At 73.0% G+C, this 56482-nt stretch carries 55 protein-coding genes and 2 pseudogenes (2 of these 57 running past the window's edge); 44 read left to right on the top strand and 13 right to left on the bottom strand.

Translation table 11 applies throughout. The features are described from left to right. The 8 genes and pseudogenes from GA0070608_RS16305 to GA0070608_RS16340 form a co-directional block, all read left to right on the top strand. Positions 1 to 52: the 3' end of a TIGR03960 family B12-binding radical SAM protein gene (locus tag GA0070608_RS16305; RefSeq protein WP_091628880.1), read on the top strand. Its footprint begins 1988 nt before the window's first position; the window shows 52 of its 2040 coding nt (coding positions 1989-2040); the start codon falls outside the window, past its left edge; its stop codon occupies positions 50 to 52. Positions 53 to 224: 172 nt separating this feature from the next. Then, the gene (locus GA0070608_RS16310) at positions 225 to 962 is read left to right on the top strand and encodes a TIGR03936 family radical SAM-associated protein (protein ID WP_266319540.1); all 738 of its coding nucleotides are present in this window, start codon (positions 225 to 227) and stop codon (positions 960 to 962) included. A gap of 131 nt (positions 963 to 1093) precedes the next feature. After that, positions 1094 to 4189, top strand: coding sequence for an Rne/Rng family ribonuclease (locus tag GA0070608_RS16315; RefSeq protein ID WP_091628882.1), 3096 nt, complete (start codon positions 1094 to 1096; stop codon positions 4187 to 4189). 117 nt (positions 4190 to 4306) lie between these two features. After that, entirely contained in the window at positions 4307 to 4822 is a 516-nt protein-coding gene (locus GA0070608_RS16320) for a hypothetical protein (protein WP_091628885.1), read from the top strand. A 168-nt stretch (positions 4823 to 4990) separates the two neighbouring features. Then, positions 4991 to 5305, top strand: a complete 315-nt coding sequence (rplU, locus tag GA0070608_RS16325) for a 50S ribosomal protein L21 (protein WP_091628888.1) — start codon at positions 4991 to 4993, stop codon at positions 5303 to 5305. A gap of 11 nt (positions 5306 to 5316) precedes the next feature. Next, positions 5317 to 5571 (top strand): 50S ribosomal protein L27, encoded by a 255-nt coding sequence (rpmA, locus tag GA0070608_RS16330; RefSeq protein ID WP_091072397.1) that lies wholly within the window; start codon positions 5317 to 5319, stop codon positions 5569 to 5571. 91 nt (positions 5572 to 5662) lie between these two features. After that, a pseudogene (gene obgE, locus GA0070608_RS16335) lies at positions 5663 to 7105 on the top strand (GTPase ObgE); the annotation flags it as partial. A 220-nt stretch (positions 7106 to 7325) separates the two neighbouring features. Next, positions 7326 to 7775, top strand: a complete 450-nt coding sequence (locus GA0070608_RS16340; protein WP_091628891.1) for a GNAT family N-acetyltransferase — start codon at positions 7326 to 7328, stop codon at positions 7773 to 7775. A gap of 212 nt (positions 7776 to 7987) precedes the next feature. Here GA0070608_RS16340 and GA0070608_RS16345 read toward each other — a convergent pair whose 3' ends face one another. Continuing rightward, on the bottom strand, positions 7988 to 8467 hold the full coding sequence (locus GA0070608_RS16345) for a DUF4383 domain-containing protein (protein ID WP_091628893.1): 480 nt from the start codon (positions 8465 to 8467) through the stop codon (positions 7988 to 7990). 258 nt (positions 8468 to 8725) lie between these two features. On the opposite strand from GA0070608_RS16345, the gene GA0070608_RS16350 reads away from it, so the two are divergent. Genes GA0070608_RS16350 through GA0070608_RS16360 form a run of 3 tightly spaced genes read left to right on the top strand, consistent with a single transcriptional unit; the run spans position 8726 to position 10633 of the window. Further along, on the top strand, positions 8726 to 9502 hold the full coding sequence (locus GA0070608_RS16350) for a hypothetical protein (RefSeq protein ID WP_091628895.1): 777 nt from the start codon (positions 8726 to 8728) through the stop codon (positions 9500 to 9502). A gap of 31 nt (positions 9503 to 9533) precedes the next feature. Further along, on the top strand, positions 9534 to 9986 hold the full coding sequence (locus GA0070608_RS16355; RefSeq protein WP_091628897.1) for a phage holin family protein: 453 nt from the start codon (positions 9534 to 9536) through the stop codon (positions 9984 to 9986). Further along, on the top strand, positions 9983 to 10633 hold the full coding sequence (locus GA0070608_RS16360) for a DUF3618 domain-containing protein (protein ID WP_091628899.1): 651 nt from the start codon (positions 9983 to 9985) through the stop codon (positions 10631 to 10633). The genes GA0070608_RS16355 and GA0070608_RS16360 overlap by 4 nt, the downstream gene beginning before the upstream one ends. A gap of 516 nt (positions 10634 to 11149) precedes the next feature. On the opposite strand, the gene GA0070608_RS16370 is transcribed toward GA0070608_RS16360, so the two are convergent. Next, complete coding sequence (locus tag GA0070608_RS16370; protein WP_091628902.1) at positions 11150 to 12397, bottom strand: cytochrome P450; 1248 nt, start codon at positions 12395 to 12397, stop codon at positions 11150 to 11152. Positions 12398 to 12750: 353 nt separating this feature from the next. Here GA0070608_RS16370 and GA0070608_RS16375 point away from each other — a divergent pair, with 353 nt between their 5' ends. Beyond that, positions 12751 to 13143, top strand: a complete 393-nt coding sequence (locus GA0070608_RS16375) for a hypothetical protein (protein ID WP_091628904.1) — start codon at positions 12751 to 12753, stop codon at positions 13141 to 13143. A gap of 166 nt (positions 13144 to 13309) precedes the next feature. Here the strand turns inward: GA0070608_RS16375 and GA0070608_RS16380 are convergent, their stop codons facing one another. Then, entirely contained in the window at positions 13310 to 13528 is a 219-nt protein-coding gene (locus tag GA0070608_RS16380) for a DUF397 domain-containing protein (protein ID WP_091628907.1), read from the bottom strand. Between the two features lie 69 nt (positions 13529 to 13597). Here GA0070608_RS16380 and pepN point away from each other — a divergent pair, with 69 nt between their 5' ends. The 9 genes and pseudogenes from pepN (at position 13598) to GA0070608_RS16425 (ending at position 24414) form a co-directional block, all read left to right on the top strand. Beyond that, entirely contained in the window at positions 13598 to 16111 is a 2514-nt protein-coding gene (gene pepN / locus GA0070608_RS16385) for an aminopeptidase N (protein WP_091628909.1), read from the top strand. A 71-nt stretch (positions 16112 to 16182) separates the two neighbouring features. Continuing rightward, positions 16183 to 16778 (top strand): annotated as a pseudogene (gene nadD, locus GA0070608_RS16390) (nicotinate-nucleotide adenylyltransferase). Positions 16779 to 16888: 110 nt separating this feature from the next. Then, positions 16889 to 17293 (top strand): ribosome silencing factor, encoded by a 405-nt coding sequence (gene rsfS, locus GA0070608_RS16395; RefSeq protein ID WP_091628911.1) that lies wholly within the window; start codon positions 16889 to 16891, stop codon positions 17291 to 17293. Continuing rightward, complete coding sequence (locus GA0070608_RS16400) at positions 17290 to 17919, top strand: histidine phosphatase family protein (protein ID WP_091628913.1); 630 nt, start codon at positions 17290 to 17292, stop codon at positions 17917 to 17919. Before rsfS ends, GA0070608_RS16400 begins: the two co-directional genes overlap by 4 nt. 39 nt (positions 17920 to 17958) lie before the next feature. Next, on the top strand, positions 17959 to 18819 hold the full coding sequence (locus GA0070608_RS16405) for a DegV family protein (RefSeq protein ID WP_091628915.1): 861 nt from the start codon (positions 17959 to 17961) through the stop codon (positions 18817 to 18819). A 422-nt stretch (positions 18820 to 19241) separates the two neighbouring features. Beyond that, the gene (locus GA0070608_RS16410; RefSeq protein WP_425413234.1) at positions 19242 to 20216 is read left to right on the top strand and encodes a ComEA family DNA-binding protein; all 975 of its coding nucleotides are present in this window, start codon (positions 19242 to 19244) and stop codon (positions 20214 to 20216) included. Between the two features lie 224 nt (positions 20217 to 20440). Next, positions 20441 to 22798, top strand: coding sequence for a ComEC/Rec2 family competence protein (locus tag GA0070608_RS16415; protein ID WP_218107645.1), 2358 nt, complete (start codon positions 20441 to 20443; stop codon positions 22796 to 22798). A 123-nt stretch (positions 22799 to 22921) separates the two neighbouring features. Continuing rightward, the gene (gene holA, locus GA0070608_RS16420) at positions 22922 to 23911 is read left to right on the top strand and encodes a DNA polymerase III subunit delta (RefSeq protein WP_091628918.1); all 990 of its coding nucleotides are present in this window, start codon (positions 22922 to 22924) and stop codon (positions 23909 to 23911) included. Then, positions 23908 to 24414 carry a hypothetical protein gene (locus tag GA0070608_RS16425; protein ID WP_245715805.1) on the top strand — a complete coding sequence of 169 codons (507 nt, stop codon included), beginning with the start codon at positions 23908 to 23910 and terminating at the stop codon, positions 24412 to 24414. The genes holA and GA0070608_RS16425 overlap by 4 nt, the downstream gene beginning before the upstream one ends. Before the next feature lie 307 nt (positions 24415 to 24721). On the opposite strand, the gene rpsT is transcribed toward GA0070608_RS16425, so the two are convergent. Beyond that, positions 24722 to 24988 carry a 30S ribosomal protein S20 gene (gene rpsT, locus GA0070608_RS16430; RefSeq protein ID WP_091628920.1) on the bottom strand — a complete coding sequence of 89 codons (267 nt, stop codon included), beginning with the start codon at positions 24986 to 24988 and terminating at the stop codon, positions 24722 to 24724. A gap of 186 nt (positions 24989 to 25174) precedes the next feature. Beyond that, positions 25175 to 26161, bottom strand: a complete 987-nt coding sequence (locus tag GA0070608_RS16435; RefSeq protein ID WP_245715806.1) for a phosphotransferase — start codon at positions 26159 to 26161, stop codon at positions 25175 to 25177. A 120-nt stretch (positions 26162 to 26281) separates the two neighbouring features. Here GA0070608_RS16435 and GA0070608_RS16440 point away from each other — a divergent pair, with 120 nt between their 5' ends. The 7 genes from GA0070608_RS16440 (at position 26282) to GA0070608_RS16470 (ending at position 33495) form a co-directional block, all read left to right on the top strand. After that, positions 26282 to 26818 (top strand): DUF4240 domain-containing protein, encoded by a 537-nt coding sequence (locus GA0070608_RS16440; RefSeq protein ID WP_091628925.1) that lies wholly within the window; start codon positions 26282 to 26284, stop codon positions 26816 to 26818. Between the two features lie 136 nt (positions 26819 to 26954). Continuing rightward, entirely contained in the window at positions 26955 to 28832 is a 1878-nt protein-coding gene (gene lepA, locus GA0070608_RS16445) for a translation elongation factor 4 (protein ID WP_091628927.1), read from the top strand. Between the two features lie 331 nt (positions 28833 to 29163). After that, positions 29164 to 29451 carry a GlsB/YeaQ/YmgE family stress response membrane protein gene (locus tag GA0070608_RS16450; protein WP_091628929.1) on the top strand — a complete coding sequence of 96 codons (288 nt, stop codon included), beginning with the start codon at positions 29164 to 29166 and terminating at the stop codon, positions 29449 to 29451. Positions 29452 to 29680: 229 nt separating this feature from the next. Further along, on the top strand, positions 29681 to 30970 hold the full coding sequence (locus GA0070608_RS16455; RefSeq protein ID WP_091628931.1) for a sugar ABC transporter substrate-binding protein: 1290 nt from the start codon (positions 29681 to 29683) through the stop codon (positions 30968 to 30970). Beyond that, a complete protein-coding gene (locus tag GA0070608_RS16460; protein WP_091628933.1) occupies positions 30967 to 31953 on the top strand; it encodes a carbohydrate ABC transporter permease in 987 nt (328 codons plus the stop codon). Before GA0070608_RS16455 ends, GA0070608_RS16460 begins: the two co-directional genes overlap by 4 nt. Before the next feature lie 23 nt (positions 31954 to 31976). Continuing rightward, complete coding sequence (locus GA0070608_RS16465) at positions 31977 to 32807, top strand: carbohydrate ABC transporter permease (protein ID WP_091628936.1); 831 nt, start codon at positions 31977 to 31979, stop codon at positions 32805 to 32807. Between the two features lie 46 nt (positions 32808 to 32853). Beyond that, on the top strand, positions 32854 to 33495 hold the full coding sequence (locus tag GA0070608_RS16470; protein ID WP_091628939.1) for an MOSC domain-containing protein: 642 nt from the start codon (positions 32854 to 32856) through the stop codon (positions 33493 to 33495). A 144-nt stretch (positions 33496 to 33639) separates the two neighbouring features. Here the strand turns inward: GA0070608_RS16470 and GA0070608_RS16475 are convergent, their stop codons facing one another. The 3 genes from GA0070608_RS16475 to GA0070608_RS16485 form a co-directional block, all read right to left on the bottom strand. Beyond that, positions 33640 to 34575, bottom strand: a complete 936-nt coding sequence (locus GA0070608_RS16475; protein ID WP_091628941.1) for a phytanoyl-CoA dioxygenase family protein — start codon at positions 34573 to 34575, stop codon at positions 33640 to 33642. A 188-nt stretch (positions 34576 to 34763) separates the two neighbouring features. After that, positions 34764 to 35615 carry a hypothetical protein gene (locus tag GA0070608_RS16480; RefSeq protein WP_091628944.1) on the bottom strand — a complete coding sequence of 284 codons (852 nt, stop codon included), beginning with the start codon at positions 35613 to 35615 and terminating at the stop codon, positions 34764 to 34766. Positions 35616 to 35853: 238 nt separating this feature from the next. Further along, positions 35854 to 36666 carry an enoyl-CoA hydratase-related protein gene (locus tag GA0070608_RS16485; protein WP_091628946.1) on the bottom strand — a complete coding sequence of 271 codons (813 nt, stop codon included), beginning with the start codon at positions 36664 to 36666 and terminating at the stop codon, positions 35854 to 35856. 19 nt (positions 36667 to 36685) lie between these two features. On the opposite strand from GA0070608_RS16485, the gene hemW reads away from it, so the two are divergent. Beyond that, a complete protein-coding gene (hemW, locus tag GA0070608_RS16490) occupies positions 36686 to 37909 on the top strand; it encodes a radical SAM family heme chaperone HemW (protein WP_176733969.1) in 1224 nt (407 codons plus the stop codon). Between the two features lie 40 nt (positions 37910 to 37949). Here the strand turns inward: hemW and GA0070608_RS33975 are convergent, their stop codons facing one another. Beyond that, the gene (locus GA0070608_RS33975) at positions 37950 to 38684 is read right to left on the bottom strand and encodes a DUF4870 domain-containing protein (protein ID WP_091628950.1); all 735 of its coding nucleotides are present in this window, start codon (positions 38682 to 38684) and stop codon (positions 37950 to 37952) included. A 242-nt stretch (positions 38685 to 38926) separates the two neighbouring features. Between GA0070608_RS33975 and hrcA the strand changes: the two genes are divergently transcribed. The 3 genes from hrcA to GA0070608_RS16510 all read left to right on the top strand — a co-directional run bounded on the left by hrcA (position 38927) and on the right by GA0070608_RS16510 (position 41954). Further along, positions 38927 to 39949, top strand: a complete 1023-nt coding sequence (hrcA, locus tag GA0070608_RS16500; RefSeq protein WP_091628953.1) for a heat-inducible transcriptional repressor HrcA — start codon at positions 38927 to 38929, stop codon at positions 39947 to 39949. Positions 39950 to 40022: 73 nt separating this feature from the next. After that, positions 40023 to 41168, top strand: coding sequence for a molecular chaperone DnaJ (gene dnaJ / locus GA0070608_RS16505; protein WP_176733970.1), 1146 nt, complete (start codon positions 40023 to 40025; stop codon positions 41166 to 41168). A 51-nt stretch (positions 41169 to 41219) separates the two neighbouring features. After that, entirely contained in the window at positions 41220 to 41954 is a 735-nt protein-coding gene (locus GA0070608_RS16510; RefSeq protein ID WP_091628957.1) for a 16S rRNA (uracil(1498)-N(3))-methyltransferase, read from the top strand. 27 nt (positions 41955 to 41981) lie between these two features. Here the strand turns inward: GA0070608_RS16510 and GA0070608_RS16515 are convergent, their stop codons facing one another. After that, positions 41982 to 42743, bottom strand: a complete 762-nt coding sequence (locus GA0070608_RS16515; protein ID WP_091635276.1) for an SDR family NAD(P)-dependent oxidoreductase — start codon at positions 42741 to 42743, stop codon at positions 41982 to 41984. 95 nt (positions 42744 to 42838) lie between these two features. Here GA0070608_RS16515 and GA0070608_RS16520 point away from each other — a divergent pair, with 95 nt between their 5' ends. The 8 genes from GA0070608_RS16520 (at position 42839) to GA0070608_RS16555 (ending at position 50381) form a co-directional block, all read left to right on the top strand. Beyond that, positions 42839 to 43198 (top strand): histidine triad nucleotide-binding protein, encoded by a 360-nt coding sequence (locus GA0070608_RS16520; protein WP_091628960.1) that lies wholly within the window; start codon positions 42839 to 42841, stop codon positions 43196 to 43198. After that, positions 43195 to 44571 (top strand): serine hydrolase domain-containing protein, encoded by a 1377-nt coding sequence (locus GA0070608_RS16525; RefSeq protein ID WP_091628963.1) that lies wholly within the window; start codon positions 43195 to 43197, stop codon positions 44569 to 44571. The genes GA0070608_RS16520 and GA0070608_RS16525 overlap by 4 nt, the downstream gene beginning before the upstream one ends. A gap of 184 nt (positions 44572 to 44755) precedes the next feature. Further along, positions 44756 to 45814: a PhoH family protein gene (locus GA0070608_RS16530; RefSeq protein ID WP_091628966.1), complete on the top strand. Its 1059-nt coding sequence runs from the start codon at positions 44756 to 44758 to the stop codon at positions 45812 to 45814. Positions 45815 to 45829: 15 nt separating this feature from the next. Further along, positions 45830 to 46303, top strand: a complete 474-nt coding sequence (gene ybeY / locus GA0070608_RS16535) for an rRNA maturation RNase YbeY (RefSeq protein ID WP_091628969.1) — start codon at positions 45830 to 45832, stop codon at positions 46301 to 46303. Further along, entirely contained in the window at positions 46279 to 47691 is a 1413-nt protein-coding gene (locus tag GA0070608_RS16540) for a hemolysin family protein (RefSeq protein WP_091635280.1), read from the top strand. The genes ybeY and GA0070608_RS16540 overlap by 25 nt, the downstream gene beginning before the upstream one ends. Continuing rightward, entirely contained in the window at positions 47684 to 48070 is a 387-nt protein-coding gene (locus GA0070608_RS16545; RefSeq protein ID WP_091628971.1) for a cytidine deaminase, read from the top strand. The genes GA0070608_RS16540 and GA0070608_RS16545 overlap by 8 nt, the downstream gene beginning before the upstream one ends. Before the next feature lie 67 nt (positions 48071 to 48137). Then, positions 48138 to 49034, top strand: coding sequence for a GTPase Era (gene era / locus GA0070608_RS16550; protein WP_091628973.1), 897 nt, complete (start codon positions 48138 to 48140; stop codon positions 49032 to 49034). Positions 49035 to 49211: 177 nt separating this feature from the next. Continuing rightward, a complete protein-coding gene (locus GA0070608_RS16555) occupies positions 49212 to 50381 on the top strand; it encodes an acyltransferase family protein (protein WP_091628976.1) in 1170 nt (389 codons plus the stop codon). On the opposite strand, the gene GA0070608_RS16560 is transcribed toward GA0070608_RS16555, so the two are convergent. Further along, positions 50368 to 51201 (bottom strand): DUF4097 family beta strand repeat-containing protein, encoded by an 834-nt coding sequence (locus GA0070608_RS16560; RefSeq protein WP_091628978.1) that lies wholly within the window; start codon positions 51199 to 51201, stop codon positions 50368 to 50370. The genes GA0070608_RS16555 and GA0070608_RS16560 overlap by 14 nt on opposite strands. Positions 51202 to 51302: 101 nt before the next feature. Between GA0070608_RS16560 and recO the strand changes: the two genes are divergently transcribed. The 4 genes from recO to GA0070608_RS16580 all read left to right on the top strand — a co-directional run bounded on the left by recO (position 51303) and on the right by GA0070608_RS16580 (position 54299). Next, positions 51303 to 52145, top strand: coding sequence for a DNA repair protein RecO (recO, locus tag GA0070608_RS16565; RefSeq protein WP_091628980.1), 843 nt, complete (start codon positions 51303 to 51305; stop codon positions 52143 to 52145). 8 nt (positions 52146 to 52153) lie between these two features. Continuing rightward, entirely contained in the window at positions 52154 to 52954 is an 801-nt protein-coding gene (locus tag GA0070608_RS16570; RefSeq protein ID WP_091635283.1) for an isoprenyl transferase, read from the top strand. Positions 52955 to 53018: 64 nt separating this feature from the next. Next, positions 53019 to 53204: a hypothetical protein gene (locus tag GA0070608_RS16575; RefSeq protein WP_091628983.1), complete on the top strand. Its 186-nt coding sequence runs from the start codon at positions 53019 to 53021 to the stop codon at positions 53202 to 53204. Positions 53205 to 54062: 858 nt separating this feature from the next. After that, the gene (locus GA0070608_RS16580; protein WP_091628985.1) at positions 54063 to 54299 is read left to right on the top strand and encodes a hypothetical protein; all 237 of its coding nucleotides are present in this window, start codon (positions 54063 to 54065) and stop codon (positions 54297 to 54299) included. 182 nt (positions 54300 to 54481) lie between these two features. Here the strand turns inward: GA0070608_RS16580 and GA0070608_RS16585 are convergent, their stop codons facing one another. Together GA0070608_RS16585 and GA0070608_RS16590 are read right to left on the bottom strand one after the other, a co-directional pair. Next, a complete protein-coding gene (locus GA0070608_RS16585) occupies positions 54482 to 55282 on the bottom strand; it encodes an energy-coupling factor transporter transmembrane component T family protein (RefSeq protein WP_091628987.1) in 801 nt (266 codons plus the stop codon). 52 nt (positions 55283 to 55334) lie between these two features. Continuing rightward, a protein-coding gene (locus GA0070608_RS16590) for an ABC transporter ATP-binding protein (protein ID WP_091628989.1) crosses the window boundary here: on the bottom strand, positions 55335 to 56482 show its 3' portion. 268 nt of this gene lie beyond the right edge of the window; only the last 1148 of its 1416 coding nucleotides appear in the window; its start codon lies beyond the right edge, outside the window — the gene reads right to left on this strand; the stop codon is at positions 55335 to 55337.

Below are 56482 nucleotides of genomic sequence, written 5' to 3' on the forward strand. Positions count from 1 at the left end.
CCCGCTCACCCCGATCAACGGTCTGAAGCTTCCCACCGGCGCCCAGCAGTAGCCCCGCCGCCGGCGGGCGCCGCCTGGTGCGCCGCCCGCCGTGCGCCGGGTTGATCATGTGGCTATCGTCGGCGGCAGGCGACTCGCGAGCAGTGCCGTCACGATCAACCGGTTCCGACACGAGGAGCACGACGATCAGTAGGAAACCACAGCCAGAGGGCGGTCAGGCGCCGGTGGTCCAGCGGGTTCGGATCCGGTACGCCAAGCGTGGCCCGCTGCGCTTCACCTCGCACCGGGATTTCGCCCGGGCGTTCGAGCGGGCGCTGCGCCGGGCGGGCGTGCCGATCGCCTTCTCCCAGGGCTTCACCCCGCACCCCAAGATCTCGTACGCCAGTGCGGCCCCGACGGGCGTGGCGAGCGAGGCCGAGTACCTGGAGATCGGCCTTCGCGAGCAGGTCGATCCGGCGGAGCTGCGTGCCGCGCTGGACGCCGCGCTCTCGCCCGGGCTCGACGTGCTCGACGCCGTCGTAGCCGCCGGCGGAAGTCTCGCCGACCGGATCGAGGCGTCACACTGGCGCATCGAGCTGCCCGAGGTCGACCCGGCCGTCCTGCAACGGGCGGTTGCCACCTTCGCCGCCGCCGACGAGGTACTGGTCGAGCGGATGACCAAGCAGGGACAGCGCACCTTCGACGCCCGGGCGGCGGTGATGCGCATCGATGTGATCGTGTCGCCGGAGACGCCTTCCGAGGCCCCGGCCGTACCGTGTGCGATACTCGAACTGGTCGTGCGGCAGGTCACCCCCTCCGTGCGGCCCGATGACGTCCTTTCCGGCCTCCGCGTGGTGGCCGACCTGGAGCCGCCGGTCTCGCCGAGGGTGATCCGGCTGGCACAGGGCACGCTGACCGCGCAGGATGCGATCGCGGATCCGTTGGACGCGGACCGCGGCGGGGCAACCATCGGTGAACGCTGACCGTCGGTCAGTGTTCAGGCAGGCAGACTTCGACGGTCGCGCACCGTGCGTGCCCGGCGGAAACACTTTTGCGGCAACCCTGCGTGGCAGCGCTCACCCGCGCCCGGGGCAGCCAGAACTGGAGAACGTCCATGCTCGAGAACGAGCCCGAGGGCGGCGAACGGACCGGTTCACAGCCGGCCGACGAGACCGCTGACAACAACAGCACCGTCGAGAACGTCGCCGGGGCGGAGATCGCCACCGGCGTCGCCGACGTCGGAACCAGCGGGGCCGAGCAGGCCCCGGCCGCACCGGTCCGGCGGCGCACCACCCGGCGGCGGGCCACGCCGCTGAACCAGCCGGAGCAGACCGAAGCGCCGGTCGAGGCGTCGACGGCGCCCGTGCCGGGCAGCGCCGAGGCGCCCCAGGCTGAGGTGCTCGCCCCGGTCTCCGGTGACCTCGACGCCGCACCGAAGGCGACGCGCCGCCGCCGCAAGGCCACCACCGCGAAGGCTGCCGAGGACACCACCGCGCAGCCCACGGAGCCCGCCGCGCAGGGCGTGGACGCCGCCGGAGATGCGCCGGTCGCGGCGGAACAGGCACCTGCCGAGCCGGCCGTGCCGCCGGTCAAGGCGACGCGTACCCGCCGGAAGAAGGCCGTTCCCGCTGCGGCCGAGCCGGCTGCGGAAACCCCGACCGAGGTCGCCGGCCCGCCCGGCACCACGCCCGGCGAGGTCGCGGAGCAGCCGCCGGCAGCCGCCGGCAGCGAGCCGGAGGCCGGCACCGGGTTCGGTGCCGCCGCCCCGCCCGCCGCCGTCAGCGGTGCGCAGAGCCGTTCCGGCGAGGTCCCGCCGGGCGTGGCGGTCACCCCGCCCGCCGAGGAGGAACCGGCCGTCGAGCCCGAGCCGCGCACCCGCCGCCGGCGAGCCGCGCTCTCCGCGCCCACCGTGCTCTTCATGGCCCCGCAGCCGGAGGACGTCCCGGTCGTCCGGGTCGTCGCGCCGGCCCCGGCCCCGGCCCCGGCACCTGAGCCGGCCCCGGAGCCGGAGGAGCCCGCCGCCGAAGAGCAGGTCGAGCCGGCGCGTCGTCGCCGTCGTGGCCGCCGCGACGTCGAGGCGGTCGAGGTCGTCGAGCCCGAGGCACCGGCCGAGGAGGCCGTCGAGGACGAAGACGAGGACGAAGACGAGGACGAGGACGAGAGCGCCGCGGCCCGCCGCCGGCGCCGGCGTGGCCGCCGCGGTCGCGGCCGGGGCAAGGGTGGCGCGGAGGACGCCGAGGACGAGGAGTCCGAGGAGTCCGCGCAGGCCGAGGCGGAGGAGCCCGAGGGCGACGAGGACGAGGAAGCCGAGGGCGGCGACGCGTTGACCCGTCGCCGTCGCCGTCGCCGTCGCCGGGGCGCAGGCGACGTCGAGGCGGGCGCCGACGACGGCGTGCCGACCGTCGTCAAGATCCGCGAACCGCGCAAGACCGTCGACGAGGTGCAGGGCGTCTCCGGCTCCACCCGGCTGGAGGCGAAGCGTCAGCGCCGCCGCGACGGTCGCGAGCAGCGCCGTACCCGGCCGCCGATCCTCAGCGAGTCGGAGTTCCTGGCCCGCCGGGAGGCCGTCGACCGGGTGATGGCGGTACGCCAGCGCGGCGACCGCACCCAGATCGCCGTCCTGGAGGACGGGGTGCTCGTCGAGCACTACGTCACCCGCAACTCCTCCGGCACGATGGCCGGCAACGTCTACCTCGGCAAGGTGCAGAACGTCCTGCCCAGCATGGAGGCGGCCTTCGTCGACGTCGGGCGCGGCCGCAACGCCGTCCTGTACGCCGGCGAGGTCAACTGGGACACCACCGGACTGGAGGGCCGGGCCCGCTCCATCGAGCAGGCGTTGCGCTCCGGCGACTCGGTGCTGGTGCAGGTCACCAAGGACCCGATCGGTCACAAGGGCGCCCGGCTGACCAGCCACATCGCGCTCTCCGGCCGGCACCTGGTCTACGTGCCCCACGGCAACGCCTCCGGCATCAGCCGAAAGCTGCCCGACACCGAGCGCAAGCGGCTGCGGGACGTGCTGAAGAAGCTGGTGCCGGACGGCGCGGGCGTGATCGTCCGGACGGCCGCCGAGGGCGCCAGCGAGGACGAGTTGGCGCGCGACGTCAAGCGACTCCAGGCGCAGTGGGAGGACATCCAGGCCAAGGCGGCCGAGGGCGGCGCCCCGGTGCTGCTCTACGGAGAGCCGGACCTGGTCATCCGGGTCGTCCGGGACCTGTTCAACGAGGACTTCCGCGAGCTGGTGATCGAGGGCGAGCAGTCGTACGACATGGTCGAGTCGTACCTGTCGCACGTCTCGCCCGACCTGGTCGCCCGGCTGCGCCGGCACGTCGGCACCGCCGACGTCTTCGCCGAGTACCGGATCGACGAGCAGATCATCAAGGGGCTGGACCGCAAGGTCTTCCTCCCCTCGGGTGGTTCGCTGGTGATCGACCGGACCGAGGCGATGACCGTCATCGACGTCAACACCGGCAAGTACACCGGCTCCGGGGGCAACCTGGAGGAGACGGTCACCCGGAACAACCTGGAGGCCGCCGAGGAGATCGTCCGGCAGCTCCGGCTGCGTGACATCGGCGGCATCGTGGTGATCGACTTCATCGACATGGTGCTGGAGTCCAACCGTGAGCTGGTGCTGCGCCGGCTGACCGAGTGCCTGGGTCGGGACCGCACCAAGCACCAGGTCACCGAGATCACCTCGCTCGGCCTGGTGCAGATGACCCGCAAGCGGATCGGCGCGGGGCTGCTGGAGGCGTTCAGCGAGACCTGCGAGTGCTGCAAGGGCCGGGGCCTGGTCGTCCACACCGAGCCGGTGCCGGAGAAGCCGCGCCCCGGCACCACAGGCGCGGGGGAGAAGGTCAAGGCGGTCGCCTCGGCCGTCGCCGCCCCGGCTGCGGAGCAGGTCGCCAGCCCGTCCCGGCGGCGGGCGCGCAAGACCGCACCGGCCGAGCGCACCGTGGCCGAGGTCACCGAGACCGACGTCGACACCGCCCCGGACACCGGATACCACGACACCATGGGCTACGACCTGTCCCGCTACGAGGCGGACACCACGGCCGCGCCCGAGATCGCCGACAGCCAGACGGGCGAGTCGGCCCGGCTGGCGGCCCCGGACGACCCGGACGCGCTGTCCGACGCCGACGGCGACGAGTCGGAGGGCGCTGCCGGTCGGCGCCGCTCCCGCCGCAGCGGCGCGCGGCGGCGTACCCGGCCGTGACCGACTGACCGGTCCGACGTGTGACAGGGCCCCTTCCCGGCGATGTCCGGCGGGAGGGGCCCTGTCGTATGGTCGATCCCCGGCCACGATCGGCCGCCTGCGGTCAGGAGAAGAACGATGCGCCGTCTGCTCGCCGTCACCGCCCTCACCGCTGTCCTGCTCGCCGGCGCCGGATGCGCGGCCGAGCGGCCAGAGCGAACCGCCCCGCCCGGCGGCGCCCCGGTCAGCGGTGCCCCGACCAGCGGTGCCACGCCGGACGGGCCCAACGGCCGGGCACCGGGGGCCGGCAGCGGGGCGGCCGGCGGCAACGCCCCCGAGGTGTGTGCCGCAGCACAGCGGGCGGGCGAGACCGCCGTGCGGACGTACGTCGAGGAGCTCGGCAGGATGGTCGCGGCGGTCGGGGCGAGCGACGCGCCGGCGGCCCGAACCGCCCGCGACCGGATTTCCACCGCGCTGACCGAGTGGCGCAGTACGCTGCGCCGTGAGTCGACCCGGGCCGAGGACGCGCAGCTCAAGACGCTCCTCGCGGACATGGCGGCGGAGGTGGGCACGCTGGGCACCGACGTCGAGTCGATCGACGAGACCGAACTCGACCGGCTCCGGCAGCGCCTCGACCAGCTCTGCGCACGCTGACCGGCGGGGGCCCGGTTTGGGCGTCGGCCCTCCCATGGCGTACGCTGACCTGCGGTGCACTTTGGTGTGCCGAGTTCTCGCGTGCCCGCGCCGCCGTGCCTCTGCTGCCCGGCGAGCCGCCGTGGGAACGCCCCGCCAGCAGCCTCAACGACAGGGAGTCCGCCTCCGATGTACGCGATCGTCAAGACCGGCGGCAAGCAGTACAAGGTCGCCGAGGGCGACGTGATCGAGGTCGAGAAGCTCGTCGGTGCCCCCGGCGACGCGGTGAAGCTCACCGCGGTGCTCCTCGTCGACGGTGACGACCTGGTGACCGACGCGACGAAGCTTGCCAAGGTCGCGGTGTCCGGCGAGATCGCCGCGCACACCAAGGGCCCGAAGATTCGGATCCACAAGTTCAAGAACAAGACTGGCTACCACAAGCGCCAGGGTCACCGCCAGCCGTTGACCCAGGTCAAGGTGACCGGCATCTCCAGCGGGAAGTAGGTCGTCCTCAGATGGCTCACAAAAAGGGTGCGTCCAGCTCGCGCAACGGCCGTGACTCGGCGGCGCAGCGACTCGGCGTGAAGCGCTTCGGTGGTCAGGTCGTCAGCGCGGGTGAGATTCTCATCCGTCAGCGTGGCACCAAGTTCCACCCCGGTGACCTGGTCGGCCGCGGCGGAGACGACACGCTCTTCGCGCTGTCCGCCGGTTCGGTCCAGTTCGGCACCAAGCGCGGTCGCAAGACCGTCAGCATCGTGCCGCAGCAGTAGTTCGAAGGCGTTGCGGGCCGCGGACCTCGTGTCCCGGCCCGCTTCGTCTTTTTCGTGCGGGGCGTGAACCTCGCTGGAAGGATTGACGCCCGTGGCGACGTTCGTTGACCGGGTCGTCCTGCACCTGCAGGCCGGCGATGGCGGGCACGGTTGTGTCTCGATCCATCGGGAGAAGTTCAAGCCGTTCGGCGGCCCCGACGGCGGCAACGGCGGGCACGGCGGCAGCGTGTCCCTGGTGGTCGAACCGCAGGTGACGACGCTGCTCGACTTCCACTTCCGCCCGCACGTGAAGGCCGACAACGGCAAGGGCGGCGCCGGGTCGAACCGGGACGGCGCGAACGGCCGCAACCTCGTGCTCACGGTGCCGAACGGCACCGTGGTGCAGACCCTCGACGGCACCGTGCTGGCCGACATGGTCGGCGCCGGCACGACCTTCGAGGTGGCCCGGGGCGGGCGCGGCGGCCGGGGCAACGCGTCGCTGGCCAACGCCCGGCGCAAGGCCCCCGGCTTCGCCGAGCTGGGCGAGCCCGGCGAGCAGCTCGACGTGGTGCTGGAGCTCAAGAGCGTCGCCGACGTCGGCCTGGTGGGGTTCCCGTCGGCCGGCAAGTCGTCGCTGATCTCGGTGATCTCCGCCGCGAAGCCGAAGATCGCCGACTATCCGTTCACCACCCTGGTGCCCAACCTGGGCGTGGTCCGGCTGGACAATCACACCTTCACCGTCGCCGACGTGCCCGGCCTCATCCCGGGGGCGGCCACCGGCAAGGGCCTCGGCCTGGAGTTCCTCCGGCACATCGAGCGCTGTGCGGTGCTGGTGCACGTGATCGACACCGCCACCCTGGAGCCCGGCCGGGACCCGGTCGCCGACATCGACACCATCGAGGCCGAGCTGACCGAGTACGGCGGTTTGGCCGACCGTCCCCGGCTGGTGGCGCTCAACAAGGTCGACGTGCCGGACGGCCGGGACCTGGCCGAGATCGTCCGCCCCGACCTGGAGGAGCGCGGCTTTCGGGTGTTCGAGGTCTCCGCGGCGACCCGTGAAGGGCTCAAGGAGCTCATGTACGCGATGGCGGAGTTGGTGGAGCAGGGGCGCAACGCCGCGCCGCCGGCCGAGCCGACCCGGATCGTGATCCGCCCCCGGGCGGTCGACGACGCCGGCTTCACCATCGAGGCCGCGCCCGACGGCGCCTGGGTCGTGCGGGGCGTCCGTCCCGAGCGGTGGGTGCGGCAGACGAACTTCGACAACGACGAGGCGGTCGGCTTCCTGGCCGACCGGCTGGCCCGCCTGGGTGTCGAGGAGAAGCTCGGCAGGGCCGGTGCGGAGCCGGGCGACCTGGTCCGGATCGGCGAACGGGAGTTCGACTGGCAGCCGACCCTCTACGCGGGCGCCGACTTCACTCCCGGCAACCGGGGCACCGACGTCCGGCTGGAGGAGAAGTCCACCCGAGCGTCGGCCGCGGATCGGCTGGCGGCCCGCAAGGCCCGCCGGCAGCGCCCGGAGGACGAGATCGAGGGCACCGACGCCGACGTCTCGGACGACGTCGGCCCGTCGGTCGGGCACAGCTTCGACGAGGCCGGCCCCGCCCAGGAAGCCGACCCCGGCCAGGAGGACGGCCCGTCCCGCGGGTTCGCTTCGTCCCGCGGGATCGGTTCGTCGCGCCCGGTCGTGGAGGACGACGCCGAATAGCTCGTCGTGTTCCGCGAGCGGGTCAACTGCCAGAAACCTGCCCGAAATCACCACCGCCTAGCGTGGCCTGATGCTGATCGAGTCACGCCCCGTCACCGATCCGGAAATCGACGCCCTGGTCATCGCCCAGCAGCGCGAGTTGCGGGAGGCCGACGGCGGGCTGGACGGCCAGGCGACCGTCACCCACGACGGCATCCGCTACCTGGTGGTGGTCGCCGACGGGCGGGCGGTCGCCTGCGGCGGGATCCAGGCGTTCGACGCGGTCACCGGTGAGGTGAAGCGGATGTACGTCCACCCGGCGTACCGGGGGCGGGGCCTCGCCCGGCAGTTGCTGACCGCGTTGGAGGAACTGGCCTTCCAGCAGGGGTACGCGGAGGTCCGCCTGGAGACCGGCACGTACCTGCCGGCCGCGCGCGGGCTCTACACCTCCAGCGGATACGAGCCGATCCCGGTCTACGGCGAGTACGTCGGCAATCCGTACAGCGTCTGCTTCGCGAAGCGGCTGCGCGTGCCGGCCTGACGGCGGCCGGCCGGTCAGTCGCCGGTGTGCGCGTGCGCGGCGGTGACCGGCTTCGACTCCGCCGACCCGCGCTGCACAGGAAGACGCCGAGCATCGCGACGGCCAGCGCGTTGTCACGCAGCCATCCCGGCATGGCGACCTCCTCGCCGACGGACCCCCGATCCTCCGGTGCCCGGACGGCAGGCCAGGCGAACGCCGCGATGCCGCGTGGGTCAGGGACGGTCGAAGGGGGCATCCGGCCGGGTGCCCGTGCCCACCTGGTTGGAGAGCAGCAGCCCGAAGACGAGCATGCCGAAGCCGAGGGCCAGGTGCAGATAGTTGTCGGCGTCGTTGACCGGGATGAAGTTGGCCGCGCTCTCCCGGTTGATCACGAAGCCGTACAGCCACAGGCCGAGGTAGAGGGCGCCGCCGCCGGCGAGGAAGATCCGGGCGCCGGCGACGCTGCGGGCCAGTAGCAGTCCGGCCAGCCCGAAGCCCAGGTGCAGCGCGTTGTGCAGGATCGACACCTGGAACAGGCCGAGCAGCCGGGCCTCGGAGTGGTGGCCGGCGAACGTCATGTCGCCGTAGCCGGTGGTGATGCCAGGAATGAATCCGAGCACCCCGATCAGGACGAAGACTACGGCCGCGGCCACGGCGGCGAGCTGCACCCTCGGCTTCGGGCCCGGTGGGCCGCCGCGTGCGTTCCGTGCCATCGATTCACCTCCGTGGACCCGCGGAACGCCCTGTTCGCGGCGCCGGCCGCGAGGAACGGTCGTCACTGTGAGCGACGGCGTAGACACATGGCCCGACGATCCTCCATTTTGTAGACCGTCAGCGGCGGGCGCAGGAGAAGCCACGAACGAGGTATGGAATCGGAGACCGGGGGTAGGTCAAGAGGTGCGCCGGCAGGAACGGCCGGCGCATCCCCCCAAGCACACACCCGCGACGACTTTCTGAGCGGAAGGGAAACCATGACCTACGATCTGTCACCCACGACTTCCACGTACGGGCAGGATTCGACCAACGGAAGCGGTGTCCGCGAGCAGGCCCGTCAGGTTGGCTCGGAGGCCAAGCAGGCCGGCGGCGCCGTCGCTGAGACCGCCAGGGAGCAGGGCCGGGAGGTTGCCGGCGAGGCGAAGCGCCAGGCGCGCAACCTCTACGGCGAGGCCCGCAGCCAGCTCGCCAGCCAGACCGGTGAGCAGCAGCGGCGTGCCGCCGGCGGGCTCCGCTCGCTGGCCGACGAGATGCACTCGATGGCCGACCAGGGTGGTCAGGCCGGCCCGGTGACCGAGATCGCCCGCCAGGCCGCCGACCGCGTGCACGGTGTGGCCGGCTGGCTGGAGCAGCGCGAGCCCGGCGACATCCTCGCCGAGGTGCGCGACTACGCGCGCCGCAATCCGGGCACCTTCCTGGTCGGCGCCGCCGTGCTCGGCGTGCTCGCCGGCCGGCTGACCAAGAACATCTCCGCCGGTGACAGCCAGGGCGGCAACGGCTCCCCCGCGTACGGCTCGGGCGCCGGCTACGACCCGGACCGGACCGCGGTCATCCCGACCCCGCCGGCCACGCGCGCGGTGCCGGACGCCGTACCGCCGGGCGGCTACCTCGACCCGACCCCGGGCGCGTACGCCGACCCGCAGACCACCACCAGCTACACCGACCCCGCCGGTGGCGTCGGCCAGCCGTTGCCGCCGGTGAGCCAGACCGACCCGCTGCCGGGCGTGCCGTCCACCGGAACCACCCGTCCGTGAGCCCACGAATCATCCGAAGGGAGGCGGCGGCATGAGCATGCCGACGCAGGAGGCGGGGCTGGGCCCCGGCCACCATCCGCACGACGCGGACGAGGTCAGGGGCAGCTCGATCGGTGACCTGATGCGCCAGGTCACCACCGACCTGTCCACCCTGATGCGGCAGGAGGTCGAGCTGGCCAAGGCCGAGATCCGCCAGGAGGGCAAGAAGGCGGGCAAGGCCGCCGGCTTCTTCGGCGGCGCCGGCTTCGGCGGCTACATGGTGGCCCTCTTCCTCTCGCTGGCCCTCTGGGCCGGGCTGTCCAACGTGATGGACGCCGGCTGGGCGGCGCTGATCGTGGCCGTCATCTGGGGCGCGATCGCCGCGGTCCTCTACTCCAAGGCCAAGAAGAGCGCCGAGCAGATTCGCGGCCTCAAGCAGACCAACGACAGCGTGCAGCGGATTCCCGACGCGCTCAAGCCCCACCCGCAGGAGGTCACCCGATGAGCACCGATCCGGACCAGATCCGCCGGGAGATCGAAGCCACCCGGAGCAACCTGAGCTCGGACGTGGACGCGCTGGCGTACAAGGTCAGCCCCGCCCGCATCGTCGACGACCGCAAGCAGCGGGCCCGCAACGCACTACAGAATGTGAGGGACAAGGTGATGGGAAGCGCATCCGACCTGGGTCACAGCACCAAGCACGGCGCCCACGTGGTGGGCGACCACGCCTCCTCGGCGGCGTCCACCGTGAGCGACAAGGCGCACTCGGCGGCTTCGACCGTCAGTGACGCCGCACAGCGGGCGCCGCACGTGATCCGGCAGAAGTCCGAGGGCAACCCGCTGGCCGCCGGCCTGATCGCCTTCGGCGTCGGCTGGCTCGCCTCCTCGCTGGTTCCGGCCACCCGCCGCGAGCAGCAGGTGGCGACGCAGGTGAGGGAGAAGGCCGGCGAGCACGCCGGGGCGGTGAAGGAGAAGCTGGGTGAAATCGCCAGCGAACTGAAGGAGGAACTGCGCGAGCCGACGCAGTACGCCACCGAGTCGGTCCGGTCCACCGCCCAGGATGCCGTGCACGCCGTCAAGGACGACACCCGTTCGGCGGCGTACGACGTGAAGGACCAGGCGCAGCAGTCCCGCGAACAGGTGCGGTACTGACCAGCCCGCCACCCGCACGTGGACAGGTCGCGGCCATTCCCGGAACACTCCCGGGAACGGCCGCGACCTCCTGCATGCCCGCCCCGCGCCCCGCGCCCCGCGCCCCGCGCCCCGCGCCCCGCGCCCCGCGCCCCGCGCCCCGCGCCCCGCGCCCCGCGCCCCGCGCCCCGCGCCCCGCGCCCCGCGCCCCGCGCCCCGCGCCCCGCGCCCCGCGCCCCGCGCCCCGCGCCCCGCGCCCCGCGCCCCGCGCCCCGCGCCCCGCGCCCCGCGCCCCGCGCCCCGCGCCCCGCGCCCCGCGCCCCGCGCCCCGCGCCCCGCGCCCCGCGCCCCGCGCCCCGCGCCCCGCGCCCCGCGCCCCGCGCCCCGCGCCCCGCGCCCCGCGATCTTGCACTTTCTGCCCTCGTAAATCGGGAGAAAAGACGCAGTATAGGGGCCGAAAGTACAAGATCGCGGAGGAGGAGGGCGGGGGCGGCGGAGGAGGGCGAGGGCGGGGTGGCGAGGATGAGGTGGGGGCGCTCAGGCCGTGCGGCGGATGTTGGTGATCAGGAACCCGCTCGGCGGCAGCGCCGGCATTCGGCGCAGGCTTAGCGCCAGGTCCTGCGGCGGTACGTCGTACCGCATCGTCGTGGTCAGGTTCGTCACCGCCCGCTTCATCAGCTCGATCGTGATCCACTCGCCGGCGCAGCGGTGACCGGTCAGGTGCTCGCCGCCGCCCTGGGGGACGAGGGCGAACGGGTCGCCCCGCCAACCGGTGAAGCGCTCTGGCCGGAACCGCTCCGGTTCCGGCCAGAGCGTCCGGTGGTGGTTGGTGCCGTACAGGTCGAGTAGCACCCGCCGGCCGCGTGGGAAGTGGTAGCCCTGCCAGTCGAACGAGCGGCGGACCCGGGCGGCAGCCACCGGGAAGAACGGGTAGTAGCGGCGTACCTCCTGCACGAAGTTCTCGGTGGCCTCGTCGCTCTCGCGGACCCGCTGCCGCCAGGCCGGGTGGTCGTGCAGGGCCAGCGCGGCGAAGACGACGAAGCGGTCGACGGCGACCGTGGGGCGTAGCACGTTGAGCAGCTCGACGGCCGCGATCCGGCGGGGGAGCAGCCGCCCGCGGGCGTCCCGGTGCTCGGCTATCACCCGCAGCGCACTGCCGGCGGGGGCCGGGAGCGTGCCGACGCGCTCCCGGTCGATGATGTGCCCGATCCAGCGTTCAGCCCGGCGGCGGCCCCACCGGCCACGCCAGTGTGCGGGGCCGAGCGTCGCCGTCCCCTCGATCATCGCGTGCAACTCGGCGGTGCGCCGGTCCACCTCGGAGTTCGCCAGCGGTACGCCGGCCCACGCACAGACCGCGCGGGTCAGCATCCGGGCGACCTCGTCGTACAGCACCACCGGCCCGCCCGACTCCCAGGCCGGGACCCGGGCCCGCCACTCGTCGTCGAAGAGCTGCCCGAGGTGCCGGACCGCGGTCGGCGTCATGAGCGACATGAACATGGCCTTGCGGTCGGCGTGGTCCGCGCCGTCGAGGCCCTGCACGCCGCCGCGGCCGGTGAGGGTGCGCTGCGCCCGCTTCGGCATCGCGCCCGCCCGGACGAAGCGCTCGGGGGCGTAGAAGAGCTCCGCCGCAGGCCGGCCGCGCAGGCAGATGGTGGGCTCCAGCAGCAGCCGGGCCTGGAAGATGTCGGTGCCGTGACGGTCGCAACGCCGGCCGATGAAGCGGTAGCCGTCGCGCAGGAACGCCACCGAACTGTCCGGGCTGCGTTCCGTCGGGATGGTCGTCATCGGGCCTCCTGACCGGGGTGGCGGCCGGGTCGGCCGAATCCTGTCCGTGCCTCTGCGTCTACCCAGGTCGGCGTAGCTGAACCCCGCCGAACAGACGGGCGCGCGGCTTGCTGGCCCGGCACACGGCTTGCTGGCCCGGCATATGGCTTGTTGGCCCGGCGGGCGGCGGAAACGTGAGGGGAGGGGGCCAGCGAACGGCATGCCTGCTGGCCCCTCCCAGGGGCGCGGGAAGCTGGTTGGCTCGGGGGAGCGGTCCGTCGGGCCGCCGAGGGCATGCCGCCGGTCGGCAGCCGGGACGGGGCCTGGGCGGTCCACCGGAGGACGGGCGCGCCAGATCACCACGGGGAGGGCGTATGCGCGACAACAGGCCGCCGTATTGGCGGCAACGGCAGGCGATGGAGGCGCTCGGCGCGGCTCGGGAGGTCGCTGGCACGTCGTTGATCGCGTCGCCCCGCCGTTCGGCCCGGCCGGGCCGGTTCTTCACGGTGCACCTCGGCTTCACCGCGCCCGACCTGGCGTCGGCCCGGGAGTTCGCCGTCGGTTACGCGGAGGCGCTGAGCGTGCTGCGATCCGAGCTGGCCCTGGGCGCGTCGGCGCTGTCGCCCGCCGAGGCGTGGCAGCAGGCCGAGCGGTTGTTCTGCGGCGCGTCCGGCCCCGATGGCGAACGCTGCGTCGACGTGGCCGGCCATCCCGGCTTCCATCACGCGCCGGGGCCCGGCGGGCTTGGCTGGGGCGACGGTGACTAGTCAGGGGTCGTCTCGGAACGTGGCGGGGTGGCGGCTCGCCCACCGGCCCGCTCCGCCAGCCACCGCGACCCGTCCACCGCGACCCGTGTCGCCCGCAGGAGAACGGAGGAGGCCGGAGGAGGCCGGGCGGGCGGCGGGCCGGGTGCCCTCGCCCGCCCGCGCGATGTCAGTCCAGGTCGAACTCGCCGTCCTGGGCGCCGGCGACGAAGGCGTCCCACTCGGCCTGGGTGAAGACCAGGACAGGGCCGTCGGGCTCGGCGGAGTTGCGCATGCCGATCAGATCGTCGACGAAGGCGACCTCGACGGCGCTCTCGGAGGTGTCACCCTCGGCCCGCTGCCAGACCGCCTGGGAGAGGTCGAAGTCGCCCTTGGGGTGCGAAGCCATCGTTCAGTCCTCCAGTGCCACGAGTCATGGGGGAGCCACGTACGGTTCCCTATCGGGCAGGATAAGCGGATGGCGAGCCTGACCCGTGTAGAGGCGACCGCGCGTGGCGTGGCGATCACTGTCGAGTCCTATCAGGTGGACCTCGACCTGACCGGCGGCGAGCGGTTCCGCTCCGACGTCACCATCCGCTTCCGGGCGATCTCCGGCGCGGAGACCTTCGTCGAGGTCCAGCCCGTGAAACTGCTGGCGGTACGCCTCAACGACCGCGACGTCGACCCCTCCACGCTGGACGACAACCGGCTGACGCTGACCGGGCTGGCCGAGGGCAACACGCTGACCGTCTCCGCCGAGATGGCGTACTCGAACACCGGCGAGGGGATGCACCGCTTCGTCGACCCGGCCGACGGCGAGACCTACCTCTACGTGACGTCCTTCCTGGACAACGCGCAGCGCGTCTTCGCCGCGTTCGACCAGCCCGACCTGAAGGCCCCGGTCACCCTGTCGGTCACCGCCCCGCCGCACTGGATCGTCGCGGCCAACGGTCCGCTCGCCACCAGTCCGCGCCCCGGGCGTTGGGAGTTCGCCCCGACGGCGCCGCTGGCCACATACTTCGTCTCGCTGATCGCCGGCCCCTGGCACGTCCGGCGCGACGAGCACGACGGGATCCCGCTCGGCCTCTACTGCCGGCGCTCCCAGGCGGAACACCTGGACGCCGACGCCGAGGAGATCCTCACCGTCACCAGGCAGTGCCTCGACCGGTTCCACCAGCTCTTCGCCGAGCGCTACCCGTTCGGCAAGTACGACCAGGCGTTCGTGCCGGAGTTCAACGCCGGCGCGATGGAGAACCCGGGGCTCGTCACCTTCCGCGACGACCACATCTTCCGCTCCGCGGTCACCGACACCCAGCGGGAGTTGCGTGCCACCACGATCGCCCACGAGATGGCGCACATGTGGTTCGGCGATCTGGTCACCATGCGCTGGTGGGACGACCTGTGGCTGAACGAGTCCTTCGCGGAGTACCTGGGCACCCGGGTGACTGCCGAGGCGACCCGCTTCGAGGGTGCCTGGACGACCTTCGCCCTGCGCCGCAAGGCCTGGGGCTACGCGGCCGACCAGCGTCCCTCGACGCACCCCGTGGCGCCCGAGGAGGTAGCCGACGCCGCCGAGGGCCTGCTCAACTTCGACGGCATCTCGTACGCCAAGGGCGCCAGCGTGCTGCGGCAGTTGGTCGCCTGGCTCGGCGACGACGCCTTCCTCGCCGGCCTCAACGCCCACTTCGCGACACACCGGTTCGGCAACGCCACCCTGGCCGACCTGCTCGGCAGCCTCGCCACGGCCGCCGGGCGGGACCTGTCCGGATGGGCGGAGCGCTGGCTGCGCTCGGCGCAGGTCAACACGCTGCGCGCCGAGGTCACCGTCGACGCGGACGGCCGCTACACCGAGGTGGCGGTCGGGCAGACCGCCCCCGAGTCACACCCGGTGCTGCGCCCGCACCGGATCGGCGTCGGCCGGTACGCCGCAGACGGGACGGCCGTCCGGGCGGAGGTCGAACTCGACCCGGATGCCGACGGCGGCCGGACAGTGCTCACCGGGCTGGCCGGCGAGCCGGCGGCACGCCTGCTGCTGCCCAACGACGGCGACCTGACCTTCGCCAAGATCCGGCTCGACCCCGCGTCGGCGGACGCCGTCCCGATGGTGCTGCCCAGCCTGGCCGACCCCCTGGCCCGGGCGCTGCTCTGGGGCGAGGCCCTGGACGCCGCCACCGACGGGGAACGGCCGGTCGCCGGCCTGGTCACCCTGATCGCCACCGCCCTCCCCGCCGAGACCGAGGTGATCATTGCCGAGGACGTGCTCGAGCTCAGCCGCTCGTTGGTCGACCGCTACCTCGACCCACTCGCCCGCGAGGCCGCCCTGGCGCAGGTCGCCGATGCCTGCCGAAGGATGCTCGACGGCGCTCCCGCCGGCGGGTCGCTCCAACTCGCCGCTGCCCGGGGCTGGATCGCCGCCAGCACCGACGCCGACCGGCTGACCGGCTGGCTCACCGGCCGGGACGTCCCGCCGGGGCTGGCGGTCGACGCCGAACTGCGCTGGGCCCTGCTGCTCCGGCTGGTGGTGCTCGGTGCGGCCGGCGCCGCAGAGATCGCCGCCGAGGCAGCGGCCGACCCGAGCGCCGCCGGCACCGAGCATGCCGCCCGCTGCCGCGCGGCGCTGCCCGATCCGGCCGCCAAGCAGGCGGCGTGGGAGATCGTCGTGTCGAACACCGAACTGTCCAACCGGCTCGTCGAGGCGACCGCGGAAGGGTTCTGGCAGCCTGAGCAGGTCGAACTGACCGCCGGCTATGTGGCGCGTTACTTCGCCGACATGCCGGCCGCCGCGCGGTCGCGTACGCCCTGGGTGGCGGAACAGGTCGCGAAGCTGGCCTTCCCCCGCTACGCCGTGGCGCAGCCCACCCGGGAGGCGGCCGTGGCACTGCTGGCCCGCGACGACGTCACCCCCGGCCTGCGCCGGGTGGTCACCGACGCCGACGACGACCTGCGCCGGGCCCTGATCGCCCGGACGGCGGTCGCCGCCGCGGCGGCGTGACGCCGCCCGCCGAACGGGACGGTCCGGCAGCCCCGACGGGCCGCCGGTTCCGCCCGGCCTAGGATCGCGGGGTGGAGGAAGACACCCGGCGGGTCGGCATCATGGGCGGCACCTTCGACCCGATCCACCACGGGCACCTCGTCGCGGCCAGCGAGGTGGCGGACCGGTTCGGGCTGGACGAGGTGGTCTTCGTCCCCACCGGCCAGCCGTGGCAGAAGGCGGACGAGCCGGTCACCCCGGCGGAGGACCGCTACCTGATGACGGTCATCGCCACCGCCTCCAACCCGCGTTTCCAGGTCAGCCGGGTCGACATCGATCGGGGCGGACCCACCTACACCGTCGACACCCTGCGTGACCTGCACGCCGAGTACGGCCCGAAGGTGCAGCTGTTCTTCATCACCGGGGCGGACGCGCTGGAGCGGATCCTCTCCTGGAAGGACCTGGAGGAGATCTTCGAGTTGGCCCACTTCATCGGGGTGACCCGGCCGGGCTTCGAGTTGACCGCAGCGCACCTGCCGGCCGACACGGTGAGCCTGGTGCAGGTCCCGGCGATGGCCATCTCGTCCACGGACTGCCGGGCCCGAGTCGCCCGGGGGAGCCGGTCTGGTATCTGGTGCCGGACGGTGTGGTGCAGTACATCGCCAAGCGGCGCCTCTACCAGCCATGATTCCGCCCGGTATGGGGTGGTTCGGGCGGGTAACGCGCCAGAACTGACGAGTCGGTATTCCGCCGGGTGTGAGACGCTTGGAGCATCGCACGGTTGATCTAAGGAGAACGGTGACAGTTTCCGAACGCGCTCACGAGTTGGCCCTCGCCGCCGCCCAGGCCGCGGCCGACAAGAAGGCGCAGGACATCGTCATCATCGACGTGGGCGATCAGCTCGCTATCACCGACGCGTTCCTGCTCGCCGCCGCTCCCAACGAGCGTCAGGTGCTCGCCATCGTCGACGCCATCGAGGAGCGGCTGCTCGAGCTGCCGGAGAAGGCCAAGCCGCTCCGGCGCGAGGGCGAGCGGGGCGGCCGGTGGGTGCTGCTCGACTACGTCGACATCGTGGTGCACGTCCAGCACACCGAGGAGCGCGAGTTCTACGCCCTCGACCGGCTCTGGAAGGACTGCCCGACGATCCCGTTCGTCGACCGGGACCTCGTCGACGCCGAGTCCGGCTCCACGACCGCGGAATGACCCGCCTGATCATCTGGCGGCACGGCAACACCGACTGGAACGCCGCCAGCCGGGTCCAGGGGCAGACCGACGTACCACTGAACGACCTCGGCCGCGAGCAGGCCCGCAGCGCCGCGCCCCTGCTCGCGGCGCTACGGCCGGACGCCGTCGTGGCCAGCGACCTGAGCCGCGCGGCGGACACCGCCGGCGCGCTGGCCGCGCTGACCGGGCTGCCGGTGCGCACCGACCCACGGCTGCGGGAGCGGCACTTCGGGTCCTGGCAAGGGCTGGTCCTCACCGAGGCCGCCAAGCGTCACCCCGCCGAGTTCGCCCGCTGGCGGGCCGGCGACCCGGACCCGGGCGCCGGCATCGAGACCCTCGACGACCTCGGCAAGCGGGTCGGCGCGGCGCTGTCCGACGCCGCCGACGCAGTGCCCGGCGGCACCGTTGTGGTGGCCACCCACGGCGGTGCGGCCCGGCAGGGCTGCGGCCATCTGCTCGGCTGGGAACACGCCGTCCTGCGCACCATCGGCTCACTGCAGAACTGCCACTGGACCGAGCTGCGACACGACGACACCCGGGGCTGGCACCTGCGCGCACACAACGTCGGCCAGATCATTGTGCCGGCCGCCACCGAGGCAGTCTGACCCCGGCGTTCCCCGCCGGCATCGGCTAGCCTGCCGGGCATGCCCGTCGCGGTCGTCACCGACTCCACCGCCTACCTCCCGCCCGAGCTGCTGCGCGCCCACCGGCTGACGGTGGTGCCGCTGGCCGTCGTGCTCAACGGCGCCGAAGGGCTGGAGGGAGTGGAGACCACCCCGGCCGACGCCACCCGGGCGCTCGGCGGCCGGCGCGTCTCGGTGAGCACCTCCCGTCCCGCGCCGGAGCAGTTCGCCCGGACGTACCGGGAGCTGTTCGACGCCGGCGCCGACGGGGTCGTCTCGGTGCACCTCTCCGCCGAGCTCTCCGGCACGGTGGAGGCCGCCCGGCTGGCCGCCACCGGGTTCGGCGACCGGGTCGCCGTGGTCGACAGCCGCTCGACCGGCATGGGCCTCGGCTTTCCCGCCGTCGCCGCCGCCACGGCCGCCGAGCGGGGCGAGGACCTTTCGGTGGTACGCGACGCCGCGGTGGACGCGATCGCCCGCACCAGCATCTGGTTCTACGTCGACACGCTGGAGTTCCTCCGCCGGGGCGGCCGGATCGGTGCCGCCGAGGCACTGTTCGGCACCGCCCTGTCGGTCAAGCCGATCATGTACATGCCGGACGGCGTGATCGTCCTCAAGGACAAGGTGCGTACCGCCAGCCGGGGCGTGGCGCGGCTGGTCGACCTGGCCGTCGAGGCCGCCGGCGACGCCGAGGTCGACCTGGCCGTGCACCACCTCGCCGCACCGCAACGGGCCGAGGCGCTGCTGGAGGCGCTGAAGGTCCGGCTGGGCGACCGCCTGCACGCCTCGTACGTCTCGGAGGCCGGCGCGGTGGTCGCCGCGCACGCCGGGCCCGGCCTGGCCTGCGTCGTCGTGCATCGCCGGTCGTCCACCACAAGCTAGTCCCGATCCCGCGCCGCCCGCGTCGCCCGCGTCATCGGCTTCCACCGGGGCGACCGGGGGTGGATCGGAACCGGGCTCGTCGACGCTGTCGAGCTGCCCCGCCGGACGGGGCAGCGGGGGCGCCGGACCGACAAACGGCGACAGGGCCGCCGTGGAATTCGAACGGACCGGGTTCGCTGACCGGCTGGGTCAAGAACGCGGCGGTGTTCCGGGGGCGCCTCGCTGCATGTCGACGGTGACTCTGCCGGTCGACGGCGGACGGTCCGTTTTCGGGCCGGACCCGGAGGCGCAATGACCTGCGTCGCTCCGCTGCCCTAGCACACCGACCGCATGATCAGGCGGTTGTCCACAGGTGGCTGCGCCGTCCACAGCCGGGGCCCGGCCGGCCCTGCGTGCCGTCATCGCGGACCTAGCCTCGCCTCGTGTCAGACGACGAGGAGACGGCGGTCCGGGAGCGACTGCGCCGGCTGGTGGTGGGCCTGCCGGCCTCGACCGCTCCGCAGGCGCACCCGGCCCGGTCCGTCGACCACCCCGGGTTGTCCGTCGACCATCCCGGATCGTCCGCGGACCGCATCGAGTGGTCGGCGGATCGCATCGGGTGGTCCGGCGGCCACCCGGGATCCTCGATGTTGGAACCTACGGCTTCGAGGCCGGCCCTCACACCGGCGCCATCCGCCACCGGCGCGGCGGCGCTGCCGGAGCCCGAACCGTCGAGCCGCGTTCCGGCGACGGACACTGAGGGCCCGGTCTCCCGGCTGCCGGGGCCAGGGGCGTTCGACCCCGGGCGGCGGGGGGTGCGGGCCCTGGCCGTCGTCGCCGTGCTGGTGGTGCTCGGAGCCGGCTTCTGGGCCTGGCGGTCCCGGCCGCAGGCCGAGCCGGTCCGCCCGATGGCCGGAGCCGAGGCGTCCGGGGTGGCAGCGACCGGCCTCGCGGAACCGGTCGCGACTCCGGCCGGCGAGCTGGTGGTCGCTGTCGCCGGCAAGGTACGACGTCCCGGGCTGGTCCGGGTGCCGGCCGGCGCACGGGTCGCCGACGCCGTGGAAGCGGCCGGTGGGGCACTGCCGGGGGTGGACGTGGCCCTGCTCAACCCGGCCCGCAAGGTGACCGACGGGGAACTGATCCTGGTTGGCGTCGCGGCACCGCCTGGCGCGGCACCTCCGCCCGGGGCGGCTGCCGGCGGGGCGCCGGGTGCACCCGGCGCGGGTGGCCGGCTCAACCTCAACACCGCGACGCTCGCGCAGCTCGACGCGCTGCCAGGCGTCGGCCCGGTGCTCGCCCAACGCATCCTCGCCCACCGCGACCAGCACGGCGGCTTCCGCTCGGTCGGCGATCTACGTCAGGTCGACGGCATCGGCGACGCCCGCTACGAGCAGCTCAAAGACCTGGTGACGGTGTGACGGCGGGCAGGTGGCGCGTGGGGACGGGCGGATCGTCACCGGTGCCGCCCGTCGTTCGCGAGGCGGGCCTTGCCGGCGAGGTGGGCCCTGCCGGCGAGGCGGGCCGTTCCGGCGGGGTGGGTGACGGTAGGGGCGTGGGCCGTTTCGGCGGTGTGGGTGGCGCGGGCCGTCCCGGCGGCAACGGGCCCGGCTCGTCCGGCGGCGACGGTCGGGGCGAGGGGGGTGTGGCGGCCGTCGATCTGCGGCTGGCCGGTCTGGCCGTGGCAACCTGGTTCTCCGCGCTGGCCGGGCTGCACCTGACCGCCGGCGCGACCCTGCTGCTGGCAGTGGCGGCGGCCGGGGCGGCCGGCGTGGCCGGGCTGCACCTGGCCGGTGTCCTCGGGCGGCCGTCCGCCCCGGTCCGGCGGTACGGCTGGATCGCCGTCGCCGTGTTGCTCGGCGTGGTCTGCGGCGCGACGGCGACCGCCGCACGGCTGTCCGTCCGCGACGCCGGACCGGTCCGTGCCCTGGTCGAGGAACGGGCCGCCGTCACCGCCGAACTGGTCGTCCGCGACGATCCCCGCCCCGTACGCGGCGTTGCGGGACGCCCGGCCATGCTGCTCGTGTCGGCCGAGCTGACCCGGTTCACCGGCCCGGACGGGCGGCGGGTCGCCGCGCCGGCCCGCGTCCTGGTCCTCGCCAACGATCCCGGCTGGAGAGGGCTGCTGCCCGGGCAGCGGTTGACCGCCGAGGGGCGGCTGTCCGCCCCGCGCGGCGGTGACCTGACCGCGGCGGTGCTGAGCGCGGCCGGCCCACCGGAGCCACACGGGGCGGCGCCGTCGTCGCAGCGGGCCGCCGGGGTGTTGCGCGCCGGCCTGCAACGCGCCTGCGCGCCGCTTCCCGACGAACAGGGCGGGTTGCTGCCCGGCCTGGTGGTCGGTGACACGAGCCGGCTGCCGCCCACGGTGGAGGAGGACTTCCTCGCCACCGGCATGACCCACCTGAACGCGGTCTCCGGTTCCAACGTGGCCATCGTCGTCGGCGCCGTGCTGCTGTTGGCGAGGTGGGCGCGGGCCGGGCCCTGGCTGGCGGCCGGGCTCTGCGGGCTGGCCCTGGTGGGCTTCGTCATCCTGGTCCGTCCCTCGCCGAGCGTGGTGCGGGCCGCCACGATGGGTGCCATCGGGCTGACCGCGTTGGCGGCCGGGCGTCCCCGGGCGGCGCTGCCCGCCCTGGCCGCCGGAGTGGCTGTGCTGGTGCTGTTCGACCCGGAGCTGGCCGGCGACGCCGGCTTCGCACTCTCCGTGCTGGCCACCGGTGGTCTGCTGCTGCTCGCACCGAGGTGGCGCGACGGGCTGCGCCGTCGTGGGGTGCCGGCCGGGCTCGCCGAGGCGCTGGCCGTGCCGGCTGCCGCTCAGCTCGCCTGTGCCCCGGTGGTGGCCGGGATCTCGGGCACGGTGAGCCTGGTCGCCGTGCCGGCGAACCTGCTCGCGGTGCCGGCCATCGCACCCGCCACGGTGCTCGGCGTGCTGGCGGCGACGGTGTCGCCCATCTGGCCCGCCGGGGCGGAGTTCGTCGCCTGGCTGGCCAGTTGGCCGGCCTGGTGGCTGGTCATGGTGGCGCGGCACGGGGCGCGGCTGCCGGCGGGCACGCTGCCCTGGCCGGGCGGGGTGACGGGGGCACTGCTGCTGGCCGGGCTGACCGTCGCGCTGCTGGTGGCCACCCGGCACCCGGTGGTCCGCCGGCTGGTGGCGGTGGCCGTTGTCGCCGTGGTGGCCGGCACGCTGCCGGTACGGCTGGCCGCTCCCGGCTGGCCGCCGGCAGGCTGGGTGGTCGCGGCCTGCGCGGTCGGCCAGGGCGACACCGTGGTGCTGCCGGTGGCGGCCGGCCGGGCGGTGGTGGTCGACGCCGGGCCAGATCCGGCGGCGGCGGACGGCTGCCTGCGCCGGCTGGGCGTACGAGAGGTCGCGCTGCTGGTGGTCAGCCACTTCCATGTCGACCACATCGGCGGAGTGGCGGGGGTGCTCCGGGGACGGTCGGTTGACGCGGTGCTCATCCCGCAGTGGGCGGAGCCCGCCGCCGGGCGGGAGTTGGTCCGCACCGAGGCGGCGGCGCGCTCCGTCGACGTGGTGGCGGGCGGGGCCGGCTGGCGGTACCGGGAGGGTGGGGTCGAGTTCACCGTCATCGGCCCGCCCCACCCGTTGCGCGGCACCCGGTCGGATCCGAACAACAACTCGTTGATATTGCTCGCCACCGTCTCCGGCGTACGGATCCTGCTGACCGGGGACGCCGAGACCGAGGAGCAGCGGGCGCTGCTGGACAGCACGGCGCCGGGCGGGTTGCGGGCCGAGGTGCTGAAGGTCGCACACCACGGATCGGCCTACCAGGACCCGGCCTTCCTGGACGCGGTCCGTCCCCTGGTCGCCCTGGTGCCGGTGGGGACGGGCAACAGCTACGGGCATCCCAATCCGGCGGTGCTCGGGCGACTGACCCGGGGCGGAGCGCGGGTGCTGCGTACCGACACGGAGGGGGACGTGGCGGCGGTGCTCGGCCGGACGGGGCTGGCGGTGGTGACGCGCGGCACGCCACCGGGTCGACAGCCGTAGAAATCGATGCCAATAATCGGCATTAGTGGTGGACTGAGATAAATGTCTGGATTTGCACTGAGTGCGGGCTCCGCAACCGGAGTGCCGATGAGCAGGCTGGATCCAGCCGCCGACCGTGCGAATATGGGCGGCGTGACCGCCGCCAACCTCGCTCCTATTCTGCTCGTCCTCGGCGACGAGGAGTTGCTCGCCACGCGCGCGGTCACCGAAGCCGTCGCGAAGGCCCGCAGCATCGACCCCGACGTGGACGTCCGCGAGTACCAGGCCGGTGCCCTCGTTGTCGGCGAGATCGCCGAGATGCTCAGCCCTTCCCTCTTCGGCGGGCGGCGGGTGCTGGTGCTCCGCGCCGGCCAGGACGCGCGCAAGGACCTGGTGGCGGCCCTGCTGGCGTACGCGAAGAATCCCGACCCCGACGTGCAACTGGTCGTGCTGCACCTCGGCGCGGCCAAGGGCAAGGCGTTCGCCGACGGGTTGAAGGCGGTCGGCGCGACGGTGGTGCCGGCGGCCAAGCTCAAGGGGCCCAGCGCGCACCGCGACCGGGTGGCCTTCGTCCGGGACGAGATCCGCCGGGCCGGCGGGAAGTGCACCGACGACGCCGCCGAGGCGCTCATCGCCGCGGTCGGCAACGACCTACGCGAGCTGGCCGCCGCCTGCTCCCAGCTGATGGCCGACACCGACGGCCGGATCGGCGCCGACACGGTCGCCCGCTACTACCGGGGGCGGGTCGAGGTGACCGGCTTCACCGTCGCAGACGCCGCCATGGTGGGCGACGTGCCGGGAGCGCTGGAGGCGCTGCGCTGGGCGCTGCACGTGGGGGTCGACCCGGTGCCGATCGCCGACGCGATCGCCGACGGCGTCCGCACCGTGGCCCGGGTCGCCGCCGCCGGGCGGGGCGACCCCTACCAGTTGGCGAGCACCCTCGGCATGCCGGCGTGGAAGATCAGGTCCGCCCAGCAGCGGGCCCGTGGCTGGACGCCCGAGGGGCTGGTCCGGGCGATGCGGGCCGCGGCCGAGTGCAACGCGGCCGTCAAGGGCGGCTCCGACGACCGCGCGTACGCGTTGGAGCGGGCCGTCTTCTCGGTCGCGGCCGCCCGACAGGGTGGCGCCCGGTGAGCGGATCGCCCCGCGGCTCGTGGGCCACGATCCCGGCCGACGAGGAGCGTTACCGTCCCCTCTACGCGCGGGTCCTCGGGCTGCGCTTCGTCAATCCGGGCGGGGTGCTCTGCTTCCTCTTCTTCGAGGGTGCCGTCGCGCTCGCCGCACTGCTCGCCCTCGCTGAGCTGGTCACCTGGTGGGCGGTGCTGATCCTGCCCGCCACGGTGGCCGCGATGGTGAAGCTCAACGACATGGTGGCCGCGGTGGTGGTCCGGTCCGCCGCCCTCGTGCCCGAGCAGGAACGGGACCGCTTCCGCAGGCAGATGGAGCCCGCGGTCGGACGCGCCAGGGTCGACTGGGTCACCCACAGCGTGTCGGGCGTCGTGGTCGCGGCGTCGCCGGTGCCGCACGCCACCCGGGTCGTACGCGACCGGCCGGGGCACCCGGATCCGCGTCACGGCGCGGGGGATCGGGACGCCGGATCCGGCCCGCGGCACACCCACTCTGATCCGCTGGGCTGACGCCCACCCTGCCCGCCCGTGCGACAGCTGCCTGCGGGACGGCGGTCCCGTGGCACGGCGGTCCCGTGGGACGGCGGCCCGTGCGAGGGTTGCGGGGATCCGGGATCGGATCTTGGTAGATGAGGGCCCTCCCGGGGGCCGTTTCTCACCAAGATCCGAGTGTCACCTGTCAGGGTGACAGGGCGATGGGCGACGACGAAAGCCCGGCGGAGGACCCGGCCGGGTGGCGATGCGGAACGCGGAACGGCAGACAGCCGGAAGCCCCGGGAAGTGCCCGGGGCTTCCGGTCAGGTCTGAGGTCGCCTCGTCAGGCGGAGAGCGACACCACGCGCTTGGAGATCGCGGACTTGCGGTTCGCGGCCTGGTTCGTGTGGATCACGCCCTTGCTGACTGCCTTGTCCAGCTTGCGCGAGGCGTCCTGCATGAGGGCGGTGGCCTTTTCGACGTCACCAGCCTCGACGGCCTCGTGGAACTTCCGGACGGCGGTCTTCAGCGACGACTTGACCGACTTGTTACGCAGCCGGCGCTTCTCGTTCTGCCGGTTGCGCTTGATCTGGGACTTGATGTTCGCCACGCGACAGCCTCGTCTTGATAGCTCGGGTTGGTCTGCTTCCGCGCGCGACGAGCATGCGTCATCACTACGCGAATCGCCAGGTTACCAGGTCGCCCGGGACGAGCCAAAACGGCTCGGCCCCGCCAGGGGGCAGGCGGCCCGGCAAGAAGAGCCGGGAGGTCTGGCAAGAAGAGCCGGGGGCTCCGGTCAGTTCCAGCCCTGCCGGCGGGCGAGCCAGCCGAGTGCCTGCTCGCCGCTCCACCGCTGGTGCGCCGGAAGGTGCGGCGACGCGGTCCCTGGCGTCGAGCCGGCGGTGGTGAGGAAGTAGCCGGACAGGGCGGCGAGGGTGGCGTCCAACGCGTCGGAGGGTGCGCCAGCCGCCGTCGGGTGCCGGGCGAAGAGCGCGTCGGCGTCCTGGCCGTCGGCGTACGCGGTGAGCAGCAGGGTCGCCAGGTCGAACCAGGCCGGCCCGTGGCAAAGCCACGTCCAGTCGCAGAACCAGGCCTGCCCCGCCCCGTCGATCAGCACGTTGTCCAGCCGCAGGTCGCCGTGGATCAGGCCGGTCGCGCCGGCGGCGTACACCGGGAGACGGGACTCCAGCGCGGCCAGGTCGGGCAGGCGGTCCCGGACCGGCACGGGCAGCGACGGTGCCGGCTCCCGGCCGGCGACCACCTCGCCCCACCAGAGGATGTCGTCCCGGGCCAGGTCGGCGAGGTGGGGCAGCCCGATCCCGACCAGCCCGGCCGGGGCGGTGGCCAGCGCGGCGGCGACGTCGGCGTACCCGGTCAGGGTGGCGGCCAGCTCGGCCGGGGCCCAGGGCAGCCGGGGCGTGTGCCCGTCGACGGCGTCCAGACAGAGTGCGAACCAGCCGGCCTCGTGCAGCGTCCACCGGGGGCGGGGTACCCGCAGCCCGTCCGGGAGTCGGTCGAGGATCGCGGCCTCCCGGGCGTACCAGTCGACCAGTCGCGGTTGCTCGGCGGTGGCCGCCGCCTTGACGAAGGCCCGGCCCCCGGCGGCGGTGTGCAGCACGGCGGCGAAGCCCCGGGTGAAGCCGGCGCCGGCGGTCCGGGCCTCGACCACGGGCGCGCCGAGCCGGTCGCCGATGGCGGTGCGCAGCGTCGCCGGCAGCGTCGCCCACTCCGGCCGGCGGGCGGTCGCGTGGTACGGCACGGGAGGCGGGGAGGTCGGAGTCACGTCACCATGCTGCCGGGCGGAGTGTTCCGTCGCACCGCGACGGCGTTCGGCGCGCGACCCGGCCGCGCGGCGGTTCCCGTAGCGGGGCGGGAGCGGCGCGGTCTGCCAGACTGCCAGGCCATGAGGACCGACGACTTCTGGCAGTTGATCGACCGGGCCCGGGCAGGTGGCGGGGGAGAACCGCACGCGGTCGCCGCGCGGGCCGTCGCCCTGCTCGCCGAGCGTGACCCGGAGGACATCGTCGGGTACGCCCACCACCAGGCCCGGGTGTTGTCCGCCTCGCACAAGGTCGACCTCTGGGGCGCCGCCTACCTGATCAACGGTGGGGTGTCCGACGAGGGCTTCCACCACTTCCGGGGCTGGCTGATGACCCAGGGTCGGGAGGTGTTCGCCCGTGCCGTCGCCGACCCGGACTCGCTGGCCGGGCTGCCGCAGGTCCGGGCGGCCTCGCTGAGCGGGGAGGAGTTCTCCGGCTCGGAGATGCTGGCGGTGCCGTGGGACGCGTACCGCCGGGCCACCGCCGCCGAACTGCCGGCGGACCGGGAGCCGGCGCCGGTGCCCGACCTCAACGACTTCTGGGACTTCGACGACGAGGAGGAGGCGAAGCGGCGGCTGCCGAAGCTGGCTGCCCTCTTCGTGGAACCACCCGCCGAGTGACGCCGGCCGGGCGGCGCTGACCGGGTGTTCCTGGCGCGGGGCTCGCCCGCGCAGCGGACGCGACGCGGCGACGTGGGAGCATAGAGGGGGCTGGCGTCGCCGGCCCGCTCACGTCAGCCGACCAGAACGGACCGCTGTGCCACCGACGCTCGATTCCGGCGCGAACGCTCCTGGTTCCACCGACCCGGAGCGCATCCGGAACTTCTGCATCATCGCCCACATCGACCACGGGAAGTCGACCCTGGCCGACCGGATGTTGCAGCTCACCGGTGTGGTCGACCCCCGGCAGATGCGTGCGCAGTACCTCGACCGGATGGACATCGAGCGCGAGCGCGGCATCACGATCAAGAGCCAGGCCGTCCGGATGCCCTGGACCATCCGGGAGGGCGACCGGACCGGCGAGTCCGCCGTGCTCAACATGATCGACACCCCGGGTCACGTCGACTTCACCTACGAGGTGTCCCGGTCGCTGGCCGCCTGCGAGGGCGCGGTGCTGCTGGTCGACGCCGCGCAGGGCATCGAGGCGCAGACCCTGGCGAACCTCTACCTGGCGCTCGAGAACGACCTGCACGTCATCCCGGTGCTCAACAAGATCGACCTGCCGGCCGCCCAGCCGGAGAAGTACGCCGAGGAGTTGGCGCACCTCATCGGCGGCGACCCGGCGGACTGCATCAGGGTCTCCGGCAAGACCGGCGAGGGTGTGCCGTACCTGCTCGACGAGATCGTCCGGCAGTTCAAGCCCCCGGTCGGCGACGCGGCGGCGCCCGCCCGGGCGATGATCTTCGACTCGGTCTACGACGTCTACCGCGGCGTGGTCACCTACGTCCGGGTCATCGACGGGCGGATCAGCGCCCGCGACCGGATCAAGATGATGTCCACGGCCGCCGTGCACGAGCTGCTGGAGATCGGCGTCATCTCGCCGGAGATGGTGAAGGCCGACGCGCTCGGCGTCGGCGAGGTGGGTTACCTGATCACCGGCGTGAAGGACGTCCGCCAGTCCCGGGTCGGTGACACGATCACCATCAACACCCGGCCGGCGAAGGAGGTCCTGGGCGGCTACAAGGACCCGAAGCCGATGGTCTACTCGGGCCTCTACCCGATCGACGGCTCCGACTATCCCAACCTGCGCGAGGCGCTGGACAAGCTCAAGCTCAACGACGCCGCGCTCGACTACGAGCCGGAGACGTCGGGCGCGCTCGGCTTCGGCTTCCGCTGCGGCTTCCTCGGCCTGCTGCACCTGGAGATCATCCGGGAGCGGCTGGAGCGGGAGTACAACCTCGACCTCATCTCCACCGCGCCGAACGTGGTCTACCGGGCCATCACGGAGGACGGCGAGGAGATCGTCGTGACGAACCCGAGCGAGTACCCCACGGGCAAGATCGCCGAGGTGTACGAGCCGGTCGTGCGCGCCACGGTGCTCACCCCGAACGACTACGTCGGCGCGGTGATGGAGCTCTGCCAGGGCCGCCGGGGCACCCTGCTCGGCATGGACTACCTCTCCGCCGACCGGGTGGAGCTGCGCTACACGCTGCCCCTCGCGGAGATCATCTTCGACTTCTTCGACCAGTTGAAGAGCCGCACCAAGGGCTACGCCTCGCTGGACTACGAGCCCACCACCGAGCAGGCGTCCGACCTGGTGAAGGTCGACATCCTGCTGCACGGTGAGCCGGTGGACGCGTTCAGCGCGATCGTGCACAAGGACAAGGCGTACAACTACGGCGTCACGATCGCGGCGAAGCTGCGCAACCTGATCCCGCGCCAGCAGTTCGAGGTGCCGATCCAGGCGGCGATCGGCAGCCGGGTGATCGCCCGCGAGACCATCCGGGCGATCCGCAAGGACGTGCTCGCCAAGTGCTACGGCGGTGACATCAGCCGTAAGCGCAAGCTGCTGGAGAAGCAGAAGGAGGGCAAGAAGCGGATGAAGATGGTGGGCCGGGTGGAGGTCCCCCAGGAGGCCTTCATCGCCGCGCTCTCCTCCGACTCCGGCGACGGCAAGGCCCCCGGCAAGAAGTGAGGCGCCGCCGGTCCGCCGGCGGATGACGACGTACGACGGCCGGCGCCCCGGCCGGGCTGCGGACCCCTCGGTGGTCCCGCCCGGCCGGGGCGTCGGCCGTTCGCGTCGAAGGAATCTTTCGGCCCCGACGCCCCGGGTTCCGCCCGCCGGTCACAAGGGCGCCGCCTGCGCGGATGATCGTGCCGCGGCAGTCGTCAGCGGTAAGCCATTGACGCACGACGTCGTCCTACGCCGGTCGGACCGGTTTGGATTTTCGGTGGGTCGGGAACTTGATGGTCACGACAGGAACTCCACGGATCGTGGAACTGATTCTTTAGAGGAGGAGGGCGACGTGGAACTCACCGTTTGGGGCATCCTCACTGCGCTCATCGTTGGTCTCATTGTCGGCGCTCTGGGTCGCCTGCTCGTGCCGGGCCGCCAGAACATGCCGATCTGGCTGCACATGCTGATTGGTGTCGGCGCCGCGCTGCTGGGCACCGTGCTGGCTCGGGCGATGGGTATCGCCACCGAGACCGCCGGTATCGACTGGACGGAACTGCTGGTTCAGGTGGTGGTGGCTGCGATCGCCGTGGCGCTGGTCGCCGGTGTCGGTCGTCGCCGCAGCGTCACCCACCGGTAATCCCCGTACCGCGTTCGACGGGCGTCCGACCGACAGGTCGGGCGCCCGTTTCGCGTACGCCCTGATCGTCTGGTGCGACCGGTTTTGCCCCCGCGCCCGGCCGCGCATGATCCATTCACTGCGGTAACGTCGCCTCTCCTTCGCCGGACCGCCCACTGTCGTAAAGGAATTTTTCCTACTAAGGTGCGGCGGAGAAGGTAAGTGCCAAGCGGCGCGAGGGAGATGTGGCGTGAACAGGTGGAAGCGGCTGGCCCCGGTCACCGCCGTCGTGGCCTCGGCCGCGATGGTCCTGACCGGTTGTGGTGGCTCCGATGAGGACAAAGCCGCCGACAACAGCAAGCTCACGGTCTGGATGATGGGCGAGGGCAGCGAGGCGCAGACCAAGTTCCTCGACGGCGTCGAGACCGAGTTCCGACAGAAGCACCCGGACACGGACGTGGTGGTCCAGTACATCCCCTGGCTCGAGGCGCCCAAGAAGTTCCAGGCCGCGCTCGCCGGTGGCGAGGGACCGGACATCACCGAACTGGGTAACACCGAGACCCAGGGCTGGGCGGCGCAGGAGGCGCTGGCCGACGTGACCGAGCGGATGAACGGTTGGACCGAGGGCAAGGACCTCCTGCCCGACCTGGTCAAGAACGCCCAGCTCGACGGCAAGCAGTACGGCGTGCCGTGGTACGCCGGCGTCCGGGGGATGTACTACCGCACCGACTGGTTCGCCGAGGCGGGCGTGAAGCCGCCGACCAGCTGGGAGGAGATGCTCTCCGCCGCCAAGGCGGTGCAGGCCAAGAAGCCGGGCACCTACGGCATCGCGCTGCCCGGCAACTCCGAGCTGCCCTTCTACTCGTTCCTCTGGGGCGCCGGCGCGGAGATCGCGACCAAGCAGGGCGACTCCTGGAAGTCCGGCTACAACACGCCCGAGGCGCAGAAGGCCGTCAAGTTCTGGACCGAGATGGTGACCGTGCACAAGGTGGCCCCGCCGGCCGCCGCGGGCTGGAACGAGATCGACGCCCGGACCCAGTTCGCCACCGGCAAGGCGGCGATGGCCTTCGGCGGCAGCTGGCAGCAGGGTGCCATCAAGAAGGACAACCCGGAGATCGAGAAGGTCTGGGGAACGTTCCCGATCCCCGGCCCCGACGGTAAGGCGGCGCCCGCCTTCGCTGGCGGCTCCGACATCGCGCTCTGGAAGGACAGCGAGCGGCAGGACCTCGCCTGGGACTACATGACCGTGCTGCTGAACAAGAAGAACGACCAGGCCTTCGCCGACAGCCTCGGCTTCTTCCCGGTCTACAAGGACCTGGTCGGTGGCGACAAGTACGCCAGCGACAAGATGATGGCGGCGTTCGCCACCACGATGCAGAACACCAAGCTCACGCCGCTCACCCCCAAGTGGGTGGAGGTCAGCCGGACCAAGACGGTGACCCAGGCGATGAACAGCTCGGTCATGAAGGGTCAGAAGACGGTCGAGAAGGCTACCGCCGACGCGGCCGCGGAGATGGAAAGCATTCTCAACTCCAAGTGACCACGCTGACCGAGGCGCCGGAGACGGCCGCCGCGCGGGAGACCCCCGCGCGGCGGCGTCGCCGGGTGGACCGCCTGCCCTACCTGCTGCTCCTGCCCTGCCTGGTGATCATCGGCGTGCTGCTGCTCTGGCCGCTCGGCCAGGTGGTGGTGATGTCCTTCCACCGGCTCAACAACGTCCGACAGTTGCGCGGCGACCGCGAGTGGCCGTGGGTGGGCTTCGGCAACTACGCCGAGATCCTCAGCGATCCGTTCTTCCTGACGGTGCTGCGCAACACCGTCCTCTTCGCCGTGGCCAACGTCGCGCTCACGATGGTCCTGGGCACCCTGGTCGGGCTGCTGCTCAACCGGCTCGGCAGGCGGATGGCCGCCTTCGTGGCCAGTTGCGTGATGCTCGCCTGGGCCACCCCGGCGCTGACCGGCACGATCGTCTGGAAGTGGATCTTCGACGACACCAGCGGGCTGGTCACCTGGTTGTTCAACGCGCTGCCCGACGGGTTGTCGCAGAGCCTCTTCGGGCGCAGCGACTGGACCGGCTACGGCTGGTTCAACTCGCCCCTGCTGTTCTTCTCGATCCTGACCCTGGTGGTGGTCTGGCACTCGTTCCCGTTCATCGCGGTCAGCGTGCTGGCCGGGCTGAAGAGCGTGCCGAGCGAGCTGCACGAGGCGGCCCGGGTCGACGGGGCCGGGCCGTGGAAGGTGTTCTGGAAGATCACCTTCCCGCTGCTGCGACCGGTCTTCGGGATCCTGGTCGTGCTCTCCACCATCTGGGACTTCAAGGTCTTCACCCAGCAGTTCGTGCTGGCTGGCGGCACTCAGGACCGGCCGACGTTCATGCTTTCCATCTACTCGTACGCGGAGGCGTTCTCGCCCCCGCCCAAGTACGGCCTCGGCGCCGCGATCGCGGTGATCCTCACCCTGATCCTGCTGATGGTGACCGGCCTCTACGTCCGCATGGTGCTCAAGCAGGAGGAGGACGCGTGACGCGACGCGGCGGCGGCGCAGGCGTGAAGCGGATCGCCCTCAACGGCGCGGGGCTGCTGGTGGCGCTCTTCGCGGCCTTCCCGGTCTATTGGATGATCTCCACCTCGCTGAAGCCGAGTTCGGAGATCTTCTCGAGCACGCCCCGGCCGCTGCCCACCGAGCCGACCCTGGAGCACTACCGGCAGATCCTCACCGGCAACCTGATCCCGGGCGTCACCTTCGGCGACTTCTTCCTCAACAGTGTGCTGGTCGCGGTCTCCACCGTGGTGCTCAGCGGCCTGGTCGCGCTGCTGGCCGCCACCGCCGTGGCCCGGTTCCGGTTCAAACTGCGCACCAGCTTCCTGATCATGCTGCTGGTGGTGCAGATGATCCCGCTGGAGGCGCTGGTCATCCCGCTGTTCCTGATGATCCAGCGGCTCGGGCTCTACAACACCCTGCCCAGCCTGATCCTCACGTACCTCGGCTTCTCGTTGCCGTTCGCGGTCTGGATGCTGCGTGGCTTCGTCGCCGCGGTGCCCAAGGAACTGGAGGAGGCCGCTGCCATCGACGGGGCCAGCCGGGCGCAGATCTTCCGGAAGGTCCTCTTCCCGCTGGTGGCGCCCGGACTGGTGGCCACCAGCATCTTCTCGTTCATCACCGCCTGGAACGAGCTGATCTTCGCGCTGACCTTCATCAACGACCAGGAGAGCTACACCCTGCCGGTCGCGATGACGTTCTTCTTCGGCCGCGACGACACCGCCTGGGGCCCGGTGATGGCCGCCTCCACACTGTTCACCCTGCCGGTGATCGTCTTCTTCCTGCTGGTGCAGCGACGGATGGTCTCCGGGCTGGTAGCCGGCGCCGTCAAGGGCTGACGCACACGCGTCGGGGCGGTCTGCGGGGCGGGCTAGGCTGACCGCCATGACGGGCAGGCTGGCATCGGTGAACCTCGGCGGCGTGACCGAGGCGGAATGGGCGGGCGACGCGAGCGGTCGCAGCGGCATCGACAAGCGGCCGGTCGACGGCCCGGTGCTGCTGGGCGTGGACGGGGTCGCCGGCGACTTCATCGGCGAGCGCGCCCACCACGGCGGCCCGGACCAGGCGGTCTACGCGTACGCCGAGGAGGACGCCGCCTGGTGGTCGGCGGAGATCGGTCGGAGCATCCGCCCGGGCGGCTTCGGCGAGAACCTGACCACGTACGCGGTGGACGTCACGGACGCCGTGATCGGCGAGCGGTGGGCGGTCGGGTCGGCGCTGCTCCAGGTGACCAAGCCACGGACGCCGTGCACCACCTTTGCCGGTTTCTGGGGCGTACCCGACCTGATCAGGCGGTTCACGGTGCGGGCGACGCCGGGGGCGTACCTGCGGGTGCTGCACGAGGGAGAGGTCGGCGCGGGGGACCCGGTCGAGGTGGTGGACCGGCCCGCGCACGGGGTGACGATCGGCGAGGTGTTCCGGGCCATGAGCCTGGAGCCGGAGCTGCTGCCCCGGCTGCTCGACGCGCCGGACCTCCCGGAGCAGATTCAGGAGAAGGTGCGCCGCCGGCTCGCCGGCCGGAGCTGACCGGCCCCGCCCGCAAAGGACGTCCGTCGACCGGGCGGGCGAACTCCCGCAAGTGACGACCGGGCGGGCGAACGGGAACGGGCCCCGTCCCGTGGGGGAGGGGGCCCGTTCGGCGTCGCCTCGGCGCGTGCCGGAGTGACCGGCTCAGCGCAGCCAGGGCACGCTACGGTCGAGCGAACCGCGCTGCTTGAGCTCCTTGCGCAGCGGGATCTCGTCGTCGATGTAGCCGTCCCAGTTGATGCCCCAGTAGTTGGCGGTGTGGGTGCCCTCACCGCAGAGCTGGCGCTGCACCGGCGTGCGGTTGGCCCACCACTCGCCGTCCTTGTCGATGTGCAGCTCGTCGAGCGGCCGGATCCACCGGTAGGTGTAGCCGACGAAGAGCATCTTGCGGGTGATGGTCGACAGGTTGGTGGACCGCGAGTGCCACTGGCGGCGGTCGAAGATGAAGGCGTCACCGGGCTTGGCGGTGATCTCCACCGTGCCCTCCGGGTCCGGGTTGTGCACGGAGGTGTCCGCCGGGCGGGGCAGCGAGTTCCACAGGTGGCTGCCCGGGATCACCTTGGTGGCGCCCCGGCCGTTCTCCGACAGGTCGGAGAGGACGTAGGCCACCTTGAGCGAGAACATCGGCCGGGGCAGGTTCGGGTCCATCGTCTCCGGGTCGGAGTTCTGCCGGTACCCGTCCTGGTGCCACCCCCAGTACGGCTTCTCCGGCTCCGCCGCGGGCGGGGTGACGTCCAGGTGGTTGTGGTGGGTGTAGATGTTCCAGCCGGCCAGGCCCCACATGTACGGGAAGGCGATCGGGTGGGTCAGCAGGTCGCCGAAGAGCTCGTCGCGCTCCAGGAAGCCCAGCAGGTGCAGGGTGCCGTCCTTGGTGGTGCCGCCCTTCGCCTTCTCCTCGGCGTAGACGCGGTCCACCGCCGCCTCCAGCGCCGCCCGGTGGTCCTCCGTCAGGACGTTGCGCAGCAGGAGGAAGCCCTGCTCGTGGAACTCCTTGCGGTCGGTGTCACTGATCGGTTCGTAACCGGTCCGGTCGCCGTAGTCGAACACCTCGACGTACCCCTCCCCATGATGCGAAACCATTGCTGGCACAGGCCGCCGATCGTAACGCGCCGGTTTCGGGGCGGGGTACCGCCCAGCACGATATGCGACCGTTGTCCGGACTGTGGGGAGCGAGGGTGCGACGCTCCGTAATTTAGCCGGGGCGTGATGTGAGGTAAGGTCGGCAATGCCGGTTTGTGCGGTGACCGCCGGTAAGGAGATCGAGGCCACTACGCCTCGGCGAAGACCTCCGCCACGACCCGCCCGGCGGCCGGGGCGTCATCCGTCCGGTTCCAGGTGCCGTCGCGGGCCGTCCACTCCAGGTCGCCGAAGCGCACCCGCTTCACGCCGTGGTCCTGGGCGTGGGAGACCAGCCAGTGCGCGTACCGCCAGCCCCGGCGCTCGTCGGCCGCCGGGACCGTCAGGCCGGTCAGATCCGCCACGCCGGCCAGGCCCCAGTCCAGGGCCAGGCCTCGGGTCAGCGCGCTCGCCGCGGCCTCGCCACGCATCACCGGGTCGCGGCCCACCGTGCAGGCGACCGCGCCGGTGGCGTGTCCGACCAGGGCCCGGGTCAGCACCTCGGACTCGTCCGCCCACTTCTCGTACGCCTCCGGGAAGGCCGAGCGCTGCACCTTCTGCGCCGCGTCGGTGACCCGCATCTGCTCCCAGCCGCGCACCTTCTTCAGCGCGGTGTAGAACTTCCTGGCCGCGTACCGGGGGTCGCGGATCTGCTCCGGGGTGCCCCAACCCTGGCTCGGGCGCTGCTGGAACAGCCCGACCGAGTCGCGGTCGCCGCCGGCGAGGTTGCGCAGGCCGGATTCCTGGTAGGCGGTGGCCAGCGCCACCACGACAGCCTGATCGGGCATCTTCCGTTGGATGCCGATCGCCGCGATCGTCGCCGCGTTGGCCATCTGATCGGCGTCCAGGACCACCCGGCCGTCCGCCTGCACCGTGCAGGTGCGGGTGGACAGGGGCAGGCGCAACTGCCCGCCCATCTGTCGGATGGCGATCCAGATCCCGAGCGCGGCGAGGACGACGAGGACAACGCCGCTCGCCACGACTGCCCGAGTACGCACCCACACCCCCTGATCGACAGTCCGACAAGCGTACGTCCCCGGTGGCGTCTTCCGAGTCGTCCGACCGGTTCTCCCTGATCGTCGGGCCCGGCGTCGGTCGCCGGGCGGACGCCCGCACCCTCTCCGGCGGCCCCGGCAGGGCGGAGTCCGGACGTTCCCGTTTCCCGCGGCCTCACCCGTTCCGGTGCCGCCGGCCGGCTTCTGCCCCCGGTGTCACCGACCTCCGCCGTGACTGGTCCCCGGTCTACCGGCCGGTGCCCGTCGCGGCGTCACCGTCGGCGGTGGGCACCCAGCGTGCCAACCGCTTCTCCCGGAACGCCAGGACGCCCTCGCGTCCCTCCTCCGACAGGAAGTACCCGGTCGAGAGGGTGGACAGCCCGGCGACCTCCGCCCGCAGGTCCGCGGCGGGCGGCCGACGCAGCAACTGCTTCGCCCCGGCCAGCGCGCCCGGTGCCCCCCGCACCAGAGAGTCGCAGTACCCCGCAACCGCCGCGTCCAGCTCGTCCGCGGGCACGGCGGCGGTCACCAGGCCGATCTCGGCCGCCCGTCGGCCGTCGAAGGTGTCGCCGGTCAGATAGAGCTCGGCCGCCGCGCGGGGGTGCAGCCGGGGCAGCACGGTCGCGGAGATCACCGCCGGGACCACGCCGATCCGCACCTCGGTGAAGGCGAACGTCGCCTCCTGCGCGCACACCGCCAGGTCGGCCGCCGCGATGAGGCCGAGGCCGCCGGCCCGCGCCGGACCGGCCACCTTCGCCACCACCGGCTTCGGGCACTCCCAGACCGCCGCGAGCACGTCACCGAGCATCCCGGCCGGCACCGCCCCGCTGGCGTACGCGGCGGCGGTCTCCTTCAGGTCCGCCCCGGAACAGAAGACCGGGCCGGCGTGGTCGAGCACGATCACGCGTACGGCGTCGTCGGCGACCGCCTCGGCGAGCCCGGCCAGCAACTGGGTCATCAGCGGCGTGGAGAGCGCGTTGCGGTTGTGCGGGCTGTCCAGGGTGAGGGTGGTCACCCCACGGGCCGTGGCGGCCCGCACGAGCACGTCGGGAGAGGTCATGCCGGGCACACTAGTGGCCATGCCCGGCGTCCTTCCAGAAGGCGAAACCGTCCCCGTCGACGGTTCGCTGCCCGCCACCGCCACCCGTGCCGTCGGCGCGCGCGGCTTCGGCGTGTACGTGCACGTGCCGTTCTGCGCCAGCCGCTGCGGCTACTGCGACTTCAACACATATACGGCGGCCGAGCTGGGCGGCGGGGCCGGGCGGGAGAACTACGCCGACATCGTGCTCGCCGAGCTGGCGCTGGCCCGCCGGGTGCTGGGCGACGCCCCACCGCCCCGGGTCGACACGGTCTTCGTCGGCGGCGGCACCCCGACCCTGCTCCCCGCCGACGATCTGGCCCGGATCCTCGACGGCATCGACCGCACCTGGGGTCTCGCGCCCGACGCCGAGGTGACCACCGAGGCCAACCCGGAGTCGGTCACCCCGGCATCGCTGAAGGCACTGCGGGCCGCCGGCTACACCCGGATCTCGCTGGGCATGCAGTCCGCCGCGCCGGGGGTGCTGGCGATCCTCGACCGCACGCACAGCGCCGGCCGGGCCGTCGCCGCCGCCCGTGAGGCACGCGACGCCGGGTTCGACCACGTCAACCTGGACCTGATCTACGGCACGCCGGGGGAGTCCGAGGCGGACTTCGCCGCCTCCCTCGACCAGGTCGTGGCCGCCGGGGTGGACCACGTCAGCGCGTACGCCCTGATCGTGGAGGACGGCACCCGGCTCGCCGCCCGGATGCGGCGCGGCGAGCTGCCGTACCCCTCCGACGACGTCGCCGCGGACCGCTACCTCGCCGCGGAGGCCGCCCTCGGCGCGGCCGGATTGTCCTGGTACGAGGTGTCGAACTGGGCCCGCGACGAGGCGGCCCGGTGTCGGCACAACCTGCTCTACTGGACCGGCGCCGACTGGTGGGGGCTCGGCCCGGGGGCGCACAGCCACGTCGGCGGCGTGCGCTGGTGGAACGTCAAGCACCCCACGACGTACGCGAAGCGGCTGGCCGCCGGCGGGTCGCCCGGCCTGGCCCGGGAGGTGCTCACCGGCGACGAGGCGCACATGGAGGACGTCATGCTCCGGCTGCGCCTCGCCTCCGGGCTGCCGCTGGACGCCCTCGACGACGCCGGCCGGGCCGGTGCCGGGCGGGCGCACGCCGACGGGCTGCTGGCCGCCGCCGAGTACGCGGCCGGTCGGGCCGTGCTGACCCTGCGGGGCCGGCTGCTCGCCGACGCGGTCGTCCGCGACCTGCTGCCCTGAACCGCGTGCCGGGGCCGGCCGGGGGAGCGGCCGGCCCGGGTCACTTGGCGAAGCTGTAGGTCATCGGGTAGCGGTAGAGCACGCCCTCGTTGGCCTTCACCCCGCCGATGATCCCGAAGATCAGCGGCACCAGCCAGACGAGCATCGGGACGAAGAACAGCACGCCGCAGGTGATCAGCGTGAGCACCCAGCTCAGCACGCCGATGATCGTCCAGGTGAGCTGGAAGTTCAGCGCCGCGACGGCGTGCGCGCGGGCGGTCGGCGACTGCTGCCCCCGGACCATCAGCGCGATGACCGGCGCCAGCCAGCCGAGCAGGCCGCCGCCGACGATCACGCCGGCCGCGCCGCCGAAGTGGGCGATGAGGGCCCAGTTCTTGTCCTCGGTACTGGCGTAGCCGCCCGTCGGCGGGCCGTAGCCGCCACCGGCCGGATAGCCGGCCCCCGGCGGGGGATAGCCGCCGGGCGGCGGATAGCCACCGGGCTGGGAGTAATCGCCAGGCGGGGGATAGCCACCGGGCTGGGAGTAATCGCCAGGCGGGGGATAGTCACCGGGCGGGGGGTAACCGCCAGGTGGGGGATAGCCGCCCGACGGTGGCTGGTCACCGGTGGGTGGCGGATAGCCACCGGGCGGGGGATGGCTGCCCGGGGCCGGGGCCCCGGAGAGCGGGGTGGTGGGTTCGTCGGAGCCGGAAGGGCCGGGAACCCCCGACGGGGCGGCCGGGTCCGGCTGGAAGCCGGGGTCCCCCGCTCCGGGTGGGCGAGGTGGTTCAGTCATGGAGGTCACGGTAGGTGCAGCCGGCAAGGACGCACCAGTGTGACACCGGCCGGGATGCCCGAATGACCCGTTCCCGGCGCCGTCGGGTGGCCCGCGGGGTCGCCGATCGGACTGATCACCCGGGGTTGATCATCGCGTCGGCGGCCCCGCCGACGTAGACTGGCACTCGCTACAGTCGAGTGCCAGCAGCCCGCCCGGCCCGAACACATGCCGGCGGCGACGTGCGACAGGAGGTGGGGAGAATGGGTCTCGACGACCGCAAACTCGCCGTGCTGCGCGCGATCGTCGAGGACTACGTCGCCACGCAGGAGCCCGTCGGCAGCAAGGCGTTGGTCGAGCGGCACCAGCTCGGGGTCTCCCCGGCCACCGTCCGCAACGACATGGCCGTGCTGGAGGAGGAGGGCTACATCCGCCAGCCGCACACCAGCGCGGGGCGGGTGCCCACGGACCGGGGCTACCGGCTCTTCGTGGACCGGCTGTCCCGGGTCAAGCCGCTCAGTCCGGCCGAGCGCCGGGCGATCGAGCGCTTCCTGGTCGGCGCCGTCGACCTCGACGACGTGGTGCACCGCACCGTCCGGCTGCTGGCGCAACTCACCCGGCAGGTCGCCGTCGTGCAGTACCCGAGCCTGGCCCGCTCCTCCGTGCGTCACCTGGAGCTGGTGCCGATCTCCACCACCCGGCTGATGCTGGTGATGATCGCTGACACCGGCCGGGTCGAGCAGCGGCTGGTCGAGCTGCCCGCGCCGATCCCCGCCGACCAGGTCATGGACCTGCGCCGGCTGGTCAACGAGAAGTTGGTCGGCTCTCGGCTGTCGGAGACCCCACCGCTCGTGCAGGCTCTGGTCGAGGAGTCGGTGCCGCACCTGCGGCCAGCCATGACCACCCTCTCCACCGTGCTGCTCGAGACGTTGATCGAGCGGCACGAGGAGCGGATCGCGCTGGCCGGCACGGCCAACCTCACCCGCGGCGGCCTGCTCGACTTCCAGGGCTCCCTGCGCCCCATCCTTGAGGCGCTGGAGGAGGAGGTCGTGATGCTCAAGCTGATCGGCGAGGCCGAGCCGACCACGACGCGGGTGCTGATCGGCGACGAGAACGAGATCGACAACCTGCGCGCCGCCTCGGTGGTCAGCACCGGCTACGGGCCGGGCTCGACCAGCGTCGGCGGCCTCGGCGTGCTCGGGCCGACCCGGATGGACTACCCCGGCACCATCGCCACGGTACGGGCCGTGGCACGCTACGTGGGCGAGCTGCTGGCCCAGAACTGACCAGTCAGGGCCGACGGCCGGCTCCGGCCGCCGACCGGCGCAACGCGAGACGAACATGAGGACACGGAACGCAGTGGCCAGGGACTACTACGGCATTCTCGGGGTGAGCCGGGAAGCCTCCGACGACGAGATCAAGCGCGCCTACCGCAAGCTGGCGCGACAGTTCCACCCGGACGTGAATCCGGATCCGGAGGCCCAGGAGAAGTTCAAGGACATCAACGCCGCGTACGAGGTTCTCTCGGACGACCGGAAGCGGCAGATCGTCGACCTGGGCGGCGACCCGCTCGCCCCCGGCGGCGGGGGCGCGGGAGGTCCGGGCGGCCCCGGTGGCGCCGGGCCGTTCGTCGGCTTCCAGGACATCATGGACGCGTTCTTCGGCGGCGCGGCCGGCGGTTCGCGGGGTCCCCGACCGCGCACCCGGCCCGGCGCCGACGCGATCCTGCGGCTGGAGTTGGACCTGCACGAGACCGCGTTCGGCGTCGAGGCGCCGATCACCGTCGACACCGCCGTGCTCTGCACGACCTGCTCCGGCGCCGGCACGGCAGCCGGCACCCACCTGGCCACCTGCGAGGCGTGCGCCGGGCGGGGTGAGGTGCAGTCCGTGCAGCGCACCTTCCTCGGTCAGGTGGTCTCCGCCCGGCCGTGCACGGTCTGCCAGGGCCACGGCACCACCATTCCGCACCCCTGCCCGACCTGCGCCGGCGACGGCCGGGTCCGCACCCGGCGTTCGCTGACCGTCAAGATCCCGGCCGGCGTCGAGGACGGCATGCGCATCCGGCTCGCCCAGCAGGGCGAGGTCGGCCCGGGCGGCGGCACGGCCGGCGACCTCTACGTGGAGATCCACGAGCGGCCGCACGACGTCTACTCCCGCAAGGGCGACGACCTGCACTGCCGGGTCACGGTGCCGATGACCGCGGCGGCGCTGGGCACGCGGCTGACCATCAAGACGCTGGACAGCGAGGAGACGGTCGACGTCAAGGCCGGCACCCAGCCGGGCAGCACGCTGCGGCTGCGGGCCCGGGGAGTACCGCACCTGCGCGGCACCGGCCGGGGCGACCTCTACGTCCACCTCGACGTACGCACCCCCACGAAGCTCGACGCCGACCAGGAACGGATGCTGCGCGACTTCGCCAAGACCCGGGGCGAGGAGGTCGCCGAGCTCAGCAAGCAGGGTGGCTTCTTCTCCCGGATGCGCGATGCCTTCAACGGCCACGCCTGACGGTCCCGGGTCGTTGCCCCGGTGCCCGCCGGGGCGACTAGCCTGATCGTCGTGTCCGCGCCGCTGTTCCTGGTCGACCCGCTGCCCATCGCCGACCGGCTGACCCTCGACGGCCCCGAGGGGCACCACGCCGCCACCGTGCAACGGCTGCGCGTCGGTGAGCACCTGCTGCTCGCCGACGGGCTGGGCGGCACGGCCGAGGCGGTGGTCACCGCCGTCGGCCGGGGCACCCTCGACCTCGAGATCACCTCCCGTGGGTACGTCGACGCGTCCGTCCCGCGCCTGGTCGTGGTGCAGGGCATCGCCAAGGGTGACCGGGGCGAGCTGGCCGTGCAGGCGATGACCGAGGTCGGCGTGGACGAGATCGTGCCCTGGGCCGCCGCCCGGTCGGTGACCCAGTGGCGCGGCGACCGGGGCGTACGGGCGCGGGAGAAGTGGGCGGCGACCGCCCGGGAGGCGGCCAAGCAGGCCCGCCGCGCCTGGCTGCCCGTGGTCGCCGGTACGCCGGACGAGTCGACGACCCGGGTGGCCCACCGGATCTCGGGTGCCGCCGCCGCGTTCGTGCTGCACGAGGAGGCGCGGGACCGGCTGACCGCCGTCGAGCTGCCCGCCGCCGGGGAGATCGTGCTGGTCGTCGGCCCGGAGGGCGGCATCGCCGACGCCGAACTGGACGCGTTCCGGTCCGCCGGCGCCCGCCCGGTCCGGCTGGGCCCCTCGGTGCTGCGTACCTCCACCGCCGGGGTGGCCGCCCTCGCGGTCCTCGCCACCCGCCTGGGCCACTGGTGACCGCAGCCCCTGCCGAGGGCGAACGGGTCAGGTGCGGAGGTAGGAGGCGCCGTTGAGGTCGACGATGGTGCCGGAGGCCCACTCCGCCTGCGGGGAGGCGAGCCAGTGCACGGCGGCGGCGATCTCCTCGGGGCGGGCCACCCGGTTGAACGGGCTCTGCGCCCGGATCGCGGCGCCCCGCTCCCCGCTCAGGTGACCGGTGGTCATCTCCGTCTCCACGAAGCCCGGGGCGACCGTCGCGACCGTGATGCCGTACGGGGCGAGGGCCACCGCCAGCGACTGCCCCAGCGCGTTCAGTCCCGCCTTGCTCGCCCCGTACGCCGGCTGCTCCGGCTCACCCCGGAAGGCTCCCCGGGAGGAGACGTTGACGATCCGGCCGCCCCGGTCACGCATGTGTTGCGCCGCGCACCAGATGACGTTGCCCGCGCCGGTCAGGTTGGTCTCCAGCACCTGCCGCCACTGGGCGCGCCACTGCTCGTAGGAGGCGCCGAAGACGGGGTGCGGGGCGTTCCGTTCGCCGTACACCCCGGCGTTGTTGACCAGCACGTCCAGCCCGCCGAGCAGGCCGGCGGACTCGTCCACCATGCCCCGTACGGCGTCCGGGTCCCTCAGGTCGGCGCGGACCACCACGTGCCCCTCGCCGGGCAGTTCGGCGCGCAGCCGTTCGGCCAGCTCCGCCGAGTCGCGGTGGTGGATCGCCACCCGGTCGCCGCCGGCCGCGAACGCGGTCGCCACCGCCCGTCCGATGCCGCGCGATGCCCCGGTCACCAGTACCGCCCGTGAAGTCACGCCGGCCATCATGCCCTGCCGGCCCACCCAGCGTAAGGAAGGGACCCTTCCGCTACCGCAGGCGTTGACAAGGTGCCCTTCCTTACACTGCCCCGATGGGAACCGACTGCCTGTTCTGCCGGATCGTCGCCGGGGAGATCCCGGCCACGATCGTCCGGGAAACCCCCACCACGCTCGCCTTCCGCGACATCGACCCGAAGGCGCCGGTGCACGTGCTGGTCATCCCGAAGGAGCACTACGCCGACGTGGCGACGCTCGCCCAGGGTGATCCGGCGCTGGCCGGGGAGGTGCTCGCCACGGCCGCCGCGGTGGCCGAGGACGAGGGGCTGCTCGGCGACGGCTTCCGGTTGATGTTCAACACCGGCGCGTACGGCGGCCAGGAGGTCTTCCACGCGCACGCACACCTGCTCGGCGGAGTGCCGCTGGGCCCGATGCTGGCCCGGAACCTGGCGTGACGGCGGTCGACGACCGGCTGTCCCGGATGGTCCGTACGGTCCAAACACAGGGCCGGGTGCCGGCGGTGTCGGCGGCCCTGCACCGGGCGGACCGGCCGCTCTGGACGTGCGCTGTCGGCGGCACCGGCAACGACACCGAGCTGGGGCCGGGCACCCGGTTCCGGATCGGGTCGGTCACGAAGACGTTCACGGCCGTGCTGACGCTCCAGTGCCGCGACGACGGCCTGCTCGACCTCGACGACCCGCTGGGCCGGCACCTGGACCTGCCGGCCCACGGCGAGCTGACGGTACGCCGGCTGCTGTCGCACACCGCCGGCCTGCAACGGGAACCGTACGGCGACGTCTGGGACACCCTGCGAATGCCGGACGTCGAAGGGCTGGCCGCCGACCTGGCCCGGGCCGAGCGGGTGCTGCCCCCGGGCCGCCGCTACCACTACTCGAACCTCGGCATGGCACTGCTCGGCCGGCTCGTCGGCCAGTTGCGGGGCGGCTCCTGGGCGGAGGTGCTCGGCGAGCGGGTGCTGACCCCGCTGGGACTGGCCGAGACCTCGGCGACGCCCGGGCCGCACGCCGCGACGGGCTTCCTGGTCGACGCCTACTCCGACGAGGCGCACCCTGAGCCGCCCACCGACTTCGGGGCGGTCGGCCCGGCGGCGCAGCTCTGGAGTACCGCCTCCGACATGGCCCGCTGGGCGGCCTTCCTCGCCGACCCGGCGGCGCTGGACCCGGCCGGCGCCGTGCTCGCCCCGGCGACGCTGGACGAGATGCGCTGGCCGGCGACGGTCACCGACGAGACGCTCTGGGCCGGCGGCTTCGGGCTGGGGCTGATCCTGGTGCCGCAGGGCGAGCGGATCATGCACGTCGGCCACGACGGCGCCATGCCCGGCTTCCTCGCTGGCGTCTACGGCCGGCGGGGCGGGGAGGGCACCCCCGGTGCGATGGGCGTCGCGGTGCTCGGCTCCTCCGGCACCGCCGGCGAGGTCATCGACCTGCCGCACCGGCTGCTGGCCGCCGCGGTCGAGCACGACCCGGCCGACATCGCGCCGTGGCGGCCGGGTGCGCCCGCCCCGGAGGGCGTACGCGGGCTGCTCGGCCGCTGGTGGGGCGAGGGTTTCGAGTACGTCTTCTCCTGGCACGACGGCGAGCTGCGGGCCCGGGGCGCCGACGACCCGGCGGGCCGGCCACCGTCGGTCTTCGTCGCGTTGCCGGACAGGCCGGACGTGTTCCGTACGGTCTCCGGCCGGGAGGCGGGGGAGCTGCTCCGGCTGACCCGGGACGAGCACGGCACGGTGGTCCGGATGCACTGGGCCACCTACCGGTTCACCCGGCACCAGGAGACCTTCGAGCGGTACGACTTCCGTTCCGGTTCCTGACGGGCGGTGCGACCCGGGCGGGGTGAGGCCGACGCGGGCCTGCCCCGCCTGTGCCGTACCCCGCGGAAATGGGCAGGGTGCCGCCGCTGTTGAAAAGATAGGATGGCAGTAACGTCAGCGCGCCGCGCCAGCAGGCCCGGCGCCGAGATCGAGAGCAGGTGCGCAGGGCCCCTCGGCCCGACCTATGACCGGCACCCCACCTCCCGGCCCGCCCCGGGTGCAGACCAGGATCACCGTCCCGGATTCCAAGATCATGGTCAACCTGCTCGGCGCGGGTGACGAGATCCTGCGACTGGTCGAGCGCTCGGTCGGCAGCGACGTGCACGTCCGGGGCAACGAGATCACCATCACCGGCGCCCCCGCCGACAACGCCCTCACCGAGCGGATCTTCAGCGAGCTGCTCGAGCTCATCGAGAAAGGCGAGACCCTGACCACTGACGCCGTCCGGCGTACCGTCGGCATGCTCGAGCAGGGCGGCGCCGAGCGGCCCGCCGAGGTCCTCACGCTCAACATCCTCTCCCGGCGCGGTCGCACCATCCGTCCCAAGACGCTGGGGCAGAAGGTCTACGTCGACGCGATCGACGCGCACACCATCGTCTTCGGCATCGGCCCCGCCGGCACCGGCAAGACCTACCTGGCGATGGCGAAGGCCGTCCAGGCGTTGCAGGCCAAGCAGGTCAGCCGGATCATCCTGACCCGGCCGGCGGTCGAGGCCGGTGAGCGGCTCGGCTTCCTGCCCGGCACGCTCAACGAGAAGATCGACCCCTACCTGCGCCCGCTCTACGACGCGCTGCACGACATGCTCGACCCGGAATCCATCCCCAAGCTGATGGCGGCGGGCACCATCGAGGTCGCGCCGCTGGCATACATGCGGGGAAGGACGCTCAATGACGCGTTCATCATCCTCGACGAGGCGCAGAACACCACGCCCGAGCAGATGAAGATGTTCCTCACCCGGCTCGGTTTCGGCTCCAAGATCGTCGTCACCGGTGATGTCACCCAGGTGGACCTGCCCGGTGGGACGACCAGCGGCCTGCGGGTGGTCCGGGAGATCCTGGAGAATGTCGAGGACGTGCACTTCGCCCAGCTCTCCAGCTCCGACGTGGTCCGTCACCAACTGGTCGGGGAGATCGTCGACGCGTACGCCCGCTGGGACGCCGAGCGGGAGAACCAGCAGGCGCAGAGCGTGCACGCCGTGCCCGGGCGGTCCGCCCAGGGCGGCCGGGCCGGCCGGCGCCGCTAGACCGAGGGAAGACAGTTGTCCATCGAGATCGCCAACGAGTCCGGTGTCGACGTCGACACCGACGCCGTGCTCGCCGTCGCCCGGCACGCCCTCGACGAGATGGGGGTAAACCCCCTCGCCGAGCTGTCCGTGCTGCTGGTCGACATCGACTACATGACCGAGCTCAACCACCGGTGGATGGGCGGCGACGGCCCGACCGACGTGCTCGCCTTCCCCATGGACGAGGGCAGCGTCGACCACGGGCCCGGCGAGACGACCGCCGCCGGCGGCGAGCCCGCGCTGCTCGGCGACATCGTGCTCTGCCCGGAGGTGGCGGCCAAGCAGGCCACCACCGCCGGCCACACCGCCGCCGACGAGCTGCACCTGCTCACCGTGCACGGCGTGCTGCACCTGCTCGGCTACGACCACGCCGAGCCGGAGGAGGAGCGGGAGATGTTCGCCCTGCAGGCCCGGCTGCTGGCGAGCTGGCGGTCGACCCGGTCCCGGTGATGAACATCCCGATACTGGCGGCCGGCGCCACCGGCCTGCCCGACCTGCAACTGCTGGTCTTCGCGGCCGGCCTGGTGGTGCTGGCCGGCCTGATCGCCATGACCGAGGCGGCGCTCGCCGCGGTCTCGCCCGCCCGCGCCGCCGAGTTGGCCCGTGACGGCGCGCGGGGCGCGCGGACGCTCCAGACCGTCGCCGGAGACGTGGTCCGACACCTCAACCTGCTCCTGCTGTTGCGGTTGCTCGCCGAGCTGACCGCCACCACCCTGGTGGCGCTGGTCGCGGTGGACACCTTCGGCGCGGGCTGGCGCGCGGCGCTGGTCACCGCCGGCGCGATGACCGTGATCAGCTTCGTGGTGGTCGGGGTCGGCCCACGCACCATCGGCCGGCAGCACGCGTACGTGGTCGCGCGGTCCGTCGCCCCGCTGGTCCGCTGGCTGGGCCGGGCGCTCAACCCGCTCGCCTCGCTGTTGATCCTGATCGGCAACGCGGTCACCCCTGGGCGCGGCTTCCGGGAGGGGCCGTTCGCCACCCAGGTGGAGCTGCGCGAGCTGGTCGACCTGGCCGAGCAGCGCGGCGTCGTGGAGCACGGCGAGCGGCAGATGATCCACTCGGTCTTCGCGCTCGGCGACACCATCGCCCGGGAGGTGATGGTGCCGCGTACCGAGATGGTGTGGATCGAGGAGGGCAAGACGCTCTCCCAGGCGCTGGCGCTCTTCCTGCGCTCCGGCTTCTCCCGGATCCCGGTCATCGGCGAGAGCGTCGACGACGTGCTCGGCGTGCTCTACCTCAAGGACCTGATCCGGCGGACCCAGGGCGGGGCCTCGGCGGACCACCAGCTCCCGGTGGCCGAGCTGATGCGCCCCGCCACCTTCGTGCCCGAGTCCAAGCCGGTCGACGACCTGCTCTCGGAGATGCAGGCCGCCCGCAACCACCTGGTCATCGTCGTCGACGAGTACGGCGGCACCGGCGGGCTGGTCACCATCGAGGACATCCTGGAGGAGATCGTCGGTGAGATCACCGACGAGTACGATGTCGAGCGCCCGCCGGTCGAGCACCTCGACGACGGGGCGGTGCGGGTGACCGCACGGCTCCCGGTGGAGGACCTTGGCGAGCTGTTCGACACCGAGCTCCCCACCGACGAGGTGGAGACCGTCGGCGGCCTGCTCGCCCAGTCCCTGGGCCGGGTCCCGATTCCCGGGGCGGAGGTCGAGGTGGCCGGGCTCCAGTTGATCGCCGAGGGCACCACCGGCCGACGCAACCGGATCGACACCGTGCTGGTGAGCCGGGCGGAGTCGACCGACGCACAGAACGGCCCGGGCCGTGGCGAGCGCGCCGAACCCCGGGACGACCCGAACCGATCCGAGGAGAGGCAACCCGCCGATGCCTGAGTCACCCGCCGTACCGGCCACCCGGCCCACCCCGTCCGACCCGGTCGAGCTGAGCGCCGAGGACGGCAAGCTGGTCGTCCTGGCCCGGGGCGCGCGCGGCCGGGTGGGCGCCGTGGAGGGCGCGGCGGTCCGCGACCAGGATGGCCGGACGTACGCCGCGGCGAGTGTCTCGCTGCCCTCGTTGACGATCACCGCGCTTCAGCTCGCGGTGGCCTCGGCGGTGGCGGCCGGCGCGACCCGGCTGGAGGCCGCGGCGGTGGTCACCGAGGCGTCGACGCTGGACGGCGCCGGGCACGCGGCGGTACGCGACCTGGCCGCGGACGCGCCGATCCACGTGGCCGCTCCGGACGGCGCCGTCCTGGGCACGGTGGCCGAGTGAGCGGGCGGACCGTCGGGCGGGCTGGGGTGGCGCCCGGTGCCACCGCCGAGCGGGGCGGGGCAGCGGCGTGAGCGACCCCCAGCAGCGCCCCTACCGGGCCGGTTTCGCCTGTTTCGTCGGCCGGCCGAACGCCGGCAAGTCGACGCTGACCAACGCGATCATCGGGCAGAAGATCGCCATCACCTCGAACAAGCCGCAGACCACCAGGCACATCATCCGGGCCGTCCTGCACCGCCCGGAGTCCCAGCTCGTGCTGGTCGACACCCCGGGCCTGCACCGTCCCCGTACGCTGCTCGGCGAGCGTCTCAACGACCTGGTCCGGCAGACCTGGAGCGAGGTCGACGTGATCGGCCTCTGCATCCCGGCGGACGAGGCGATCGGGCGGGGGGACCGGTTCATCACCGGCGAGCTGGCCGAGCTGAAGGCGACCGTGCTGGCGGTGGTCACGAAGACCGACCTGGTGGACCGCAAGCGGCTGGCCGAGCAACTGCTCGCCGTCAGCGAGCTGGGCGAGTTCGCCGAGGTGGTGCCGGTCAGCGCGGTCTCCGGGCACCAGGTGGACACCCTGGTCGACGTGATGACCGGCTACCTGCCCGAGTCGCCGCAGCTCTACCCGGACGACATGCTCACCGACGACCCGGAGCAGGTGCTGGTCGCCGAGCTGATCCGCGAGGCTGCCCTGGAGGGCGTCCGCGACGAGCTGCCGCACTCCATCGCGGTGGTCGTCGAGGAGATGATTCCCGAGGGCAAGCTCATGAAGATCTACGCCGACCTGTACGTCGAGCGGCCCAGCCAGAAAGCGATCGTAATCGGTCACCGGGCCAGCCGGCTCAAGCATGTCGGCACTACCGCCCGCCAGCAGATCGAGGAACTGCTCGGCACCCGGGTCTACCTCGACCTGCACGTCCGGGTGGCGAAGGACTGGCAGCGCGACCCGAAGCAACTGCGCAAGCTGGGCTTCTGACGCCGGGGCCGGGGCGCCTGAGTGCCCCGGCCCCGGCGCGGCCCGCCGACGGGTGAACGGTCCCGGTCGGCTGTATGGAGGACGTCACGTCCGGGTGAGGCATCTGCTGTTTGCCGTAGCCAGTTCGGAGGGTAGGCATTAGAGAGCCCCCGTATTCCCGGACATAGATGCAGGCTGATGCGAAACCGATACCTGGACCTGCTCCGCTTCCTGGCCATCGTTCGAGTCGTCGTCTACCACGTCACCGGTTGGGCCACGCTGACCCTCGTCTTCCCGGCGATGGCGGTGATGTTCGCGCTCGCCGGCTCGCTGATGGCGGCCTCACTGCAACGGTGGGGACCGAGAGCGGTCGTCCGCCGGTTACGGCGCCTGCTGCCGTCGCTCTGGGTGCTCGCCGCCGTCTTCGTACCCGCCATGCTGCTCACCGGGTTGCCGCTGAGCCCCAAGGTGCTGCTCTGGCTCTTTCCCATCGCCGACCCACCGGCCAACGGCTGGGGTGCGATCGCGCTCAGCGTCATCTGGTACCTGCGCGACTATCTCTGGTTCGTGCTCGCCTCACCGGTGGCCCTCTGGCTGTTCCGGCGCGCCCCGGTGCCCACCCTGATCGCCCCGTACGCCCTGCTCGCGGCGGCCGAGCTGGGCCTGCTCCCGGCGCTGCCGGTGGCGCTGCACCAGTTCGGGCTCTACTTCGGCGCCTGGCTGCTCGGCTTCGCCCACCAGGCCGGCATGCTGCGCCGCCTGACCAACCGGGTGCTGGTGCCGGTCGCGCTGGCTCTCGCCGCCGCCGGGGCCGCCTGGATCTTCACCCACCCCGGGCCGCGCGGGTACGACCTGAACGACAACCCCCTGGGCAACGCCCTCTGGTCGGCGGCCTTCGTCCTGGTGCTGCTCGGCCGAGGGCCGGCGAGCGCGCCCTGGGTGGACCGTAGCGCCGCGTTCGGCCGGGTGGTCACCGTGTTCAACCGGCGGGCACTCACCGTCTACCTGTGGCACATGCCGTTCGTGGTGGCGCTCACCCCGCTGGTCGACGTGGTGGGCTGGTCGCACCAGGACCCGCTCGGCCTGGCGATCCGGGTGGTGCTGGTCTTCGCGCTGGTCGCGGTGGTGACCGCCCTGTTCGGCTGGGTGGAGGACGTGGCGGCCGGCCGGCCGCCGGAGCTGATCCCCGGCGGCACCCGCCCCAACCCGGCCACCGCTCCCGCAGTCGCCGCCCGGGCGGCTGACGGACCGGCCGCCGCCCACCCGGTCGCCGCAGGAGGGCCCGGCGGCCCGGCCGCCGGGCGGGCGGCGGTGCCGGCGCCCCGGGCCGCCCGGGAGCCGGAGACCGTCGAGATCAGCGCTGGGTGAGGGTCACGTTGCCGCTGCCGGTGGAGAGGTCGAGCAGCAACGTGGCGGACGGGTCGTCGGGGATGCCGAGTTCGGCGTCGCCGCTGTCGGTGCTGGAGCGCACCCGGTAGCGGCCCGCCGGCGCGACCAGCTCGACGTTCCCGCTGCCGGCGGACACCCGCGCCGAGGCTGACGTCGTGAGCTCGACGGTGACGTCACCGGAGCCGGCCTCGGCGTCCACCCCGCCGCCGAGGCGGCGACCGGTGATGTTGCCGGAGGAGGTGCGCAGCGTCACCGCGGTCGCGACCTCGTCGACCTCGACGTCGCCGGAGCCGGCCTCGGCACGGACCGGGCCGCCGGCACCGGCCACCTCGATGTTGCCGGAGCCGGTCTCGGCGCGGACCGGGCCGCTGGAGCCGGCCACCCGGATGTTGCCGGAGCCCAGCCGCATCTCCACCGGGCCGACCTTGCTGAGGTCGACGTCACCGGAGCCGGCCTCGCCCTGCACGCTCACCCCCGCCGGGGCGGTGACCTCGTAGGAAACACTGCACCGGGAGCCGCAGTCGGTGTCCAGCACCAGTTCGGAGCCCTTGATCTCGTACGTCGCGTCGGGTTGGCCGCCCTGGTAGCGCACCACCCGCTTGATCCGCACCTCGTCCTGCGCGCCGATGGCGCGGACGGTCACGTCGCCGGCCCCCGGGAGCACCCGGATGCTGCTGATCCGGACCGCCTCGGTGTTGTCGTAGTCGAGCCGGCGGAAGGACAGGTTGTCGCACCCGACGGAGACGATCAGGGTGGCAGCCGCAGCGAGAAGCACGGCGGCGGTGCGGTGTTGAGCCATACGAGCACGCTACGAGGCATGGCCCGTCCCGCACATCGGGGTTCCGCACGCGGGACACCCCGAGCTGACCCTGATTCCACACCCCGAGAGAGAATGGTCCGATGGCCGGGTACCGCCGACAGCTCTACCGCGACGACGCGGTGGTCCTGCGTGCGCAGAAGCTCGGCGAGTCCGACCGGATCATCACCCTGCTCACCCGCCGGCACGGCCGGCTGCGGGCGGTGGCCCGGGGCATCCGCCGCACCACCAGCAAGTTCGGCGCCCGGCTGGAGCCGTTCGGTCACGTCGACCTCCAACTCGCCGGCGACCCGAAGGGCAATCTGGGCAGCTCGCTGCACACCGTCAGCCAGGTCGAGGGGATCGACCTCTACGGCAGGCGGTTCCTCGGCGACTACTCCCGTTACACGGCCGCCAGTGCGATCGCCGAGACCGCCGAGCGGCTCACCCCCGTCGAGCGGGAGCCGTCGCTGCGGCTGTTCCAGCTCACCCTGGGCGCGCTGCGGGCGCTCGCCGAGGGCAGCCACGCCACCACCCTGGTGCTCGACGCGTACCTGCTGCGCGGCATGACGCTGGCCGGCTGGGCGCCGGCCCTGATCGCCTGCGCCGTCTGCGGCACGCCGGGGCGGCACCGGGCGTTCTCCGTACCGGCCGGGGGTGCGGTCTGCCCGGACTGCCGGCCGCCGGGCGCGGCCCATCCCGCCCCGGCCACCATCGACCTGATGTCCGCGCTGGCCACCGGCGACTGGCGGGTCGCCGACGCCACCGAGACCGGCGTACGCCGAGAGTGCAGCGGCCTGGTCGCGGCGCACCTGCAGTGGCACCTGGAGCGCGCGCTACGCTCGCTGCCGCTGGTCGACCGGGGTGCCCCGGCGGCCGGCCCGGCTCCGCCGCCGCGTGCCGGCGGAACCGGTGCGGACGGCGTGAGCAGGGGGAGGACCGAGTGATCCGATCGATGAGGGCCGGGCGTCGCGAGCTGGTGCCGCCGACACCACACCCGTCGGGTGCCCGGCCGCCGGCACTGCCCGCCGACGCGGTGCCGAAGCACGTCGCCGTGGTGATGGACGGCAACGGCCGGTGGGCCAAGGAACGCGGGCTGCCCCGCACCAAGGGCCACGAGGCGGGGGAGTTCTCCCTCTTCGACACCATCGAGGGCGCCATCGAGCTGGGCATCCCCTACCTGTCGGCGTACGCCTTCTCCACCGAGAACTGGCGGCGCTCGCCGGACGAGGTCCGGTTCCTGATGGGCTTCAACCGGGACGTCATCCGCCGCCGCCGGGACCAGCTGGTCGACCTGGGGGTGCGGGTGGTCTGGTCCGGCCGGACCGGCCGGCTCTGGAAGAGCGTCATCTCCGAGTTGCAGACGGCGGAGGAGATGTCCCGGGGCAACTCGACGCTGACCCTCCAGTTCTGCGTCAACTACGGCGGCCAGGCCGAGATCGCCGACGCCGCCGCCGCCATCGCCCGCGACGTCGCGGCGGGCCGGCTGGACCCGGAGAAGGTCACCGAGAAGACCGTCGCGAAGTACCTCTACCACCCGGAGATCCCCGAGGTGGATCTGTTCCTGCGTCCCTCCGGCGAGGAGCGGATCTCGAACTTCCTGCTCTGGCAGACCGCGTACGCCGAGCTGATCTTCCTCGACACGCTCTGGCCCGACTTCGACCGCCGCCACCTCTGGTACGCCTGCGAGCTGTACGCGCAGCGGGACCGTCGCTTCGGCGGCGCGCTGCCCAACCCGGTCGCTCCGCCGACCTGAGGCTTACCGCGCGGCCGTACGGGGTACCACCTCGGTCAACAGCCACTGACGGAGGTGAACCCACATGATCCAGAAGCGTATTGCCCAGTGGGCGGCGATGGCCGTCGCCGTGCCGTTGGCGGCGGCCGGCGCGCGCCGGCTCAGCCACACGCTGGAGGCCCGCCGCGGTCCGACCGGGGTGAGCCGACTGCTCACCAAGGGCGCCGACATGCTCCGCCCCCAGAAGGCCAAGCGCCGTCGCTTCTTCTGACCCGCCGACCTCGCATCTGCGTTCCCGACCCCCGGACCGTCCGTCGATCATGCGGTTGTGGTGCCGCGCGAAGGCCCCTCCCGGGGCGTACCGCCCACCAGGAGTGCGTGATCGACTGCCGGCTCGGGGGTCGGGGTTTCGGGGGTGAGTGGTGATGGCGATGCCTGGGATCGGGAGCGGGGCGGGTGCCCCGGCCGCGTCGAACCTCGGCGGTGGGGATGCGGGATCTTCGGCACAAGATGATCATGGCGTTGGACGCCGCCGATCTCGGTGACCCGACCGTCCCCACGCCGCCGGGTGCCGCGCCAGGACACGATGATCGTCACCCGGGTGCCGCGCGGCTCGCCGCTACACCACAACCCCGCCCCGCCCTGTCCTGTCCCACCCCACCCCGCCCCGCCCCGCCCCGCCCTCGCCCCGCTCAGCTCGGCGATCTTGCAGTTTTGGCCCCTGCAAATCGCCTATAGGGGGCATAGCGGGGGCCGAAACTGCAAGATCGCGGGGGCTGGTGCGGATCGTGGCGGGGTTGCGCGGTGCCAACGGGCGGCGTCGTGGCGGGCGCGATTCTCGATCGGGGCGGTAATTCGGCTGCGCGTGAACGGTCCGGCCGGATAGCGTGTGGGCATGCGTATCTGACGCCCCACCTCCGAGCCGACCCGCCGCCCCTGCGGCCGTGGGTCCGCGTGCTCCCGGGCGTCCGCATTCCGTACCTGCCGCCGAGCGGCGGTGTTCGTCGTGGTCGATCCCGGGCAGCAGTCCCGCTCCCGCCCGACCGTCGCGCGACGGTCATCGACGAGGCGGGCCCCGTCACCGGACGTCGCGCCGGGGCGTTGGGCCCGCAGACCAAGGAGGCACCGGATGCCCGCCAAGCGCAACCCGAAGAAGTCCCGTACCGCCCTGCCCAAGCCGTCGGTCGCGGACCTGACGCCGGTCAACCTCGGCGAGGTGGCGGTCGCGCCGATCGTGCCGACGCTGCCGGTCGACCGGCCGGCGGCGCCGAAGGCCGGGCCGCCGGTTTCCGGCGGCGGCCGCTCCGGTGCCCTGCGTGACCAGAAGGCCGGTCAGGCCCGCCGGTACGCCTTCCGGCGCAGCTGACCGTGCCAGCCGGGTGGAGCCGTCGTGACCGACGACTCCACCCGGCCCGTCAGCCGATCATCGGCCGGCACCAGTCAAGCGAGAAGCGGTCAGCGATCGGGGGTGTCTCAGCCGATCAAGGGCGTGTGCCGATCGGGGGGAGTGTCGGTCGATCAAGGCGTGTCAGCCGATCAACGAGCGTCTCAGCCGATCAGCGGGCGGAAGGTGCCGAGCAGCACGCTGACGGTGAGCGCGGCCCCGGCGAGCGCCGCCGAGCAGACGATCAACAGGCCGTCGGCGGCGACGAAACGCTGTTGCCGGGCGACGGTGCGCGGGGTCCCGGCGTCGAAGCCCCGGGCGTCCATCGCCACGGCCAACCGGGTGCCTCGGCGGATCGCTCCGACCAGTAGTGCGAAGGCCGTCGAGGCGAACAGCCGCAACTTCGCCAGCGGGTTGCGACCGGACTCGACCCCTCGGGCGCGACGCGCCATGGAGATCATTTGCCATTCCTGCCCCAGCAGTGGCACCAGCCGGAACGCGGCCAGTGCCCCGATGGCGAACCGGGCCGGCGCCTTCGCGTTCTGGATCAGCGCGTCCGCCAGGTCGGTGGGGTCGGTGGTGGCGAAAACGATCACGCCGGGCAGCGCCACCGCGAACATGCGCAGCACCAGGCCGAGCGCGGTGAGCAGCACCCCGGAGGTGACCACCACCGGGCCGGCCTCGACCAGCACCCGGCCGGAGCGCTCGGCCGCGAACAGCACCAGCGTCACCACCACGCCGACCGCACCGACGAGCAGCGGCCACGTCCGCCGCGCCAACACCCGCAGCCGGACCCCGAACAACGGCAGCACGGCCAGCTCCACGGCGATCGCGATGGCCGGGGCCACCGGGTCCAGGGTGGCGATCAGGATGAACGAGAACACCAGCGCCGCGACGAGCTTGGCCACCGGGTTGCGCCGGGCCAGCGGCGCCCCCGGCGCGGCGACCGGCTCGAAGCTGATCATGCCCGCTCCGGAGCGCGACGGGTGACTGGTGCGACAGCCGGGTGTGGGCTGGTCACGGGCGCTCCAGGATGAGACGGCGGTCTGCCAGGGCGGCGACGAACTCCGGGTCGTGGGTGACCGCGACCAGGCCGTGCCCGGCGTCGCGCAGCTCGGCGAAGAGGTCCACCAGCTCCAGCCAGGTGCGCCTGTCCTGGCCGAAGGTCGGCTCGTCGCAGACGAGCAGGCGGGGCGCGGTGGCCAGGGCGGTCGCCACGCTCAGCCGCCGCGCCTCCCCGCCGGAGAGGGTGTACGGGTTGGCCGCCGCGAGTTTCGTCAACCGCAGCCGGGACAGCAGCCCGTCGACGGTGGACCGGATCGCCGGCTCGGGCTGGCCGGTGCGGCGCGGGCCGAGCGCCAGCTCGTCGTAGACGGTGTTCGCGACGAACTGGTGCTCCGGGTCCTGGAAGACCGAGCCGATCCGGCGGGCCAGTGCCGGCGCGCGCCAGCGGTGCGGGGGAGTGCCCGTGTCGGTGCCGGCCAGCGCCGTCGTCGCCGCGACCCGGCCCGCTCCGGGCTTGAGTAGGCCGCCGAGCAGCAGTGCGAGGGTCGACTTGCCGGCCCCGTTCGGTCCGAGGACGGCGAGCGCCTCGCCGGCGCGTACCGCCAGGTCGACGGCGGCCAGCCGGGGCGGCAGGCCGAGCCGGTCGGCGGTGACCAGCACGTCGCCGGCCGGGGTGGTGGCCTGGCGGGGCGGTACCGGACGGCCGGGCACCCAGACGCCCTCGGCGGCGAGTGTGTCGCCGTGCGTGCCGAAGACGGCCTCGGGAGTGCCGTCCGCGCGGACGCCGCCGCCGGGTTCGAGCACGACCACCCGGTCGACCAGGGGCAGCGCCTCGGCGACCCGGTGTTCGACCAGGATCAGCGTGGTGTCGGCGTCCAGCGCGCCGGCCACCGCCGCCCGGATCAGCGCCGCGCCGGTCGGGTCGAGGTTGGCGGTCGGCTCGTCGAGCAGCAGCAGGCCGGGGCGCAGGGCCAGCACCCCGGCCAGCGCCAACCGCTGCTGCTCGCCGCCGGACAGGGCGGCGGTGGGGCGGTCCCGGGGGTACGGGAAGCCGACCCGGGTCAGCGCCTCGTCGACGCGGGGCCAGATCTCCCGGGCGGGGATGCCGCGGTTCTCCAGCCCGAACGCCACGTCGTCGCCGCTGCGGGCCATCACGAGTT

Source organism: Micromonospora peucetia (genome assembly GCF_900091625.1).
Taxonomy (GTDB): Bacteria; Actinomycetota; Actinomycetes; order Mycobacteriales; family Micromonosporaceae; genus Micromonospora; species Micromonospora peucetia.

Coding starts and splice junctions, on each gene's coding strand:
- GA0070608_RS16315 (WP_091628882.1), top strand. CDS start 1,094: ATGCTCGAGAACGAGCCCGAGGGCGGCGAACGGACCGGTTCACAGCCG.
- GA0070608_RS16320 (WP_091628885.1), top strand. CDS start 4,307: ATGCGCCGTCTGCTCGCCGTCACCGCCCTCACCGCTGTCCTGCTCGCC.
- rplU (WP_091628888.1), top strand. CDS start 4,991: ATGTACGCGATCGTCAAGACCGGCGGCAAGCAGTACAAGGTCGCCGAG.
- rpmA (WP_091072397.1), top strand. CDS start 5,317: ATGGCTCACAAAAAGGGTGCGTCCAGCTCGCGCAACGGCCGTGACTCG.
- GA0070608_RS16340 (WP_091628891.1), top strand. CDS start 7,326: ATGCTGATCGAGTCACGCCCCGTCACCGATCCGGAAATCGACGCCCTG.
- GA0070608_RS16345 (WP_091628893.1), bottom strand. CDS start 8,467: ATGGCACGGAACGCACGCGGCGGCCCACCGGGCCCGAAGCCGAGGGTG.
- GA0070608_RS16350 (WP_091628895.1), top strand. CDS start 8,726: ATGACCTACGATCTGTCACCCACGACTTCCACGTACGGGCAGGATTCG.
- GA0070608_RS16355 (WP_091628897.1), top strand. CDS start 9,534: ATGAGCATGCCGACGCAGGAGGCGGGGCTGGGCCCCGGCCACCATCCG.
- GA0070608_RS16360 (WP_091628899.1), top strand. CDS start 9,983: ATGAGCACCGATCCGGACCAGATCCGCCGGGAGATCGAAGCCACCCGG.
- GA0070608_RS16370 (WP_091628902.1), bottom strand. CDS start 12,397: ATGACGACCATCCCGACGGAACGCAGCCCGGACAGTTCGGTGGCGTTC.
- GA0070608_RS16375 (WP_091628904.1), top strand. CDS start 12,751: ATGCGCGACAACAGGCCGCCGTATTGGCGGCAACGGCAGGCGATGGAG.
- GA0070608_RS16380 (WP_091628907.1), bottom strand. CDS start 13,528: ATGGCTTCGCACCCCAAGGGCGACTTCGACCTCTCCCAGGCGGTCTGG.
- pepN (WP_091628909.1), top strand. CDS start 13,598: ATGGCGAGCCTGACCCGTGTAGAGGCGACCGCGCGTGGCGTGGCGATC.
- GA0070608_RS16400 (WP_091628913.1), top strand. CDS start 17,290: ATGACCCGCCTGATCATCTGGCGGCACGGCAACACCGACTGGAACGCC.
- GA0070608_RS16405 (WP_091628915.1), top strand. CDS start 17,959: ATGCCCGTCGCGGTCGTCACCGACTCCACCGCCTACCTCCCGCCCGAG.
- holA (WP_091628918.1), top strand. CDS start 22,922: ATGGGCGGCGTGACCGCCGCCAACCTCGCTCCTATTCTGCTCGTCCTC.
- GA0070608_RS16440 (WP_091628925.1), top strand. CDS start 26,282: ATGAGGACCGACGACTTCTGGCAGTTGATCGACCGGGCCCGGGCAGGT.
- GA0070608_RS16470 (WP_091628939.1), top strand. CDS start 32,854: ATGACGGGCAGGCTGGCATCGGTGAACCTCGGCGGCGTGACCGAGGCG.
- GA0070608_RS16475 (WP_091628941.1), bottom strand. CDS start 34,575: ATGGTTTCGCATCATGGGGAGGGGTACGTCGAGGTGTTCGACTACGGC.
- GA0070608_RS16485 (WP_091628946.1), bottom strand. CDS start 36,666: ATGACCTCTCCCGACGTGCTCGTGCGGGCCGCCACGGCCCGTGGGGTG.
- hemW (WP_176733969.1), top strand. CDS start 36,686: ATGCCCGGCGTCCTTCCAGAAGGCGAAACCGTCCCCGTCGACGGTTCG.
- GA0070608_RS33975 (WP_091628950.1), bottom strand. CDS start 38,684: ATGACTGAACCACCTCGCCCACCCGGAGCGGGGGACCCCGGCTTCCAG.
- hrcA (WP_091628953.1), top strand. CDS start 38,927: ATGGGTCTCGACGACCGCAAACTCGCCGTGCTGCGCGCGATCGTCGAG.
- GA0070608_RS16520 (WP_091628960.1), top strand. CDS start 42,839: ATGGGAACCGACTGCCTGTTCTGCCGGATCGTCGCCGGGGAGATCCCG.
- GA0070608_RS16530 (WP_091628966.1), top strand. CDS start 44,756: ATGACCGGCACCCCACCTCCCGGCCCGCCCCGGGTGCAGACCAGGATC.
- GA0070608_RS16545 (WP_091628971.1), top strand. CDS start 47,684: ATGCCTGAGTCACCCGCCGTACCGGCCACCCGGCCCACCCCGTCCGAC.
- GA0070608_RS16555 (WP_091628976.1), top strand. CDS start 49,212: ATGCGAAACCGATACCTGGACCTGCTCCGCTTCCTGGCCATCGTTCGA.
- GA0070608_RS16560 (WP_091628978.1), bottom strand. CDS start 51,201: ATGGCTCAACACCGCACCGCCGCCGTGCTTCTCGCTGCGGCTGCCACC.
- recO (WP_091628980.1), top strand. CDS start 51,303: ATGGCCGGGTACCGCCGACAGCTCTACCGCGACGACGCGGTGGTCCTG.
- GA0070608_RS16570 (WP_091635283.1), top strand. CDS start 52,154: ATGAGGGCCGGGCGTCGCGAGCTGGTGCCGCCGACACCACACCCGTCG.
- GA0070608_RS16575 (WP_091628983.1), top strand. CDS start 53,019: ATGATCCAGAAGCGTATTGCCCAGTGGGCGGCGATGGCCGTCGCCGTG.
- GA0070608_RS16580 (WP_091628985.1), top strand. CDS start 54,063: ATGCCCGCCAAGCGCAACCCGAAGAAGTCCCGTACCGCCCTGCCCAAG.
- GA0070608_RS16585 (WP_091628987.1), bottom strand. CDS start 55,282: ATGATCAGCTTCGAGCCGGTCGCCGCGCCGGGGGCGCCGCTGGCCCGG.